Consider the following 56035-nt stretch of genomic DNA (forward strand, 5'->3'; position numbering starts at 1 on the left):
CGATGTAAGTCGCAGGCGCGGAAGCGGCCGTGCCGGTTCTTGGAGAAGGTGGAATGGTCGGGCACTCGGTCGCCCAGATCGAGCCGGCAGAACCAGCGATAAGCGAGGTTGAGATGCACTTCCTCGCACAGGCGCCGTTCCGAGCGGATGCCGAACAGGTAGCCGACAAGCAGCATCCTGAGCATCAGCTCCGGATCGATCGAGGGTCGACCGCTCGCGCTGTAGCTCGCTGCCAGCGCCTCACGCACGAAGCCGAGGTCCAGCACGCCGTCGATGCGCCGGAGAAGGTGGTCGGCAGGCACATGATCGTCGAGCCGGAAACCGTAGAACAGCGCGCCTTGCGCCACCTGCCGACCCATCATGTCCATACTCCCGCCGCCTGGCAGGAGTGAATCACGCCTTCCTCGTCGTCGCAAGCACGCGTTTTTCAACAGTCTCCTTCTTCATTGATATTCCCCTTAGAACGAACTGCTGCGGCTTTGGAAATCGCTGACGACCTTGTTCGCGTCGAACTTGATCACGAGTGTCATGGCGCGCGACGACTGGCTCGACCGCGACTTCTTGTTGCTGAACCCCAGACCGCCCAGCCCCGCGGCGCCGCCGCCACCACCGCCGCCGAACAGGCCGATCGAAAACCCCGATGTCTTGTCGTAAGACACCGTGGCATGGCGGTCATAGACCCACATTTCCTGTCCGGAACCATCGATAGTGGTAATGTTCGGTCCGCCAAACGCCTCGATGATCTGTGCCTGCGTCGTGGTGCCGACCTTCAGGTTCATCTGCACCATGCCGTGCGTCAGCGTGTTCGGATCATCCTTCGCCAAAGCCCCTGCCGGAACCGTCGCCGCAAATGCCGCAGCCAGAATGATTGCTCGAATCATAGATCCCCCCGTAATATCTCGCGCTTATCACTGTTGTTTGTGCGCGAGAAGGCGGGGCCGGAGGCAATAGATCGATATCTGATGTATTGTGACGAAGCGAAGTATTAGAATAGCCAGATCTAGTCGGAGATCGTGCCGTCAGCGGAGGCGTGGTGGCCGCCGCTGACGGCGATCCGGCGTCAGGCGTGCGCCGGCTTGGCGTGAACGATCGCGGTCGCTGCGGACATCAGAATCGCGTCCTCGACGAACCCGGTGCTCGTCTGCCCCCAGCGTTCCATCGCCCATTTGCGGGCGGCGAGGCCACCATAGGACGACAGGATCGCCGCGCCGATCCCGAGCGCTGCGCCCGTCAGCTGACGCTTTGGCGGGGCGAGCGCCGCGCCGGCAAAGCCGCCCGTGATCGTGCGCGCGAGCAGACCGAGGAACACGGTACGATCGGGCGCGGTCTTCATCTTGTCGCCGGCCATTTCGGCCGCGGCCATCGCCACGCCCCCGGCGGTGATCAGCGGCATCGCCATCAGACGCGCTCCAGCGGTGTCCTCGGGGAGCGTGCCGCGCTGGGCGGCGCCGGCCAGTGCAGCAAGCGGCGTCATCGCACGCTGTCCGGCCACCAGGCCTATCAGAAGGGAACGAAGCATAAGGGGATCCTGTCGGTTGGAGCGATTGTCTGATCGGCCTCGTCAACGGATGACACCGTCAATGCGCTCCATCGCTGCGCGCCGCTCGATCCTGCACCGACCCGGGCATCACCCCGATACGTAGAGCGGCGCCCGCAAACGCGCTTGAACGTCCCCGATTTGCGCATATGCCGGAATGCATTGGAGCGAACGATGAATGATCCGGCGAATACCAAAAGCGCGGCGTGGGACGGGACTCTGGTCAAAACCTGGCTCGAGCGGCGGCTCGCCGCGGCGAAGCTCGACCAGGCGATGGCGGACCGGCGCGGCTACGAGGCGCAGGACGATTATGACAAGGCGGCCGCCGAGGAATGGGCCTGTCGGGCGCTGCAGTTGCCGGACTGCACCGCGGATCAGGCCGGTTTTGCAAAACGGCTCAAGGACCTGATCGCGCAGGACGATTATACCGCAACCGGCATCTATGACGATATCCGGTTCCAGCGCCATGTCCGCAGCCAGCTGCGCAAGATTGCCAAGATCGCCAAGGCGAATGAAGGGTTCGAAAAGACGCTCCGCTACCAGTAAGGCCGAGCCATGGGTGCCGCGCCACCCCGGCTCGCGGGGTACGCCGGCACTAGACCGGCCGCATCCTCACGAGGCCCGTGCCATCGCGCCGCTGCCGACACGCCGCGCCTCGCGCTGCCCGTGCTTCGCCAGGAGCGCGGTCGTCGCATCCCGGTCGACCGCGGGGGAAAATACGAATCCCTGGCCAAGCACGCAGCCGATCGCGCGAAGCTGCGCGATCTGCCGGTCCGACTCGATTCCCTCCGCGACGATGCGGATGCCCATCTTCTTGGCGACACGGATCAGCCCTTCGACGATCGTCGCGCTGACACTGTCGGGTTCGAGATGATCGACGAACGTCTTGTCGATCTTGATCACGTCGACGGGCACCGTCAGAAGATGCGTGAGCGACGCGAAACCGGTCCCGAAATCGTCGAGCGCCACCCGGATGCCGTGGTCGCGGAGTGCGCGGATCGCCTCCTGGATCGCCTGGTCGCCCCGGCCCATATACACGGTCTCGGTGACCTCCAGGATGACATGTTCGAGCGGGACACGGTGGCGTTCGAACGCCGATGCGAGCACGCGCGCAATCGCCCCGCCGCTCAAATCCTCCGACGAGACGTTGATCCCGACATGCTGGACCGCGAGACCCAGATCGAGCCAGGTCCGGATGTCGGCGGCGACAAGCCTCATCATCCGTTCGGTCAGCGCGGTCGAAACCCGCGCATCGCTGGTGGCTTCGTGAAACGCGGCGGCAGAAATGATCCGGTCGTCAATGCGCATCCGGCACAGCGCTTCGAGACCAACGATCTCGCGCGTGTCGAGCCGGAAGATCGGCTGGTAATAGGCCTCGATCCGTCCGTCGCAGAGTGCTGCGCTGACATCGCGGATCGCGTGCAGGCGCCGCGTCATGCTCGAACCCAGCGCCGCCGAATACATCACGAAGCTGCCGCGCGCGGTGTCCTTTGCATGGTACAGCGCGAAATCGGCGTTCTGGCGCACAGGGTCGGTCACGGGATCACCCGCAATATAGACCGCGCCGCCGATGGTCGCGCGCGGCACGACGATCTGTCCGCCGCAATCGGCGGGTCGGCCCAGCGCATCGAGGATCCGCTGCGCGATCGCATCGGGTTCGGCCAGGTCGTCCGCCGACTCCAGGATCAGCGCGAATTCGTCGCCCCCGACCCGAAAGGTCCGCCCGGGCTCCCCCGCCGCCGCGATGCGCTGACCGACGATCCGCAGGACCGCATCACCGGCCGGATGCCCGAACGTGTCGTTGATCACCTTCAGATTGTCGAGATCGAGCACGAACAGCGCCCAGCGCTCGACCGACCGCTCCCGGATATCGGCCAATGCCGCATTGAAGGCCGCCCGGTTGGGCAGTTCCGTCAGCGTGTCGGTAAAGGCACGCCGCTCATGCTCGACGACGCGGTTATGGCGGTCGATGGCGATCAGGCAGAGATGCAGGCAATGCTCGACGAGCACGCGTTCGAACGCCGTCGGACCCCGCGCTTCGCGGTAGTAAAAGGCAAAGGTCGCCACGATAACGCCGTCCGGATTCGATATCGGGCTCGACCAACAGCCGCGCAGACCGAGCGGCGCCACCAGATGCTTGAAATCGGCCCAGCGCGGATCGGTCGCGATATCCGCGACGCTGATGTCGGTGCCGAGATACGCGGCGGTGCCGCACGACCCCGCCAGCGGCCCGATCGCGGTGCCATCGATCGCCTGCGAATACGACTCCGGAAGACTGGGGCCAGCCAGCGGATGCATCCTGCCCGCGCGGTCGACCGTCAGGACCGAACAGATCACGCCGGGCACCAGCTGCTCGACCTGCTCGCATAACGACCGGCAGGTGACGTCCAGACTCTCGCCGCGTGCAATCCTCTTGAGTATCGCGTTCTGGAGTTGCAGCACCACACGCTGGGTATCATCACCGACTGGATAGGATAGATCGGTCATGGAGAAATCATAAGCCATGGATGCATCTGAGAACAATTTCTATTTACTTTTCATGAACATCCCAAACGGCTATAGTTCAGCCCGATTTGGCATGTATCCATTCGTCAACGGACGCGCACCCAGAACTGTATTGCACGAGCCTTCCGGAGTCCGACCGACACGCACGGACTTCACCACCGATTGAAGGTCCTTAGCCAAGGAACATATAGCGAACAATAGGTCTTGTCGCGATCTGGTCCCGCGCCTAGGACGCCGCATGGCTGGCACTCGCCGGCGGCGGAACACACGCGGGCGATGCTGCGCGAGGGGCTTGACGATGACGGACGCAGATCGGTGCTATTTCGAACGGCGAGCCGAGCAGGAAATTGCAATGGCCGCCGCCACCGAAGATCCAAGCGCCTGCGCCCGCCATTACGAACTCGCGAACCTGTATCTGTCGCTCATTTCGGAAACGCCCGTCAGCACGGCCGCCTGACGAGGACATCGGTAGCTACCGTGTAGCCAAGCCGCGGTGGTAACCGACGCTATGCATTGGTTACATTCTCAAGGACCTTGCTACGCGTCGGCACGCAGGCGGTAGCCGACGCCCAGTTCGTTGGCGATCACGCTGCCGACTGGTCCCGGGTGCTCCAGCTTCTGCCGCAGGTTGCGGATGACGATGCGGAGATATTCCACGCGCGGGTCTTCCTCGCCGCCCCAAGCCGCGGCGAGCACGCGCTGATGCGTCACGACGCGGCCGATGTGCCGGGCGAGCACCGCGAGCACGTCATGCTCCTTGCGCGTGAGATGCAGTTCCTCGTCGCCCCGGAACACGACCCGGCGATCGAGATCGATGCTGATATCGCCGGTGCGCACGATCTTGGGCGTGGTTTCGGAAAGCCCATGATGCCGCAGTGCCACCCGCAGCCGGGCCCGCAGTTCCTCGCTGTCGAACGGCTTGGTGATGAAATCATCCGCCCCAAGATCGAGTGCTGTGACCTTCTCGTCGACCGCATCGCGTGCCGACACCACCAGGATCACCGCATCGCCATGCGTCCGCAGCAGCGGGATGAGGCTCAAGCCGTCGCGGTCGGGCAGGCCGAGGTCGAGCAGGACCGCGCTCGGATGCTCGACCGCCGCCTGCTGCAGCGCCTGCCGCCCGTCCTCGGCCTCGACCACGGCATAGCCCGCGCGGGTGAGCGTGTTGCGCAGCAGGCGGCGGATCGCGGCTTCGTCGTCCACCACGAGAATCTTTGCGGGCATTCAGGCGATGCTTTCGGGTTTGAGGTCGCGGACGATGAGCGCGCGGGAGAAGATCAGTGCGAAGGCGGCTCCGCTACCATCGTCGCGGTTCCCGGCCTCGACCGTCATGTCCATCGCCTCCGCGAACGCCTTGACGATCGCGAGGCCGAGACCCGTTCCGCCCACCGCGCGATCGGACCCTTCGAGACGGCGGAACGTCTCGAACACTTCGGTTTCCTTGCCCGGCGGCAGGCCGGGTCCGTGATCCATGACCGCCAGCCGAAGCTCACCGAACCGGTGCCGCCCCTCGATCACGATCTCGGTCCCGGGATCGCCGTAGCGCCCGGCATTGTCGAGCAGGTTGAGCAGGCAATGATGGAGCAGCTGCGGGTCGGTATAGACCAAAGGCAGGTCGGGCGGGACATCGAGCCGGACCGCATGGCCCTCCAGCGCGCGCCGTGCATCGTGCGCCGCGCCCGTCACCGCATCGCTGAGATCGGTCGGTTCGATGTTGAGCTTCAGCGCGCCCGCCTCGACCCGTGCCATGTCGAGCAGATTGGCGACGAAACGATTGAGCCGCGCGGCCTCGGCCTTGATCGTCGCGATCAGGTCGGGCGTCGCGCCATGCTCGAGCTGGTCCGCCGCGGCAATGACCGCGGTCAGCGGCGTGCGCAGGTCATGGCTCACCGACGACAGCAGCGCCGCGCGCAGGCGGTCGCGCGTCCGTACGGTCTCGACGTCGCGCATCTCGACCTCGAGCCGCAGCCGCTCGAGCACCAAGGCGGACTGGTCGAGCAGGCTGCTGAGCAGCGGCAGCTGATCGGCGCGGACCGGGTCGGCTGCGCTGTCCTTGGCCACGCCGAGCACGCCGAGCACATGGCCCCCGGCCTTCAGCGGCTGAAACAGCCACTCCGATGCCGCGAGCGTGCCCGAGCCCTTCCCCGCCGCCATGCCGGTGTCCAGCGCCCAGGTCGCCGCGGCGGTATCCATCGTGCCGAGATGATAGCCGGCATCGCTGGCCGCGAGGATCTCCAGGTTCTTGCCGACCCCGGGCACCAGCAGGACGACCTGTACGTCGAGCAGCCCGCGGACGTCGTCGCAGATCATCTGCGCCGCGACGTCGAGGTCGTTGACGCTCGTGATCTGGCGCAGGAACCCCGCGAGCGTCGCGTTGGTCCGAGCACTCGCCGCGGCCAGATCCGCCTGCGCCCGGACACGTGAGGTCAGCTGGCTCGTCGCGACCGCGATGGCGAGCAGGACGACGACAGAGACCAGATTTTCGGGATTGCTGATGCTCAGCGTACCGACCGGCGGCAGGAAGAAGAAATTGTAGGCAAGGCTGGAGGCGATGCCCGCGTAAAGACCGGTCCGCAGGCCATAGAGGCTGGCGGCGGCCATGACCGGCAACAGGTACAACAGCGCGACGTTGCCGAGATCGAGGATGTGGAACAGGGCGCTGGCGACGCCGGTGACGCTCGCGACGAGTGCGGTCGTAACCACATAGCCGGCGGGCGTACCCCACCGCGCCGGCCGGCGGCGACCACGGTCCCGGCCGCGCGGGTCTGCAGCCACGGGCAGCACATGGACGGTGACGCCCGGGGTATCGCGGATCACCCGGTCGACGACCGAACCGTGCAGAAACTCGAACCACCGCGACCGGTGCGACTTTCCCATGACCAGCTGGGTCGCGCGGGCATCGGCGAGAAAGCCCTGAATACCCGCCACCACATCGGTCGCGGGGACGGTCGCGACGGCTGCACCGAGTTGCGTCGCCAGCGTCATCGCCGCGGCAACGCGCTGATGTTCGGCGTCGGAGAAATTCGCGACGCGCGGGGTTTCGATGAAGAGCGCGGTCCAGGGGCCACGCAGACCGTCGGCGACGCGCTTGGCGGCGCGTACCAGCGTGTCGGCACCGGGCAATTCGTTGATCGCGACGACGATCCGGTCGCTGCCCGCCCAGGTGCCGCCGAGCCCCAGTGCACGGACGTCGTCGAGCATCCGCGCGTCGACCGCCTGTGCCGCGCGGCGGAGCGCCAGTTCGCGCAGCGCTGACAGGTTCGATTTCGAGAAGAAGTGCGACAGCGCCCGCGTCGCCTCGTGCGGCAGATACACCTTGCCGGCGCGCAGCCGCTCGATCAGCTCATCGGGCGGGATGTCGACGACCTCGATCTCGGCCATTTCCAGCACGCTGTCAGGCACCGTCTCGCGCACCCGGACGCGGGTGAAGCTGGCGACGATGTCGTTCAGGCTCTCGACGTGCTGGATGTTGACGGTCGAATAGACGTCGATCCCGGCGACCAGCAGTTCCTCGACGTCCTGATAGCGTTTGGGGTGGCGACTGCCCGGCGCATTGGTGTGTGCGAGCTCGTCGACGAGGACGAGGCGCGGCGCGCGCGCGAGGATCGCATCCAGATCCATCTCCTCCAGCGTGCGGCCCTCATAGGCGATCGCCCGCCTCGCGATGATCTCGTGGCCGCGGGTCAGCGCCTGGGTTTCCGCCCGGTCGTGCGTCTCTACCACGCCGACGACGACGTCGACGCCGTCGCGCCGGCGCGCCGCGCCCTCGGACAGCATCTCGAAGGTCTTGCCGACCCCGGGCGCAGCGCCGAGGAACACCTTGAAACGCCCCCTGCCCTCCTGCGTGGCGGCGCGCAGGAGGGCGTCGGGATCAGGTCTGCCGTCGCCCGACACCGGCATCAGCGCGCGGGCGCGCCGGAGGCTGGCAGAGCGTCGAGCGCGCGATTGAGCGCCAGCACGTTGACGTGCGGCTCCCCGAGGATGGACGCATCCGTTGCATCCGTGACCAAAGCGCGAACCCGCTCGACCGGCACGCCGCGAACGCGCGCGATGCGTGGGGCCTGGGCCAGCGCGGCGGCGGGCGACAGATCGGGATCGAGCCCCGAACCACTGGCGGTGACCAGATCGGCAGGCACCGGACCAGCCACACCCTCGGCACGGCGTTTCGCGACGTCGGGCGTCACGCGATCGACCAGCGCCTGGCTCGCCGGGCCGAGGTTCGACCCCGACGACGCCAGACCGTCATAGCCCTTGCCCGCCGCCGATGGCCGCGTCTGGAAATAGCGATCCGTCGTGAAGGCCTGTCCCACCACGGTCGAGCCAATGACGGTGCCGCGGGCATCGCGCACCAGGCTGCCGTTCGCCTGGTTCGGGAACAGCGTCTGGCCGATACCGGTCATGGCGAGCGGGTAGACGAGCCCGAGAAGGACCGCGAACAGGATCGTCATGACGATCGCCGGCCGCAGCGCGGAGGTGAAATCCTTGCCCATGTCTGTCTTTCCTTATGCGAGACCGAGGCCACCGACCACAAGGTCGATGAGCTTGATGCCGATGAACGGTGCGACGAGGCCACCCAGACCGTACACCGCGAGGTTGCGTGCGAGCAGCGGTCCGGCTGCCATCGGCCTGTAGGCGACGCCGCGCAGCGCGAGCGGGACGAGGCAGGGGATAATGACCGCGTTGAAGATGATCGCCGACAGAATCGCGCTTTCGGGGCTCCCCAGCCGCATCACGTTGAGCACGCCAAGCCCCGGATAGAGCACGACGAACATCGCCGGGATGATCGCGAAGTACTTTGCGACGTCGTTGGCGACCGAGAAGGTCGTCAGCGCCCCGCGCGTCATCAGCAACTGCTTGCCGAGGCCGACGACCTCGATCAGCTTGGTCGGATCGCTGTCGAGATCGACCATGTTGCCCGCTTCGCGCGCCGCTTGTGTCCCGGTGTTCATCGCGACACCGACATCGGCCTGCGCGAGCGCGGGCGCGTCGTTGGTGCCGTCGCCGCACATCGCGACCAGCCTGCCGCCGGTCTGTTCCTTGCGGATCAGCTCCAGCTTGTCCTCGGGCGTCGCCTGGGCGAGGAAATCGTCCACCCCGGCCTCTGCGGCGATCGCCGCGGCGGTGAGCGGATTGTCGCCGGTGATCATCACCGTGCGAATGCCCATCGCGCGCAGCTCGCCGAACCGTTCGCGGATGCCGGCCTTGACCACGTCCTTGAGGAAGATCGCGCCGAGCAGGCGCCCGTCCTGCGCCACCGCCAGCGGTGTCCCGCCCGCGCGGGCGATCTCGTCGGTGATCCGGCGCAGTTCGGTCGCCGCCGCGGTTTCGCCCGATCCGGCATTGGCGCGCAGGATCGAATCCACCGCGCCCTTCTGGATCAAGGTGTCGGCCATCTTCACCCCCGAAATGCGGGTCTGCGCGGTGAACGGGATGATCTCGGCCCCGGTAGGGAGCGTGGTAGTCGCGACGTTGAACGTCTGGCGCGCGAGCAGCACGATCGATCGGCCTTCCGGCGTTTCGTCGGCAAGGCTGGCGATCAGCGCGGCTTCGGCAAGCTGCTGCGCGCTGGTGCCGGAGACCGCGCGAAACTCGCTCGCCTGCCGGTCGCCGATCGTGATCGTGCCGGTCTTGTCGAGCAACAGGACGTCGATGTCGCCTGCCGCCTCGACCGCGCGTCCCGACTTGGCGAGCACGTTGAAGCGCACCAGCCGGTCCATGCCCGCGATCCCGATCGCCGACAGCAACGCCGCGATCGTCGTCGGGATCAGCGTGATCAGCAACGCCGCCAGCATCGCCACCGGGATCGACCCGCCGGCATAGGACGCGAAGCCCGGGACGGTGCCGACCGCGATCAGGAAGATGATCGTCAGCCCGACGAGCAGCAGCGTCAGCGCGATCTCGTTCGGCGTCTTCTGCCGCTCGGCACCCTCGACCAGCGCGATCATCCGGTCCAGGAAGCCCTTGCCGGGTTCGACCGTCACCTTGACGCGGATCTCGTCCGAGATGACGCGCGTCCCCGCGGTCACCGCCGAGCGGTCGCCGCCCGCCTCGCGGATCACCGGCGCGCTCTCGCCGGTGATCGCCGCCTCATTGACCGAGGCCACGCCCGAAACGACGTCACCGTCGGACGGGATCAGGTCGTTGGTCTCGACCAGCACGATGTCGCCGACCTTGAGCTGGCTGGCGGGCACCGCGTCGAACTCGCGCCCGTCGCCTTTCAACCGTTTGGCGGTCAGTTCCGCCTTGGTCGCGCGCAACGACGCCGCCTGCGCCTTGCCGCGCCCCTCGGCGAGCGCTTCGGCAAAGGTGCCGAACACCACGGTAAGCCACAGCCAGATGACGAGCTGGAGCTTGAAGCCGATCGACAGGTTATCCTGCCCGACCAAGAGCAGGACGGTCATCAGCGCCGCGACCACGCCGGTGACGAACATCACCGGGTTGCGGATCAACTCCCTGGGATTGAGCTTGAGGAACGAGGCCTTGATCGCGGGCACGACGAGGTCGGCCGTGAACAGGCTTTTTGTCTGGGTCTTTGCCATGGTGGCCCCCGATCAGGACAGTTTGCCGCTGATCATCGCAAGATGATCGGCGATGGGACCGAGCGCGAGGCCCGGCAGGAAGGTGAGACCGCCCAGGATTAGGATGATGCCGACCAGCAGCCCCACCCACAGCCCACCCGTCGTGGGGAACGAGCCCGCGCTTTCGGGTGTGTACTTCTTGGCCGCGAGGCTCCCGGCGATGGCGAGCATCGGCACGATGATGAAGAACCGGCCCACCCACATCGCGATGCCCAGCAGCCCGTTGTAATACGGCGTGTTGGCGGTCAGGCCCGCAAAGGCGGAACCGTTGTTCGCGACCGCGCTGGTGAACGCGTAGAGGATCTCCGAGAAACCATGCGGCCCCTTGTTGAGTGGCCCCGCCAGCCCTTGTTGCAGCACCGACGACAACGCGGTCAGACCGAGGATCATCAGCGGCAGCACCGCGATCGCCAGCACCGCGAGCTTCACTTCGCGGCTTTCGATCTTCTTGCCGACATATTCGGGTGTGCGCCCGACCATCAGCCCAGCGACGAACACCGCGAGGATCGCGAACAGCAGGAAGCCGTAAATCCCTGCGCCGACGCCGCCGATCACGACCTCGCCGAGCTGCATGTTGAACAGCGGGATCATCCCGCCGAGCGCGGTGAAGCTGTCGTGCATGCTGTTGACCGCGCCGCACGACGCCGCGGTCGTGACCACCGAGAACAAGGCCGACGCGGCGATCCCGAAGCGGACCTCCTTGCCCTCCATATTGCCGCCCGCGACGCCGAGATGGTGCAGCACCGGGTTGCCCGCGGCTTCCTGCCAATAAGTGACGGTGACGCCCGCGAGGAACAGGATCACCATCGCCGACAGGATCGCCCAGCCCTGCTTGGTGTTGCCGACCGCCTTGCCGAACGTCCAGGTCAGCCCGAAGCCGATCAGGAAGATCGACAGCATCTGGACGAGGTTGGTCAGCGCGGTCGGGTTCTCGAACGGATGCGCGGAGTTCGCGTTGAAGAAGCCGCCACCATTGGTGCCGAGCATCTTGATCGCTTCCTGGCTCGCAACCGGGCCGAGCAGCAGCGACTGTTTCGCGCCCTCGAGCGTCTGGACGTCGACCACGCCCGCCATCGTCTGCGGCACGCCGCTGGCGATCAGGAACAGCGCGTAGACGATCGAGATCGGGAGCAGGACATAGAGCGTGACGCGCGTCATATCCGCCCAGAAATTGCCGATCGCCTTGGATTCACGCCGCGCAAAACCGCGGAACAGCGCGAACGCCAGCGCGATCCCGGTGGCCGCGGACAGGAAATTGTGGATCGTCAGCCCCAGCATCTGGCTGAGGTTCGACATCGTCGATTCCCCGCCATAGCTCTGCCAGTTCGTGTTGGTGGTGAAGCTGATCGCGGTGTTGAACGCGAGGTTCGGGCTGAGCCCGGCCAGCCCCTGCGGGTTCCCCGGCAGCACGCCCTGCAAGCGCAGCACCGCATAGGTAAACGCCATCAACGCAACGTTGAACAGGAGCATATGCAGCGCATAGCGCCGCCAGCCCTGCTCGGCGTCGGGATCGATCCCGGCCAGTTTGTAGAAACCGCGCTCGACCGGGCCGAGCACGATGTGGAGCGGTGTCCGCCGTCCCTCGTACAGCGTGAAAAGCCACGCGCCGACCGGTTTGGTCAGCGCGAGCAGGATGGCGACGAAGCCGAGGATCAGGATCCAGCCCTGGAATGTCATGGTGTCCGCCTCCTTCAGAAGCGTTCGGGGCGGATCAGGACCGCCACCAGGTAGATAAGAAGGCCAAGCGCGGTCAGCGCCGCGAGCCAGAGGTCGAGCGTCATGCGTGCGTCCTCATGCGTTGTCGCAGAGCCGGGCATAAGCGAGCGTCGCCGCCACCAGCCCGACCATGACGAGGATCCAGATCAGGTCGTCCATCTCCACGTCTCCTCAAAAGGCCGCGGTCAGCGACGCGACGATCGTGCCGCCGGCGATGTTGCCGCTGCCGTCCTGTCCCTTGCTGAAACTGGGGCGCAGATAGGTCGCCTCGGCACCCGAAATGTCCGTGTCGATGTAACTGACGTTGAAGGTCAGGCTGTGCCAGGTCGCGTCCGCGCCGAGCGACCAGTCCCAATATTCGCCGGTCGGCGCGACCGCGGTCGCGTTCGGCCCCAGTCCATCCTGCCCCCAGCTGTGCCCGACATGCGCCTTGGCGGTGATCGGTGTGCCGGCGATGGCCAGCGCACCGTCGCCCCACAGGTACAGATTGTCGTCCTTGTCGCCCGGGCTCGTATAGACGCCCGCTACCGCATCCGCGCCGGTCGCATACCATTTGCCGATCGCCTGCTGTTTGGGCGCATAGGCGACGCCCGCGGTCAGCGTTGCGGGACCGGCGGTGCCGGTCAGCTTGGCATAGGGCTCGGCAAAGTCGGTGTTGTCCGCGCCACCCGGATACATGTACCAGGTCAGCCCGGCGTCGAGCGTCGCGTTATCGGCAAGCTTCGCCTTGTAGCCCCCGATCAGGTCGAGCTCCATATTGGCACCGCCGAACGTCCCCCAGCCGGCAAGGTTCGATCCCCAGACGCCGGCATAGAGACCGCTTGCGTGCGACACCGTGATGCCGCCCTGGACGGCCATTTCCCGGTCGGACTGCGACACGCCACGAAACCGATAGTCGGAGGCGATCGTCGCCGAACCGCTGACCGTCAGCGTTGCCGGGGGAGCGGTGTCTGCAGCGGCCTCGGCCTTGTCGCCGGGTGTCGATTGCGCCTGCGCGGTGACGGGAAGAGCGAGGATCGCGACGACCATGGCCGCATGACGGAACTTCATTGATGCACCCCTTGAACGGCGCTCGTCACACGACGATGCCTTCAGGGATGTGCGATTAGGCGCATCGATCGTAGCAATTCGAGATCGATTCCGGGAAATGGCATATAGCGCGCATATAGCTGGCGCATTTTTTACGCTGTGGGCCGATATGCCCGGTGATAAACCGGCGCCAAATTGGCGATGGCGTGCGCGGCCTCGCCGCGGGGGCGATGTGGATCGAGGCACACCAGCAGCTTTGCGAGGCCCGCTTTGCCGCATTGGAAAATGTGATCGGTGACCTGAAGCAGGAGGAAAACGATGGACAGCCAGGGTAGCAATGCGGTCGAGCGCTGCGGTGATCGCGAACTCGTCGTAACGCGGATATTCGATGCACCGCGCAGCACCGTCTATGAGGCGTGGAGCCAGGCCGATCTCTTCCAGCGATGGTGGGTACCGAAGTCCGCCGCGGGCATTTCGCTGGTCTCTTGCGACCTGGACGTCCGCACCGGCGGGACATACCGGCTGGGATTCAGCGCCGGCGGCTCCGATATCATGACCTTCTACGGCCGCTATATCGAGGTGGTACCGAACGACCGCATCGTCTGGACCAATGACGAAGGCGAAGAGGGCGCGATCACGACGGTGACCTTCGAGGACCGCGATGCACAGACGCTGCTGACGTTTCGCGAATTCTATCCGTCCCGGGAGGCGCTCGACGAGGCACTGCACGGCTCGGCCGCGGGATTGCCGGAGCAGCTCGAACAACTCGGCGCATTACTCGCCGGCCAGGATCGATAGCGCGGGTCGGAGACCGCTGCTCTGGGAGTATTTGCTCGCCGGAGCCATGGAGCGTTTGCCAGACCCGCCCGGCTGTCCGCGACGGCATGGATCCCGTGCCTTGGCCAAAGACGAGAAAAGCGCCCCGCATGTCCGTGTGAAAGATCATGGCGGGGCGCTGAGGGTACTCGTCACTGGAGGCGAGAGCCTCGAGTGCTTGATTAGGATCAACTAGTTGATAATGTATGAAGCATCCCGCCCGCTCCGTGTGACACCGTCGATGTCGCGGGCGGGATGCCGAGCTCTTACCGTCTTGGAGCAGTAAGCTCTATGACGAGCGTCTCAAATATGGCCGCGGCGGACAAGCCTCATATCGTCCGCGAATCCCGGATCGAGACAGACAGCGCCCTGTCACGCGCTCTGCCCTCCTTTTCCAACGGCAGCATCACGGTCGCGCGATCGTCCAGCGGCCTTTATCAGGCCGCCGCCATCGTCTTGTGACGCTTCTGCCATCACCGGGCACAGGCAATCGGCGGGCGGCCGTTCATAGGTCGGCAGGCCGCGCGCCTTGCGCAGGCCGATCAGCATATCGACGCTGAGCGGCATCCCGACCTGCCGGCAGATCGCGCTGAGATAGGTCCGGGCATAGGTCGCCCGCGTGTCCGGCGTCCGCGTGATCGCATTGGGTGCCGCGGTGACCACCCGCCAGAACTGGTCGAACGGCGACCGGTCGCCCTCACCCCAGAAATGCAGCAAGGCCAGCGCCAGCCGCAACCCCGGATTTGGCTTCACCGGGTGCGGAAAGCAATCGTCGATCGTCTGGTCGAGCACGCACAGCGCGGTGTAGATCAGCCGCGCACGCGTGGGCGGTTTTGCAGGATCGGACATTGGTCACGCACGGCGCCCGATGCAGCGCCGCGTCACGTGCGTGGAACCCAGATGTCGCGAATCCCGAGCCCGAACTCCCCCGCGCCGAGATACGTGCAGAGCCGCTGGTGATTGTCGCTGGTCAGGGCCGCCGGACGCCCCTCGCTGATGAAGCGCGCCAGATAGCCGGGCGACCGGTCGATCATGCGCGACAAAGCGGAAAGGCTCTCTCCGCGCTCGTCGGCCAGCTGGCGCAACGCCTGCCGCGGATCTGCCGGCACCAGCGCCAGGCGAAGTCGCGCGCCCATTACTGCACCATCCAGTCCAGTTCGGCATCGTCGATCGCCGCGAACGCATCGCCATCCGCCGACATCTCGCGCAGGCGCTTGCGGACGGCTTCCGGGTCGCCGTCCTTCGGAAACTGACGATCGGCGCGTGCCGCATCCGCGACCGGATCGATCCAGTCGCCGCGATCGCGCTGTTTCAGCAGCCACCTGCCGAATGTTTCACGCGTCGTTTCAACCCCGTCATCGTCCCTGTCCATCACCTGATCCTCCTGCCGACTCGATGACGGCACTTCTATCCTGTTCGTGTTTCGTTCTCAATGGGCTTGGCCGTTCATGTGCGATCCGTCAGCTCCGGGGTGGAGGAATCGACGCGCTGACTAAGGGGTTTCCCTTAGGTCGCCGGCAACAGGCCGGAAACCAGTCCACCGGCACAAGCAGCGTTCACTGCCATTTCCGGGACGGCGCTCATGTGGTCGAAGCAAATCAACGCGAACAGCGAATCGGCGATGTTCCCAGCGGCCCCCGATCTGGTGATCGTGTTCGGCCCGACCGACCGCCTTGCCGATCGCACGCTCATCGACCGTCTCGCGCACCGCTACGACACCGCGATGATCGTCGGCTGCAGTTCGGGGACGATGGTCGAAGGTGATCGGCTCGACGACGACGGGGTCGTCATCCTCGGCATGGGATTCGACCGGACCGAGTTGCGGCTCGCGGTCCAGCCGCTGCCGTCGTCCGACCTGTCGTTCGCGGCAGGCGCCGCGCTTGGCAAGGAGCTTGCGGCTGACGGGCTGGCGGGCATATTCGTCCTGTCGAACGGCCTGAACGTCAATGGCAGCGCCCTCGTCGCCGGTCTGCGCACGGTGATCGGCGATCGCGTCGCGCTGAGCGGCGGGCTGGCAGGCGATGGCGCGCGGTTTGCGGACACGCGGATCCTGGCACGCGGCGAACACCACGCAGACGTCGTCGCCGCCATCGGCTTCTACGGCGACCATGTCCGGTTCGCGCATGGCAGCGCGGGCGGCTGGCAGCCGTTCGGCCCCGTACGCACAATCAACGATGCGGCGGGATCGACACTGCGCGGACTCGACCATGAGCCGGCTCTCGCGCTGTACGAGCGCTATCTCGGTGAGGAGGCGGTGGATCTGCCTGCATCGGGGCTGCTCTATCCGCTCGAGATCTGGGATCCCGCCCACCCCGATGTTCGCGTCGTGCGCACATTGCTCGCCATCGACCGTGACGCCGGGACGCTGACCTTTGCCGGCGACATGCCGCAGGGGTGGAAGGCACGGCTGATGCGCGGGATGTTCGACGAGCTGATCAACGGCGCGTCGACCGCGGCGCACCATGCGCTCGACCAGACCGCCGCATGGGGAACGTCACCCTCTGCGTGCCTCGCGATCAGTTGTGTCGGGCGGCGGCTGCTGATGGGCCAGCGTACCGAAGAGGAAATCGCCGCGGTCGCCGCCGCGCTCGGCCCAGGCATCGCGCTGGCGGGCTTCTATTCCTATGGCGAGATCGCGCCGCAAAATCAGACCGCGGTGCCGTGCCTCCACAATCAGACGATGACGATCACGCTGATCGGGGAATGTGCGTGAAGCCCCCGCCCCCGCCATCGCCCCCGATCACTACCGAGCCGCCGGTGCTCCACCGGATCGCGGCACGCCAGGCGGAGCGCGCGCGACGGCCCGACGGCGGGATCGACACGGATCGCCTGCTCGCGCTGGTGTCGGCGACCTATGCCGAAACCGATGTCGACCGGCGGCGATCGGATCGCGCGAACCGCCTGATGGCGCAGGAACTGGAGGTCGCGCTGGCGGAAAGCGCGCTTCAGAATTTGCGGTTCAAGGCCGCGCTCGACAACATGAACCAGGGGCTCGCGTTGTTCGATGCGTCCCGGCGGCTGGTGCTGACCAATCAGCGGTTCCTCGACATCTACGGGCTCGATCATGCCGTCCCGGGCCTGACGCTCGACCAGCTGCTCAGCAACAGTCCCTGTCTGTCGGTCAGCACGGCTGACGAGCATCGCCGACTGGTCGAGGAATATGACGGCGCGGCCTCCGCCTATGGCGCGAGGATCGAACAGCGCTGGCCGGATGGACGGACCATCACGATCGAGCGCACCCGGCTGGTCGATGGCGGATTTCTCGACACCGTTGCCGACGTCACCGAAGCGCGCAACGCGTCCGCGCGCCTCGCGCATCTGGCGCGGCACGATGCCCTGACCGATCTTCCCAACCGAACCATGCTGCGCGAACGGCTCGACGAGATGATGCGCAACGCCCGAAGCGGCGATCGTTGCGCGATGCTGTGTCTCGACCTCGACCGGTTCAAGCTCGTCAACGACACGCTCGGCCACCCGGTCGGCGACGCGCTGCTCGTCGCGGTAGCATCGCGCCTCGTCACGCTGGTCCGTCATCATGACGTCGTGACCCGGCTGGGTGGCGACGAATTTTCGGTCCTCGTCCAGCATGTCACGTCGGACCATGCGATCGAGCAACTGTGCCGCCGCATCATCGAGGCACTGACGCAACCCTTCGAGATTGGTGGTCACCATATCCAGATCGGCGCGAGCATCGGCGTCACCATGGTCGAGGTCGACGCGCTCGACCCCAACGTGATGCTCCGCGATGCCGATCTCGCACTGTACAGCGCCAAGGCGGGCGGGCGCGGCAATTATTGTTTCTACACGCCCGATATGCACGTCTTCGCAACCCGCCGGCGCGAGCTCGAGATCGAACTGCGCCGTGCACTGAAGTCGGAAGAGTTCGAGGTTCACTACCAGCCGCAGGTCGCGATCGGCACGCATGCGGTGGTCGGCTTTGAGGCACTCGCACGCTGGTATCATCCCGAGCGCGGCATCATCCCCCCGAACGAATTCATCAGCGTGTGCGAGGAAATTGGGCTGATCGGCGCGGTCGGCGAATTCGTCCTGACCCGCGCCTGCCGGGATGCGGCATGCTGGCCGGACAGCGTCAAGATTGCGGTCAATCTCTCGGCGTTGCAGTTCAAGTCGGGGACGCTGCCGGCGGTCGTTGCACACGCGCTGCGTGTCAGCGGCCTCGATCCGCGCCGCCTCGAACTGGAAATCACCGAAAGCGCGATGCTCGACGACACGGCAAGCGTCCTCAGGCAGTTGCGTGACATCAAGCAACTCGGCGTACTCATCTCGCTCGACGATTTCGGCACGGGCTATTCGTCGCTCAGCCATATCCGCAATTTCCCGTTCGACCGGGTCAAGATCGATCAGTCGTTCGTCCGCGATCTCGGCACCAACAGCGACAGCCTGGCGATCGTGCGTGCGGTGACGGGGCTCTGCGGGAGCCTCGGGATCCTGTCGACCGCCGAGGGGGTCGAGACGCTCGATCAGCTGAATATCCTGGTCGCAGAGAAGTGCGACAGCGCGCAGGGCTATTATTTCAGCCGCCCCGTGCCGTTCGTCGAAACGCTTCCCTTCGTCTCTCGCATGCACGCGCTTCAGTCACAGGCCGCCTGAGCCGGGTGCGCGGATCGGACGCGGCTGGCCGTTGCTCACGGCAACGCCAGTCCTCGGGGATCCGCAGGAGCCGCGATGAGGCTGACCGTCAGCGACGTGAAAATTCGGCTATCAGCCGCAGCCCGACCACGAACGCCGACCGGCGGCCTGCGCCGGCATAGGCGCGGCGAACATATTGCACGTCGGGCTGGACCGCGAGGAAGGGCGCCGCCCGATCCTGATAGGTGATCTCGATCCCCGTCTCCGCGGCGTCGGCGTGATCGCCGGCATCGCGCACCGTCTGACGCAGAGCCTGCGATAACAGGCCCTGCGCGACGCCGATCGAGAATTGCCCGTCGGGCCGTCCGGGAACGAGGCCGCGTGCGAGTAGCCCGGTTTGAAAACCGCCGCGAAACGGCGTCGTCTTCCCGTCCGATATGCCCGCGCGCAGGAACAGATCGATGCCCCGGCCGTCGTCACCGACCAGCCGCTGATCGACCAGCAAATAGGCGCCGTTCGCCGTCCGTTTGACCGGATTTCCGTTGCCGTCGCACGCTCGCATGTCGTCCTGCTGCCGTGTGTAGCGCCACGCACCGAACGCCAGCTTGCCGTTGGCGCGTGTCCCCGCCTCCGCGATCAGAAGCGCGCCATCGTGCATTCCGAGGTCGATCCCCGTCGTATCGCCCAACACCCCTGCCCGCGCATTCACGACGGCGGCATGGAAATAGCCGGATGTGCCGATCGACGTCTTCAGTCGCATCGTCAGCGCGGTCGAGGGGAAGATCGAGGGCCCGTTGGGCCCCGTCGCCGCCAGTTCCGAGCCGATGCCGAACGCCGGCGCGACCAGCATGCCCGCGGAGTCATTCTGGTAGAAGTCGACGTTCAGATCGGACAGCCCGACGAGCAGCGCGACGCGACCACCCGCAAGATCCTGCTCGACCCACGCCTCGTACAGCTTCACGCGGCCGTCAGCGACCTCGATATTGTCGACGCCCTGCACCGTCCCCGCCAGCGCATTGATTGATCCCCCCTGATTGCTGAGTACATGGAGATGCGCGCGCGCGCCGCGCCAGCCGGCCAGCCGGTCGAGGTCGCCATCGGCCGTGATCTCGAGATTGTCGAGCACCCGCGCCCCCCGCGCGTCGCCGCCAGCGACGTTGCCCATGAGATCGACGACATAGCGCCCCGTAATCGCGACGGCACGTAGCGCGGGTTCTTGCGCGGCTTCTGGCAGCCCAGACTGCCCCCAGGCAGGTAACGTCCAGGCCGCGGACAGTAATAGGGCGGGTCCGACCAGTCGAGGCACCGTCATAATATCCACGCGCCACCTCCGAGCACTGCATTCCCGCCTATTATAGAAATCGAAACGTGTCCCAGTACGGAACAGGCCAGCAAAACATGATGATGACGAAGTCCCGGTCGCGCGACGCGATGTCGCTGACCCGTATGATCCGGATGGCGGGCGTGGTCCTGTTCGGACTGATGCTGCTCTGCGGTGCGACCGGCATCGGCGCGGCGTGGATGCAGAGCGCCGCGCTGCACCGTCTGACCGATGCGACGACGCTGCTTTCCAACCACCAGGGCGCGGACATGATGCACGACGCGATCCGCAGCGACGTGCTCGCCACATTCCAGGCGGCGGAGCCCGGCAGCGCGATCAAGCCGGATGATATCCAGAAGGATTTCCGCGAGCATCTCGTCGCCCTGCGCGAAGGGATCGCAGCGGATTCGGCGTACACCGGCGATGCCGCGGTCGCCGCGGTAACCTCCAGGCTGGCGGCGCCGATGGAGGCCTATGTCCGCGCGGCGACGCAGGTCATCGATCGCGTCGGCCGCGATCCGGTCGCCGCGCGCGCGATGCTGCCCGGGTTCTTCGATCAGTTCCGCGTGCTCGAAGTGTCGATGGGCGCGGCGTCGGATGCGATCGAGACGAATTCGACACGGTCCGCCGAGAAAGCGGAGCAGCTTGGCACGATCGCGATGATCCTGCTCGCCATCACGCTGGCGGTCGGCATCGCCGGAACGCTGGCGTTCGTGATGGTCGCACAGCGCCGGGTCGTCCAGCCGATCGTGATCCTTGCCGGCACGATGCGCGCACTCGGCGACGGCAATCTTGCCGCCGAGGTGACCGGCGCGGATCGTGGCGATGAACTGGGCGACATGGCGAAGGCGATGCTGGCGTTCCGCAACCAGCTCCAGGCGGCCGAGGCCGCGAAACAGGCACAGGCCGCGTTGATCGTCGACAGCCTGGGCACCGGCCTTACCGCGCTGGCGCAGGGCGACCTGACTGCCAAGGTGGTCGCCGATCTGCATGCGCCGTTCACCGGGCTCAAGAGCAATTTCAACAGCGCGCTCGCCAGCCTGCGCGGGCTGATCGGATCGGTCGCGCAAGGGGCGATGATGATCCGGACCGGATCACAGGAGATCGCGCAGGCCAGCGAGGATCTCGCCCGGCGCACCGAAAGCAACGCGGCCAGCCTCGAGCAGACCGCCGCCGCGATCGCGCAGATGGATCAGCGCCTCAGGGCTACCGCTGTCGCCGCGGGCCAGACCGTCGAGCGGGCGGACGGCGCGATCACCACCGTGGCGGACGGGCGCAGGATCGCGGACGAGGCGGTCCAGGCGATGACCCGGGTCAGCGAAAGCGCGACGGGGATCGACAGCGTGATCGAAGGACTCGACAAGATCGCGTTCCAGACACGCGTGCTGGCGATGAACGCCGCGGTCGAGGCAGGGCGTGCCGGCGAAGCGGGCCGCGGGTTTGCGGTGGTCGCCGACCTCGTCTCCGCGCTGGCGATGCGTGCTGAGGAGGAGGCCGGACGCGCGCGCGACCAGCTGACCGCGACGCAGGCCGATATCGGCACCGCGGTGGAACGCGTGCAGCGGGTCGATGGTGCGCTGTCGGCGATCTCGACGGATGTGCGCGGCGTGCACACGCTGCTTGCCGGGATCGCGGACGACAATCGTGCGCAGTCGAGCGCGATTACCGAGGTCAGCATGGCGGTCGGCGCGATGGACCAGGCAACGCAGCAGAATGCGGCGATGGTCGAACAGACCTCCGCGGCGGCGCGCAACCTGACCGCGGAAGTCGCAGCGCTGTCGGACCAGGCGGCGAAATTCCGCATCGAGGGCGCGCAGCGTGGCGCCGGGGCATTTCGGCAGATGATCGAACAACCGGACCTACAGGGGGACATTCGCCTGCGCTCGTCTCGATCGGCGACCACCAGCCCCCCCGCCCCGGTTGGTATCGACGAGGACGCGGATTACGGGTTCGCCGCCTTTTGACGCGAGCGACGCGTGCTTAACGCGGCATTAGGGTTGATGGCCTAGATGTGGCGTATGAAGACCTACCGCCGCCTCGCCAGCGACATCAGCCACGATCTGCTCGATCGACGCAATTGCACGCGTCGTGCGATCAGCCTCCCCGTGACGATCGTCACCGGCTTCGGCGACACACACGCGGCGATCGTTCAGAACGTCTCGTCCCGGGGTTTCAATATCCAGTCCGAATATGGCGTCACGATCGGCCGGTTTCTCTCGCTCGACATACCCGGGCTCGCCCAATATCCCGGCTGGGTGGCGTGGTCCTATCTCGGGGGATTCGGGCTGGAGGTCGCCAATCCGATTCCCGAACAGGTGATCGAACATATCGTCGCGATGGCCGTCAGACACGCCGCCTGAGCTGCGGCGTATCTCCATCAAGGGCAACGTGATCGCGGCGCCGTCGCATCGATGCGGCTTTGGCATCAGAAAAACCGGAGCCACGCGATGTCCCGACGACGCTGCTTCAACCGTGCGAACCACATCGTCGGAAGCGCAAAAGGTATGATCAGGACGACGTACCAGATGAGCACCCAGACGTAGCCGTCGACCATGAAGACCGCACCATCCGTTGGCCCCCACCACGCCAGCGCGGTGTGATAGAGGATGCGCAGCATGGTGAGATGAAACAGATAGAAGAACATCGGTGCGGCGCCGAAGACGGCCAGACCGGACACGAGCCGTGAACTCGCCAGTCGCTCGCATTGCGCCAGCAGCAGCGCTCCGCCGCCCAGGGTCGGCAGCAGGAACAGGAGCGACGGCGGATATTTCGTCATCGACAGGAAGCTGATCGCCGTCCGCAGCGGGCTGTTATCGACCACATGCCAGGGCGCGTCGCCATAGAGGTTGAACGCGCGCAGCGTGATGAAGCCGACGATCATCCCGATGCCGAGCCGCGTCAGATATCGCCTGCGCTGCGCGGATTCGACCATGCGGTCAAACCACGGCCCGATCGCGTGACCGAGCAGCATGACCCCCAGCCACGGAAGGATCGGATAGGTCGTCCTGGCAAGAAACCCGAACGGCAGGGCGATGACGTCGCGCTGGTGCAGCAGCGCCCAGACCGGGAACAGCGTGTCCCCCTGATGCAGCCGAACGGGATCGAGCAGATTGTGGCCACACACCAGCACGAGTCCCAGGGCGATCCGTGCCGGCCGGGGGAGCCGTATCAGCCCGGCGAGCAGGATCATGCACAGGCCGAGGCACCAGATCACCTGCAGCCAGAAGGTCGGCTGTGGCACCACCCCCCAATAGAGTGGCGACAGGTACAGCACGTCGATCGCCATCAGCAGCAACCCGCGCTTTGCCAGGAACGCGGCGGTTTCGCGCGGCGTGTGGCTGACGCCGAAGAGATAGGCGGAAAGGCCGGTCAGCGCGACGAAGATCGGCGCGCAGAAGCTGGCGGCGAAGCGCGCGATCGCGAGTGCCGGCATGACCGTGTTGGCATCCACCGGATCGGGCATGGGAACAAGGACAAGCCATGTCTCGCGCAGATGGTCGAGCAGCATCAGGATCATCACGATCCCGCGCACCGCGTCGATGCTCTCCAGTCGCCTGCGCGGGATATCGCGATCGGGTGCGGCAGCGCGCGTCTGGTCCGTCATTATCGCCATTCAGAATTCCGCTCGCAGCGACGCGCGCACGGTGCGTGGCGCGCCTGGATAGATCCAGACCGAATTGTACGAGCTTTGTGCGTAGCGCTCGTCGAACAGGTTATCGACCTCGGCGCGGACCGTCAGCGCACTTGATAATGGAATGTCGGCGGACGCCTTCACTTTCACATAATCGGGCAGCATGAGCCCGCTGGCGTCGGTCGCGCCAGACCGCTTGCCGACATAGGCGACACCGCCGCTGATCTGCCAGTCCCGGCCGGTGCCGGGATCGAAGCGGTGCACGATGAAGGCCGTCGCCGAATGATCGGGGACGTTCAGCGCTAGCGGCGTGGCGAACGACCGATCGTCGGTGCGCGCGCGCGTCCAGGCATAGTTCACCACCGCCTGCCACCGCGCGGCAAGCCGCAGCGACGCATCGAATTCGACGCCGCGGCTCGTCAGCGATCCTACCGGCGCCAGGAAATTGGCGTCGTTCGGATCCGTCGTGAGGACGTTGCTCTTTTTGATATCGAACCAGGTCAGGCCGACATCGATACCGCGCCAGCGGCCCGCCGCGCCGATCTCGTAGCCATGCCCCTGTTCGGGGGCGAACGCGACACCCCCCGCGCCGCTGCCGGAATTCAGCTGGAACGACTCACCCCAGTTGGTGTGGACCGAGAGCGCGTCGCTGACGGCATAGCGCGCGCCGAGCCGGAAATTGACGGGGCGCCCCCTGGACACGGTCGTCGCCTTGACGAGATTGCGCGCGAGTTGCTGCCGGTAGGCGTCGAGGCGGACGCCACCGACGAGATCGAGCCGATCGGTCACCGCCCAGGCGTCCTGTGCGTAGAGCGACACCACGCGTCGCGTTTCGCGCTGATCGATACTGGGCAGGAGCGGCAAGGCCTGTGTCTCGCCATAGACGGGGTTGAAGACGTCGATCGCATAGGGATCGGCGGCGGTCGGATTTCGCCGGTTCAGCAATTCGAGATAGTCGAGCGTGTAGCCTTTGATGCCCAGGCTCGGACGATGGAGCCCGAGGGCGTGCACTTCGCCGCGCACTTCGAGACGCGCGGACAGATCCTCGACTTCGTAACCCCGTTCGCGACGCTGCCGCCACAGCGTGTGTCCGTCGACGACGCGCGACGGATCCGCCGAAAAGCCCCGCAACGTGCCGGTCCGATAGGCGACGCCGCCGACGAGCGACCATGTCCCACCCAGCCGCGCTTCGCCGGTCAGCTGGTGGCGGGTGTCGCGTGCGCGCGTCGGCCTGTTCGAGGGTTCGCCGAGGAACCGCGACGCCGGCAGCGCGAGCGGATCGCCATCGACCGCCGCCACACCGCGATCGAACGGCGCGTCATAGACGATATGCTGGGCAAGATAGGTGAGCTGTACGGCGTCGCTCGGCCGGAAGGTCAGCGACGGGGACACGACGCGGCGCTTCACCGTGACGAAATCGCGGTAGCCGTCGCTGTCTTCGGTCGCGACCACGATCCGCGCGGCGAGCGTCCCGGTCAGCGGCCCCGTCGCGTCGAGTTCGATGCGGCGCGTGTCGAACGAACCATAGTTCAGCGAAGCCGACGCCTGTGATGCGAAACGCGGCGTCTTGCTGACCATATTGACCCGTCCGGCGGGATCGATATCGCCAAAGACGGCGCCGGCGGGGCCCTTGAGGATCTCGATGCGCTCGATGGTCGCGGGGTCCCGCGCGGGGGCGCTGCCGCGATTGGCGATGAAGCCATCGGTATAATATTCGCCGCCGCCATCGGCGGTGCTCAAAAAGCCACGGATCGCGAAATTGTCGGCAAAGCCCCCGCGATTATTCTGCTGGCTGCTGCCGCTCACCAATTCCAGCGCGTCGCTCAACCGGTACGTCCCCGCCGCACGCAGGATGTCCTGTTCGAGTGACCGGCTCGATTGCGACATCACTTCGGTCGCGCGATCGGAGGAAAGCGTCGCGTCCCGCGATGTCCGGGTCCCGAGCACGACGATCTCGTTCCGCTCCGCCGGCTCCTCGACGGCCTGCGCAACCACTGGCGACCCTGCCATCATGCTGATCGCGCCAAGCGTGTGCCGCAGCCGAAGCGGCACAGCCCCGCTCGATAATCGTGTCACAGTCCGCATCGTCCAGCGTGCCAAGAGACTTCCTCATATGCGATGATATGTTGTCGCATAACGTTGCCACTCCGCTATGGCAACGCGGCAGTCTGCAGTAGTGGCCAGGTGTACGAACGATCGACCTGAACCTGCAGGGCAGGACGCAAAACAAGTAGCATCGAGCTTTGCCGCCCGTCCTCCCGACGCTCGATCGCCGGCTATGGGTTGAGTACGCCACCTCATGTAAATCAAATTGAGGGACCGCGCCGGCCGCGGCTGGCTGGTCAATTACCACGGGCGAGCGGTGCAGGATGTCGACCGGGCCTGGGACACCTTGCTTACGAAGCTCGGACTGCCGAAGGGCCGCGAGTGGCGCTCGTACCTATTGCGCCACAGCCTCACGACGCTCGCGCGCAACCGCGGCGCTACGAAGTGGGATTTAGAAGGTTTCATGGGTCACAGCGACGGCCGTTCAGCCCCTCGCGTCGCGCAACGCTTCCAATGTAGCCATCTTGACCGGGTCTTCAACTGCAAGAGCCTCTTCAAGATAGTAGCCATAAGATATGTTGCGCACCACCTCTTGCGCCTCGCCACTATATTCTTCCGCTATGATCGGAAACGCATTCACGAGCTCACGGAGAAATCCCTTGTCCATCTCTTGAAGATGGCTAGCTAAGGCTTCCATCATTTTCACGGCGGTATCAGGGTTAAGTTCCTCGTCGTCGGTCAGTTCGAGGAACACGGCATACTCCGCGATAACTTCTGCAACCTGCATAGCGATCATGGCTTCACAACCTTTACGTGAATGTTCGTGATGCTCTTCTGCTTGAGCAGTTTCAGTGCCTTGGTTTTCTCGACAGGCGTAGGGACCTCCCACGTCCCGATCAGACGGTGTTGTGCTAATACCTCCGACTGCCGCAAAATCTGGGCCCGCGAACGAGGCCTGTTTACGACAGCCCATTTTCGGTCGACCATAAAATCGCCCTGAATGCCGTCAAACTTCACCGGCCGCTTAGAACCGTTGGGCATCGTCCGCATCAACGTTGGCGCCTGACCGGCGCGCGCGCCGGGCGCCGAATCGTTATAGGGTTTCCATGCCTTTTTTGACGTGGTCGTCTCCTTGACCCAGCCGATTTGCGGCGGGTCAAAGGTTATACGCGGCCTCGCGATAGCGAGTCGGCGCAATGCGGCAGCCTTGGAGAGCGCCGCCCCCGGCGCTATCGCCAGCGCGACGTTCCCAGCAACCTTTCCTGCGGCGCGACCGATGTCCCGCGCCGAGGCGTTGGCAACGGCGCTTGCCGCGCGGGAGGCCGGGATATGGGCCGGGGTATCCTCAGCAGCGATTGCGGTGTCGATCATGGCCGCGATGCCACGGCCGGCGTTGCGAACAGTCGTTACCGGATTTGTTGTTAGCGCAGCATGGACTCCCGCCACGGTTCCTTCCCCAACATCATAAAGTCCCTGACCGACGCCATCAACGAATTCGGCGACGGGGTTCGGCTGACCACCGGGCCGCGCTCCCGGGATCCGCGTGGACTGCACCTTGGCCGACCTGCGTTCTACCGATTTCGGGTCGTCGCCCGTGAGCGATCGGGCGCGGGGCGTTTGAGCCTTTGGCGGTTTTGCGGTCCGCGATGTATGATTATCCCCTGGGCTTGGAGCGCGACCGCTCCCAGAACGCGCACGATCGTTTCTGGCGCTCGTCGTATCGGTTTGGGTCGGTCCATCACGGCGCCCCGCGCCTGCAAATGTAAACCGGCCGTCCGCCGGATCATGCCATGGATTGATTTGAGTTCGAGACCGTCAGGACCTAGCGCCGATGGCACCATGCCCGTCCGTAGCCACCGTGAAAATGCGGTCCGCTTACGGATGCCTGATGTCTGGACCATGCCATCCCCCGCCTATTGCGGCGGTGAGAACATCTGAGCAACATCATCCTACAAGTCAAGCGCAACGCGAGCGAATCTTAAAATTTGCCCTGCTCGACCGCGCTACTGTAGTATGGTGCCCCACAGCGGCCAAAGTTGGGCACTCGCATCATTGGAGAATTTTGATACTACGCCGGACGATCGAACAGCCCGCACCCTATAGATCATAATCCAGCTTCTCAATTATGGGTGGCCAGGGTGGGTAAACAATCAGCTTGTCGCCAAAACGCCGCCGAACCGCACGTGCGCGCCGCTCGACGACATCCTCGTCAGGATCAATCTCGTCAGGGTAGATCTAGACCAAACCAAACCTGCCGTCGTGATACAGATACTCCACTTCCATCCCCCGTTCGCCGCCCTCCTGCGCTTCCCAAAGCTCAAGCAACGTATCAGGCAATCGCCTGTTTATCGCCCAACGATACAGAACCTGATTGCCCAGTTCCTTGAAGATCGATTCTCCGACCATGTTGTTATCGAGTTGGGCATAAAGCAGCGTCGGTTCGAGCGGATAATCGCGATCCGCCGTCAGCAATTGCCCTATCTCATTAAGCAGGGCATCGATTTCATCAGTTGCCACGGTTTCTCTCCGATCGTGTGTTGGCAAATTTGGCGCTCTTTCTATTGCCGTCGGCCGTCCACCACCCATCGATCACCGAGGGGCGCACCGATCCGCCATCGAACCGCGGAACCATCTCTACCGTCACGGCTCGCCCGGTGCGCTTGTCTCTCGCCCATTCATCCTCAAACACCCGATAACCGCCGCGATTGAAAATGGCATTCTGCCCGAAGTGATTGAACGCGTCGGTCGGCCCATTGAATCGCGCGGATATATAATGACCGCCATCAATCTATACCGGCTGGGCCTCGCCATCCTCTCGGCAGGCGGCGAGGGCGGCGCGAGTGACCGGGATTGGATCGTCCCAGACTGGTTGGGCAGGGCAGCTTCACTCGGCGGTTCGCTGACAGCTGTCCGCAAGCGCTCGGAGTTGGACGTGCCTACCCTTCGCACCGAGTACGGACAGAGCCGTTCCGGTTGGCCCGGAGCTATTTTCGAAGGATACCGAGCAGCGCGCGAGCGGCCGCGTCGTCGCCAGTGCCGATCGCCGTCTCGAGTTGCCGGCGCGTCAACTGTTGCTCGAGGCGCGCGACATGGACCGCGTCCTCCGCGGCCGCCTCGCGGATGGGCGCAAGAGGGTCCGGGGTCGGCTCGGTGAGCAGCGTCTTGCGCTTGTTCCGGTTCTCGATCTCCGCGATCTGCGCAGCGAGTTCCCTACTCGTCGTGCCTTGCGCATAGGCGAGATCGTCGCGGCGCTCGGTTTCGCGCTTTTCGAGGGCGGTGCCGATCTCGTTCGCGGCGCTCGCCACCGACGCGGTCAGCGCTTCCCCCGCGGCCTTTGTGGATTTGAGATAGTATCGCTGCAGGCGGCCATCCTCGGCAAGGAATATTCCCATATCCTTCGCCTGAAATGGGGGCACTTTGAATTTGAGGAACCGCAGCTGGCCAAGCTGGGGGAAGTTGATGGGCGCGAACTTGGCGATGTCTTGCTGGCGATCGCAGACCCCAGCGACTGCCTTGTAATCGCGGCAGATGACCAGCACCCCCTGCATAGGTTCGCGGATGAAGATTCCCTCGTCATACGCGTCGTTGCGTGCATGCTGCACGCGGACATCGCTCGGCTTGCGGACGATGACGCAGCCCGCCGGCCTGCGATCCGCGTCGCACGGCGTTCCCAGCGACCAGTCGTCGAGCGGACTGCCACGCAAGTTGAGGTGGTACAGCAAACATTGGTCGACGTTGGCCGCGGCTCCCAAACATGATTTGGGGAGCTTGGGCGCGGGGCCCGTCGGCGACGCCACCAGGCTCAGCATATCGGCCAACTCGGCCTTTGCGATCACGCGACCGTCGGGCTTCGAGGGGACGGCCTTCCGCGCCAAAAGGTCGTTCGCACTCTGCAGTGCATCTTGTGCGGTGAGCGGGTCGAGCCGCTCGGGCGTGTCGAGTTCGACCAGCTTGCGCAGCTTGGCGAGCGCGGCGGCGTTCGTTTCCAGCAGCGGGTTGCTACGCGCGTCGGTGAAATCGCGTGGCCAGCGATAGGTCTGCGACACGCTCAGCACCTCGATCAGCCTGGTCTTTTCCTTCTCTGCCGTCCTGATCGCGACATCGGCGCGGATTTGATCGGCGATGATCGCCGCCCATTCGGCTTTGACCTTGCGATCGGTAGGACGCTTCACCTTGAGCGTGATCTCGTCCGTCAGCGTCTTGAGGCGCTGATTGGCCTCGCGCAGTTTTTCGGCCTCGTCTTTGAGTGCTTGGTCTGCCTTGGTGAACGCCTCGACATTCGCTACGGCTTCGTCCGTGCAGACGAGCTGCAGCGGCGCCTTGGTCGTCGTTATCATGCCCTTCGCACGGGTGGTGTAGGCCTTGCTGTCGCTGGCAGCGAGCGCGGGGGCGACCGCGGCGGCGATCGCCGGGGAACCCGATGCGAGTATCAGTCCGGCGGCGGCGATCTTGGCGGTGTTGGCGATGACCTCGCCGGTCTTGTCCTCGGCCTGGACGCCGATCGACTTGAGCGTGCCCGAAGCATAATAGTTGAGCTCGAGGCTCGAGGTCTTGAGAAAGCCGACCAGCCTGCTGTCGAGCGTATAGGCTTCACCCGGCACATAGCGTTCGGCACCGCCGACATCGATCGAGAATTTGAGCTGAGTCGCCTCACCGTTGGTCTGACCGCCCGGACACTCGCTCAGCGTTCGCACGACGACTAGGTCGTATTGCGCCATCGGCAAGCTGTACGTCAGTCCAGGAAGCGAGTCGCCCGCGCTTTCGGTCCGTTCGAGATACGGTGTCGTGCGGACCGTCGCGCAGCCGGTCAGGCTCGTCACAGCGGGCAGAAGCACCGCGATCGTCAAGGACAGGTGTTTCACGCACAGTCTCCCATCGCTTCAAAGGCTGCAAAGTTCGGGCGCCACACGGGGCAAATCCTCGCGGGCAATTCTGCGACCGCCATGAGTTTGACACCCGCCGCGTCGCGATCGACGCGACGAGTGTCGTCGCATCAGGGGCGATTTGCGCTGAACGGCTTCATCTGCCGGATCGGCGTGCGGTTGATGTCCTTGAGCTGGCCCGACCAAATCATCGCGTAGAAGAGCTTGAGGTCGGCGCGGTCGGTGTCGGTCAGCTGGCTCTGTTCGCCATAGTTCATGATCGAGATCGCCTCGTGCGCGCCGAAAAGCTCCGCCGGCCAGGCCTGTTCCTTTTCGAGCGCAAAGAAGTGCCGCAATCCGAAGATGTGGCCAATCTCGTGCGCCAGCGTTTCGATCTGCTCCTGTGTGTCCTGCTGGAACATCATGGGATAAATCACGAGTTCCTGCTGCGCTTCGCCGGGAAAGAAGGCGCTGGCGAGCGTGCAGCCCATCACGCTGCAACTGTTGGCGTCGCGCACCGCGATCTCGAAATCCCACGCATCATCGTCTTCGATGAACCGGATCGGCGCGGCATCGCCCCACGCGCTCACCGCCGCGGCGAGCAGCGTGCGCGCGGCGACCTTGATCTGGTCGGGATAGCGGTAGCGCAGCAGCGAGCGGCGCTGGAACCGCCAGCGCAGCACCGAATTCTGCTGCCACACCGGGATGAAGCCGTCGCTCGCATCGACGACGAGCTCCGTGGCTGACTTGATGTGGCCGCGATGCTCGGTATCGCAGACATGCCCGCGAAACACGTGGACCGTATCCTCCGCCATGGCGAGAAAGTCAGTATCATCATTTAGCTCGAAGATATTGCCAACTGCATCATTGTTCGCGAATGCGGACATCTTTCGATCGGTCATTGCTCGTCTCCTCTGGCATATGGCGATTCGACCGATGCGAACTTTGCGCGCCGCGCGCCCCGACTGCGCGTGATCGCCGTCACGCGGCACGAATTTCGTCATCGCAGAACGTCAGGTCCGTTTTTGCCTGTGCGGATACACGGGGCGAACGGGACCAGACGCAACTTGCGCCGGGGACGTATCGCGATATCACCGTGCTTGCGTGCGGTTGGCGGGGATGTCGGTGGAGCTGGATGGCGACAGACTCGAACTGTTTCGAAGCGTGTTCGGCTGTTCGGCAGACGTCTCGCGGAGCATCGCCGCGCCGGCCCGCGAACGCAGCTTCGCGCCGCGGACGATCATGTTGCGCATGGACGGCCCTCGCCGGGAGATCCTCGTCGTCCTGATGGGCAGCGCGCGCGTCCTGTCGAGCACCGCGGATGGCCGCGTGGTCCAGCTCTACGATCTCACCGCCGGCGACCTTGTTGGATTGGCGGAGGTCGGCGACGATGCCGCGGGCGAAGTGGTGGCGGTCTCGCAACTCGACGCCGCAGCCTATGCGATCGGCGATTTCATGCGGCTGGCCGAGACGCATGCCGCGGTCGGTCTCGCCTTGTCGCGTACGTTGCTGCGCCATTTGCAGCGCGTCACCGCGCGCATGCTCGCCCGCTCGACGCTGTCCGCCACAGGGCGGGTCTATGCCGAGCTCGATAGGCTTGGCAGCGGCGACGGCGCGCGCGGCACGATCCGGCCGGCGCCGGTGCTGACCGCGCTGGCGGAGCGGGCGCTGACCACGCGCGAGACCGCATCGCGCGCCGTTGCCGCGCTCGAACGTCGCGGGATCGTCCGCCGGACGTCGGAGGAACTCGTCATCTTGTCGCTACGCCAGCTGCGCGATCTCATCGTTTGACCGATATCACCGGCGCAGCGAGAACAGGGCAATCGGCGGCTCGCCGAGGAGTTCACCGATCGGTTCGCTGTGGATCGCCAGGACGGCGGCCGCGGCCGCCATCACATCGGAGGCGATGATCGTCCCTGCCGGTGCCGCCGCGGCGATCCTTAGCGCTATCGGCGCGACGGTGCCGAAGCGGCTCTCGCCGCCGGTGATCGGATCGTCGATGCGATAGTCCACGCCGGCATGGATACCCATCCGCCATTGCGCGGGATGGGGTAGCACGTCGGCGATGGCAGTTGCCGCGCCTACCGCGTCGCTCGCCGCATCATAGGCGACCACCAAAGTGCTGCCCATCCAGGCGGCCCGCACGGCCGGCGGCCAAGCGGCCAGCGCATCCGCCACCCGCGCGCCCGCGGTTTCGGGGGGCGCCACGAAATCGATCGCAAGGACGATCGTCTGGCCGGTCGCCGGCCCGCCGCTGTCTCCTGGTATGGCGACGGACGACCCCGCATCCGGCACCAGTGGCAGGCGATGCTGGCGCCGTCCCGTGACGCGCCACCGCCGCCATACCCTGTCGCTGTTCGTTGCCCTCGTGCCCGTGTCTGCGACGAACTGGAGCGCCTCGCTTTCCAAGCGGCGCGCATTGGCTATGGCCAGTCCCATCGCCAAGTCGTCCGCGAGCGCGATCAGCGCGGGCGTCGTGGACGGAACGCTCTCGTCGATCGCACGAACCGACTCCGCGGCGGCGATCAACGCATCGAAGCGCGCGCCCCATGCGGTGCCATTAGGCTCGACGCACGCGCGCCGAAAAGCCGCTACCGAGCCGGGCAGCACGACATGCAGCGCCAGCCCGGCGCGCACGGCCGCTTCGGCGACGATGATGTCAGTGCCCGCGGCTAGTGCGCCATAGGCGAAGCCGACATGCTCCACCGCGAACCAGTCGCCTGCCGCGGCGGCCAGTGCGGCCTCGGCGTCGCCGACCGACAGAGTTCCCGAGAAGTGCGCGCTGCGGGGTGGTCGGAAATGCGCAAGCCAGTCGTCGGACGTCCCGAGCGCGGCCGAGATCTCGGCGAACTGACGCAGCGTGGTCGCATGATCTTCCCAGGCCTGCGGTGCGGCGGCATACGCCACCTCGAGCCAATGCCGCGCCGCGGCGGCGTCTTCCAGCAGCAGGAGCGCTTCGGCGCGCGTGGCAGCCTTGAAATAGGCGGTTTCCAGTTCCGCGAGATCGGTACGGTCGAGCAGCATTATGGTTTCGGCTGCAAGCGTCCGAGACCGCTCGCGATGGCCCGCCAGCAGTTCGAGCGTCGCGGCATTGATCAGCGGATAGGTCGCGGGCGCGAGCGCGGCCGCGGCGGCATAGGAATTGGCGGCGGCGGCGAAACCGAGCCGCCGCTGCTCGCCCGCCGCCGCCCGCGCGCGATCCTTGAGCAACCGCCCGTGGAGCGTGAGCGCGGCCGGATCGTCCCGCCGCGCGTCCATGCCGCCGTCGAGAAAAAGCCGCCAGGCGCGATCGGTTGCGCCTGCGCGGACATGGGCCAGAATGTGCGCGAGTTTGGCCCCATTGTGATCCATCACCAATTCGAGGCCTCCGAAGTCTTCATAGCATGATTAGGCTTGGTTGCCGCCGGGGTGCCGGATGTCCGGATCGATGATGAGCGGCAGTCGCTTCTCGACGACGCTCCCATCTTCCCGGGCATCGGGTTGGATGATGTCGACATGGAAGTTCATGCCGTGGCAATAGTCTGGAACGTTGGTATCGAGTGTCGGCGGACTGAAGGCGCTGAAACAGATCATCTTGCACCCAGACGTCATCGGGCGTCCGCCGGGAATCGTTGTATTGTCGAATACATGCAGCAGTTTGCCATATCCGCCAATCGGTTGTTTGAGTGACGCACCGTCCGACCGAGGCGAGAACTCCCAGTTCCGGTTCTTAGCGAGGCCAACAAAGACCAGCGCCTTGTCGTTGACGTCGATATCGAGCGGGGTCTCCCAAGTCAGGCTGGCTCCGGTAGCACGCGCACGATCAAGAGCTTCGTTCAAATCAGAAAATTGCGCCTTTTCCTTGAAACTATAGCCGAAATGCAGGTGCCCCGCATCGGTAACAATGAAATCGATGACGAAGATCAGCACCACGTTCGGCTTCCACCCGACGGGTGCCACGTCGTTTATCGGCACGACGCCGGATGCGGATATGGGTGTCTGGATGTTCATCGGTCGTCTCCTACTTGGGTGAAACAGAAAGCGTCTTCAGGTCGTCGAGAATGCGGCGCTCCCGGCGGCGCCAGAGATCGTTCCGGGGATCGAAGCCGATCATGCGCCTGACCACGGGCAGCGCCGCGCGGAGCCGCTTGCGCGCTTCCGCCCTGTCGCCGGTTTCATCGGCACGTTCGGCAAAGGTGAATTGCAGCGTCAGCCACCGGTCGCGCAGATCCAGGTTGCGCGGGTCGGCGGCGATCAGCCGCGTCATGATCGCCTCTTGGCGCGCATAGAGGCGATGCGCCTCGGGCGTACGGCCAGCCAGCCGCAAAGCGTCGCCCAACCATGCTAGCCGGTTCGCGATGTCGGCTTGGATCGCGCTGCGCTGTGTGTCCGGTAGCGCGCGTTCGGCGGCGTCCATCTGTGCGAGCGCCGCGGAACAGGCGCGCACCGCTTCGGGCGGTTGCGGCGGGGGCGCCAAAGCGAGCGAACACAGATTGCCTTCCGCATAACCCGCCTCGCGCCGATAGTCGGCGCGGCCGGGGGCGATCGCGACCAGCCGGTCGGCAAGCGTCTTGTACGCCATGAAGGCCGGACGCGCGGCCGCATAGCGCCGGCGCTGATACTCGACATATCCGATCCAGAACTCGCTCTGTGCATGTGTAAAAATGCGCTCTGGATCGTTCGGCGCTTGGGCAAGCAGCCTGGCCGTCGCCGCATGCGCCGAGCGAAACTTCTCAAGCGCGAAGTCGCGCTGTCCTCGTATTTCCGCATCCTCCCCAATTGCGTGGAAAATGCGTGCGCGCCGTTCCAGCGAGTCTGGCGTCAGCTTTTCGAGCCGCTGACCTTCGTAATAGGAAAGCGCGCGTGCGTTGACGTCCGCCAGCACATCGAGCCGGCCAACGCCTTTGAGCTTCTGGCGCAATTCCGAGAGCATGAACTCGACCAGTCCCTCTGCCTGCGCGCGCTGTCGATCGGCCTCCTGCCGCGCTGACAGCGTCGCGAGTGTCAACAGGGCCATGGCTAGCATGCCGAGCACCGCCGTGACCGTGATGGCCATCACGGAGCGCAAACGTCGTTGCGCATCGCGCTGGACGAGCGCGTCTAGGTCGACCCCGGCGAGGCCCGCCACCAGCTTGAGCATTCCAAGCCGCCAGCCATCGGCATTCGCTCTGAGGTCCGCGGCGAGCGGGTCGCGGCCGCCGTGCACGAGGCCCGGGGGGAAGGAGCCAGTCGGGTCGCCGACAATGATCGCTGCCAGGATCGGACGGTCGGGGTGCAGCGTGCCGAACAGCGCAATCTCACGTGCGACCCAGGACGATTGTGCTGCGGCAGGCGAGCAGATCACGATCAAACTGGCTGAGCCTTCGAGCGCACGCCGGACGGTCGCGCTCAAGTCGCATCCAGCGGGAAGATCTTCGCGATCGCGGAACACCGGCGCCACTCGGGCCGACACAGGGCCATGACGGCCCTCGCCGCCGACTAGGCGGCGCGGGACTTGATACCGCTCGAGCCACCGGTGGATCCTGCGGGCGACCGCGGCATCGCGATGGCTATAACTGATGAAGGCGGCGTAGCGCCCGCGCGTCTGCCCTGCCGTGACCTTGCTCCTGCTGCGCACAAAACCGTGCGCATCGTGCCGTATGTCTCGTCCATCCTCAATGGGCTCGCGTTACTGCGATCATTCCGTTCAGCGAACCGAACACCGCCGGCCAGCAACGGCCACAGCGGCAGGAGTTGTAACGGCAGCGAGACCTACCGGAAATCAAACGGCCAGTTCGAGCTGAAATCAAATGCTGAATGAACGGCGGGTTGCGGGGAAGGGACGAGCGACCTGAGTGTCGCCTATTGGGTCACAGCCGCTGTCCACTACCTATCGCAATGCTCCAACCTGTCGAAATGCTACAACAATCTGAAGGCCCCGTTAGCCCATTGAACCGGGCAGCGATATAGTGTCCGCCATCATCTGAAGGCTGCCGATGGATACCGCCCGCTTGCGCCTGTGTCTTGCGGGACCGCACCTGCTTGCCGACCAGTACAAGTGCACCGGAAACGTTGCGCGTTCGCTCCCTGTCATCGACCTGATATTCGTGATTATTGCGAACTTCGCGATACAGCTGTGGCATGATATTTCTAGTACCGGAACGTTCTTCAAGCCGCGTCTGCGAATCTGCTATTTTCTCCTTTCCTTTTGCTACGGTGCTGCCTGTAACTTGCCGCTGCTTTACAGGATCATCAATCCAGAGATCGCTCTATGAAGCCCCGCCACTGCCGAAGCGACCGCCGCCACCGCCTGTAAATCCCCTACCAGTCCAACCTTTCTCAGCGTTGGGGTTTGGCTTGGCGGGTCTCGGCGATGCCGCCACTGAACGTGGAATTATGTTTTGGGGATTGGGCGCTGGAGCTGCGCGTAGCTTATGGGAATCTTCGGAGATCGAGATTGCGATGCCCCTACCGATCGTGGCGTAGGACTGCCGCCGCTGCCGACCTACCTCCACCAGAGACCCATTCCCATCGCTCCACCCGTAAGCGCGCCCCGAACCCGCAAACGTAACGCGTCCATCTGCCGGATCATGCCACGGGTTGAATTTGACTTCCACGTCGCCGGAAGGGGGGACGGTCGGCCATCTCCCGGTCCGTAACCAAACCAAAAAAGCCCGTCGCCGCTCGATATCGGAGATCTGAACCATGCCGCCCCAGTTATTTCTACGGCGAGAACATATTAACAACATTTTTCAAACAAATCAAGACAACGCCACGCCAGCAGCCCGTAGCGATCGACAGCGACGCTACAATAGGGGGAGTAGTCTAAAGACTGGTGCGCTTACAGGACTCGAACCTGTGACCCCCGCATTACGAACGAAGCCCGTTTCCCGGCCTTCCAACGTTCTTGCCGGGGAAACGGTTGAGCCCAGCGCCTTCTAGCCCGCAGAAATCCGTCACCAAAAACGGGCTGCACCGGAAACGCACCGGAGCCGGAAATTATCGACATCGAGCCCCTGGGCTCACCGCAACCGCACTCGCCGGCACGCCACCAACGCCCGCCGAATGCCTGCCATCGACTTCCTTCGGGAGCCGACACGATGTCGAATTTACTACCCGCCGCCACGTCCTCACGCGCCTCTTCCGGTGCGAGCAATATAGCGCGATATTTCGCCGAAGTTACCACCGGGATCCGAGACCGGGCGCGTTCAAATTCGCCGGTTCGCCGCAACAGTCATAATGCTGGCGGCGCAGAGGTCTCGCTCTGGCGCTCGCACAATATGTTTCCAAAGAACGAACACAACGCGCGGATGCGCGCGGCCGAGGCGTTCGATCACGAGACCAAGCTGCCAGGCAAGCGCAATGGCGCCCTCGGCGCGGTCGGGCTCGAGGTCTTGCGATGTCTGCTGCGCCTGCGTGGCCGCAAAGACGGCCGGCTCGACCCTACCTATCAGTGGATCGCTGACCGGATACATCGCTCGCGCAGTGCCGTCGGGGAGGCACTGGAACGGCTGAAGGCATGCGGCTTCCTTGACTGGATCCGGCGGTGCGTACCGATCGAAGATGCACTGCCTGACGAGCAGCAGAGCGAGCAGATCTCGAACGCCTTCATCCTGCTGCAGCCTCCAACGGTACGCGAATGCGTGCGCCGGATGCTGCGCCGGCCGAGTGAGTTCGTCCGCGCCGTTGCCGAGAAGCTGGCGCGGCAGAAGAAGCTCGACACGGCGACGGTCGACGATGTGATCGCCGAGGTTCAGAACCCAGAGCTTCGGGCTATCCTCGCCCGCGTCCGCGCCTTCGTTGATAGTGCAAATCCGCCGAGCGGTCACACAGAGGCCCTGTAAGATCTAGATATAGAAGGAACGCCTATGGCGTGCGCAGTTTGAGGCTGCACCAAGCCCCCGAGGCTCCGAACTCAACGGGTTTAGCATCCAGCGACCGCGGGTGAGCGTGCCGGCTTGCGCCGACCCGTGCATCCTAGGGAGGATGCGCGCATTCGGTTGCTCAACTAATTGTTATTTCGGATATTTGCGGGTGGGCTAAAAAGAGGAACCGCATCTTGGTGTAAACGAGCCGCTCTACCAGCTGAGTTGAGCGCCCCCTCTCGGGTGAACCGCGTAATCACGTCGTTTCCGACGAGGGCAAGGGAGCGTTTCGGGGACCTGAAGAGAACAGAACGGACACGCGCGGCCTCCTGAGTCCCGACCTATTCCCGACCTAATTCCGACTTCGGCCGTGGACGCACAAACGCGAATGTCTGGGATTGGTGGAAAGCGGACCCACTTGCGCGTAAAACAAGTGCCTCATCTTCATGAGGTCGCCGCACGATGCGTCTGCTTGTTTTTGCCTCCTATATGGTGTGCTCAACCATTGCTCCAGCAACGAGTCCAGCCCAATGGATCTTGGAACGATCTGAATGCCTCACGATCCAGACTGACCACGTGCGGGTGGGGGCTGCAAAGTCGCTTTCGATGCAGACCGCTCGCACATTAGCTAAACGCATCACGCTTGCGTGTCGCTCGACTATCCCAAGCGAATTGTTCACAGCTCAGGAGCGTGCAGACATGGAAGGTGCCGACCGTTTCGACATCATCCGTGAGTTGATGTCCAAGCCACCTTCGGATGTCCGCTAGTGGGCGCTTTCCGACCGTCCGGTGTTGGGGGCTGCTTTCCCGATCGCGAACGTCGCGGCCTGGTGGAATGCGGACCAGCTGCTTTCGCGTCCACACCCTAGGAAACCGGTTATGAAACGGGTGTATCGGGTGCATCGATCTTCAGTATCGGCGGAACCCAAGGTGCCCTGCCGTTCTTCCGTTGATGCAAAACCCGTCAGTCGTGCATCAACTAGATCCGGGTGGGATTTATAGTTCGTCCGTTGCCTTACGCGCCAATGTTGCGCTCTCCCGTTTTAGCGGACGTGAGACAGGGCAAACTTCTTGGACAAAGCCGTTGAGCGTGTTGGCGAGGCTTTCCGGCACAAGCCGGTAGAAAACGAACTGACCTCGCTTCTCGCTGACCACCAGACCGGCGGCTTCCAGAATCGATAAATGCTGTGAAATCGAGGGTTTCGACATGGCGAACCGCGAGGCTATGTCACCCGCACTCAGCTCCGCGTGGGCAAGATAAGCAAGAATTTTGCGTCGGACGGATGACGATAGGGCTTCGAAGACACGCTGCATTCCACGGCATTTAGGCAATGAGCTAAGCATTGACAAATCGAACTTGGTAATTAGGCATATACCTAATTGCCGAAGGATGCTTGATGGCCTGTCTGTCTACCGCCCGTATGACTGCTCTGCCCCTCAGCAACGCTCGACAGGGTAAAGTACGATGGTCGCCAGTGCGCTCGCTCTGGATAGCCGGCATGACAGGGTGCACGCTGCTGCTGGCGCCATTGTACGCCACGCCTGGCGCAGTGCTGCTCTGGCTCTGCACCTCAGCAGTCACACTCTGTCTTGGACATTCAATTGGATTGCACAGGCTGCTGATCCACCGCAGCCTCGACGCACAGCGCTGGTTTGAGCGGATGCTCGTTTATCTTGGCACATTGGTCGGTATGGCAGGGCCGCTCGGCATGGTGCGGTTGCACGACATGCGCGATTGGGCGCAACGGCAGACGGAATGCCACGATCTACATGCTCATCGAGCATCGCTGCTGCGCGACGCTTGGTGGCAAATGCACTGTCGTCTCGACCTCACGCATCCGCCCCATTTCGAACTTGAGCCACGCCTGCGGAACGATATTGTGCTGCGATTCCTCGAACGCACATGGATGGCGCAACAGCTTCCATGGGCACTGCTGTTTCTTTGGGCGGGCGGGCTACCGTGGCTGATCTGGGGCGTGCCGGTGCGTATCGCGGTTGGCGTGACGGGACATTGGCTGGTCGGCCATATCACGCATCGTAAGGGACCTCAGGGATGGAGTATCGAAGGTGTTGCCGTTCAAGGGCACGATCTGCCCGCTGCGGCGCTCATCACATTTGGCGAAGCCTGGCATGGAAATCACCATGCTTGGCCCGAATCTGCACGACTTGGCCTTGAGCCAGGACAACATGATCCGGGTTGGTGGGTGCTGCTGGCCCTACGGCGGGCGGGATTGGTAGCCGGATTAAAAGAACCCCGGATGCTCGTGCCAAGGGAAGGATTGCATCGGGTTATTGCCAATTATTGATAGGCCGTGGGCATCTACAGCTGATGGAAGTCTTTTAATTTTTGCGTCAGGAATGTCCGAAATTGGTGGATTGCGGTCCGGCAGCTTTGTGGCAAGGGAACTTCAAAGCCGACATCGAATTGGAGCCGCTCATGCCTTTTCCAGTGTCAGAGCAACGAATAATCGAAGCCGAAAGGGCGTTGGGTCGAACTTTGCCGCAAGAGCTACGACGGCGGTTGATGCGAAACAACGGCGGTGAAGTTGTCGTTGAAGATGACGACTGGTCCCTCCACCCGGTCTGGGACCCAACCGATCGTAAAACGAAGGGCAGGACCGCGATTCATATTCTCGCGGAGACAGCGGCAGCTCGCTCATGGGCGTCGTTTCCGCCGGACGGGGTGTCTTTGGCGTCGAATGGCAGCGGTGATCGCCTCATTACCTGTGGAAACGGCGACCACGTTTTCATGTGGGAGCATGAGACTGGAGAGTGCCTTCCTGTGGGTGCGGATTGGCAATGAGATACCGAACGGCAGCTTTCGGGAGAGGTCGCAACGACGGTCAACAGCTTGAATTGGGCGGTTGCCGTCGTCAGCACGGGTCATGCCAGAACACCCCTGGGCTGGGTTCAGAGTAGCAAGCGGCGGGCATCGACAGACCTGCTTTGGTGCGCGGTACCTCGTAGCCGAAACCGCCATCGAAACCGCTCTTCGTCACGATCTCGACGCCCGACGAGTGAACCATGACATTCTGAGGACGAAGGCCTGCGATAACGGCTGGCCATTCACCTTTTGGGACATTCTTCCGCTCGTTCGGATGCTCTGGCTGGTACGACCTCATCAGCGTTTGAGCCTCGAAATGGATCGCCCTGAGCAGCTTGGGGTCAGACACGGGCCTGTTACAGCCACCGAGGATCGCCAATGCTGCCGCCAAAGTGACGAACATAGCTCTAGCGTGTTTCGAAGGGCCCATCACGCAAATGGAGCATAAGAGCCGAATGTCTGCAATTGGGCGTAAGCGGAACGGCCGGAGTTGGTGGAAAGCGGAGGTTAGAGGATCATACCTTGGCGGTATGCGAGCTTTGCAGATCCACGCGGTTTCTCGCCGCGGCTCGTAACTTCGAGGCTAATCTGCGCTCGATCGATGCGCGTAAGAAGCACTCCAAGGCAGTCATACTTCCGCATATCATTTTCCGCGTCAGTTTCGACGTGGACCTCTAAACGATTTGGGTCGGGGCCGAAATTGCGAATGACTGCGTCTGTTCCATAGTAGCGTTGTATCGTTTGCTTAATAAACTCGACCTCGTTCTGAGACAGAGGCGATGGAGTTCTTGGGAGCATTGGGGGTGATGCAACCGGCATATGCCTTGTTAGCAGACAAGCGAATGTCTGCAATTGGGCGAAAGCGGTCGTTAGACGACATCAGCTGTGCACTTTAAGCTAGGCCGGTTTGTGTCGCGCTCTCTTCCTCCGCTCAAACCAACCTTCCGCATCAACGTTTCCGTATGGAGCCTGCCAAAGTCGATATAATTAGGCCGCCAACCGATCGTCTTGCGGCCCTTTTTACCGCCTGTAGCAACGCACGATGCCTCTCTATCTCAGACGACGGAGGCGGGGACCATTCAGGCATACCGAGTTCGAACACTGCAGCCGATCTTGATACGTCGAGATCAAAACGCTCTTCCTCGGGCAAGTAGGTCATCACAACGCGATGCGCGTCTGGTGCGTCCTTGAGGGCCTCGGCTAATGCGTCAACCGCCCACTCCCGCATCACGTTAACTTCGCCAGATAGTACAGCAATATTTTTAGCTAGCTTTTTGTCCTTACGGTCGAATATCCACAACGTCCTATCTGTGTGATCGGAACCGTTCACCACCGCCTTCCCATAAATCTCGGCAGCAGCTGTGTTATATTGTTCTACTATAGTTTGCATAACGCCAACCATCGAGCTCATATGTCTCACGGCATAGAGCATATCCAGCTTTCCAGCCTTCGCGAAAAGTAACTCCTCGGATGGCAATAGCGTTGGACGCTGAACCTCAGCAAACCCTCTGATTGCGCCGATCATAAAGACGGCTTGAAGGCCGTCATCGCCAGTTATTATTTCATTTACAGGCGCAACTGCGATTTTTTCATGAAATGCGCCCAGAATATTTATAAATTCTCTTAGTTTAATGCTCACTTGATGAGCATTGTCGGCGTCAAGCCTTGCGTGATCTTCCACGCGTAGGCGTTGAGCACGATGCTGCCCCCAGAGTGCCGTCATCACTGCTGCGGTAGAGGCGAGGCCGGATACCCACGTAGCCAGCGGACCTGGCTCAAGCCCTCCATGTAGATAAAAATAAACGATCAGGCTTCCAAAAAAGAGCGCAACCGCGGCCAGTGCACCTACCAATTCAAACACCACCGCTCCTCCGCTTTTGATGGACAGCGCATTGTGCCGCGTCTTTTTCGCATCGCCAGTAATTTCAGTGAATTGCTTCGGTGGTCTTCACGGAGTTTCACCACACGCGAACCTATAAACGTTGGACCTCACGGCTCCGGCGTGGCGGACGACCGTGTTTGAAACGGCGTCGATCAGACAGTTCAGGACGTTGATTTCACCATCGCATCCTGGATGGAGGCGGCATGGCCCGTAACACGGGCTTGCGGAAAGTGATTGATAAGACCCTGCCGGGTGCATCAATCCGCATCAGCAAGTGGACGTAAAAAGGGCCTAGAAGCCCACGGTTTCCCTAGGCCTCGCATCAAATCTAGGTTTGCACCAAAAGAGACCCAAAAAGCCCGCGGGCGAGGCGGGGGTTCTTGCGCTGCTTTCGGGGTCGCGGGCTTGTAGTCATTTGGTCCGGTCCGGATCGCCTGGCGGGCTTCGAGGGCTGGCCGGCGGTATGCCGCGACAGCGCAATCTGGTGACGGACGTGGTCTCAGCGCAAATGCCAGCACCCCACTAAAATCATGTGTTCCCTTTCTGTTCTGACTCACGCTAGATGGCGGTCCAAAGAGTCGCGGGAACCATCATGCACCATCTCCACCTCCACGATGTCCCGTTCGACCTGATACCGCTCGAGGTGCCGTTCTTCCTGTCGCGAACGCCAGCCGGCTTTCCGTCGCCGGCACAGGACGACATGGAGGAGCCAATCGATCTCGGCGCCTGGCTCGTCCAGCACCCCGCCGCGAGCTACATCATGCGCGTCGACGGCCACTCCATGCTGGGCGCCGGCATCAACGACGGCGACCTGATCGTCGTCGACCGGTCCAAGACGCCACGCGCCGGCGCGATCGTCGTCGCCCTGGTCCATGGCGACCGCACGTTGAAGCGCCTGCGGCACATGGATGGCCGGCACTGGCTCGTCCCCGAGGCCGAGGGCTACCCGCACACCCTCGTCGACGAGAATGTCGAGATCTGGGGCGTCGTCGTCGGCGTCGCGCGCCAAGTCCGGTGAGCGGGCCGATCGCGCTCATCGACTGCAACAACTACTATGTCTCGTGCGAGCGCGCGTTCGACAGCAGCCTTATCGGCGTGCCCGTGATCGTGCTGTCGAACAATGACGGGTGCGCGGTCGCCCGCTCGGCAGAGGCAAAGGCGCTCGGCATCAAGATGGGCGAGCCCGTCCACCTGCTGCGCGACAAGATCCGCGCGCACGGGATCCGCGTGCTGTCGTCGAATTACACCCTATACGGCGACATGCAGCGCCGGGTCGTTGCGGCGTGCGATGCCTTCGCGCGGGACTTCGAGATCTACTCGATCGACGAGACGTTCCTCGACCTGACCGGCTTCGAGGACCGCGACCTGGTGGCGCATGTCAACGCGATGCGCGCCCAGGTGCGCCAGTGGACGACGATCCCCACCTGCGTTGGCATCGGCGACACCAAGACGCTGGCAAAGCTCGGCAACGCCGCGGCCAAGAAGAACCCGATGTTTAACGGCGTGGCGGATCTGCGGGATGATGCGGTTCGCAAATGGGTGATGGACCGGTTTCCGGTCGAGGACGTCTGGGGCGTTGGCGGCGCGACGGCCCGAAAGCTGCTGGCGCTCGGCATCGGCAATGCCGGCGCGCTCCGCGACATGCCGATGAAGCAAGCGCGCGCGGTTGGCACGGTCGTGCTCGAGCGCCTGGTCGGCGAGTTGCGGGGCGTCCCGTCGGATGCTGTCGAGACCATCGCCCCGCAACGCAAGGGCATGGCGGTCACGCGCTCGTTCGGCACGCCAGTGCAAGACTTCCACACGCTGTTCGGCGCGCTCACGCAATATGCGATGCGGGCGGGTGAGAAGCTCCGGTTGCATGGGCTCGTCGCCGGCCGGCTGACCACGTTCTTCCATACCAACAGGCACAAACCCGACCGGCCGCAATATGCCGGCTCGCGCACCGTCGCGCTGCACCCGATGACCAGCGACAGCCTCGAGCTAATCGCCGCGGCTAAGCGCGGCGCATCGGCCGCCTGGCGCGATGGCTATGCGTACACCAAAGCCGGTATCCTGCTCGACGATCTGATCGCGGCGGATCTTCGCCCCCGGACCCTATTTGAGGGCGACACGCATAAGCGTGACCGGCTGATGGGCGCTCTAGACGAGATCAACACCCGCTTTGGAAAGTTCGCCGCCACAACCGCTTCGCAAGGCTTCAAGCGGCAGTGGAAGATGCGATCCGAAATGAAATCACCCGCTTGGACAACCGACATCCGTGAGGTGCCGAAAGTTCGTGCTGGATAGGCTGGCGAGCGCACGCGAATGTCCGGGATTGGTGGAAAGCGGACATTCGCGCGATCGCAAAATCCGGGTCCGCTAGGGTCAAAAGCGGACCCGTGCCGGACAGATCAGGCAGGGAAATGAATTCCGCATAGTTTGTTGCCGTCTGGGTCGCGAAAATAGGCAAGTTCGACTGTCCCCAGCGATGCGGTATTACGCGGGCCGGGCGGGGCTTCGATCGAGGTGCCACCGTTGGCGACCGCGGTATCATGAAGCTGCTTCACTTGTTCAAGCGAGTTGCACGAAAAGGCGACGGTGCTGCCGTTGGCGACGCTTGCCGGTTCGTCGTTAATCGGCTGGCTGACGATGAAATTGGTTCCGTTGCCATTATTATAGATCAGCCGTGTATGGCCGCTGTCGGCAATGTTCCGCGTCCCTTCGCCTGCCCCCAAAGTGGCGAGCACCGTGTCGTAGAAGCGCTTCGACCGTTCAATATCGTTCGATCCGACCATGGTGTGAAAAAGCATGCGGGCTCTCCTTGCAGCTGATCGACTTCCGATCGCCACTAGCCTTCTTACCTAACCGGCCGTTAGGACGCGGTCACCCCCGGGTCGTCGAAATGTCCGCGATTGGGCGAATGCAGACTGGCCGCTTCGGATTGTTGCCGATCGGCAGCGCGAACGTCGCGACGTGGTGGTTAGCTGCCGGTGAGCATCCATGCTATCGAGACTTCTCAGGGGGTGGTCATGCAAGATTGGAGCTTGCTAATTTCCGTTGCCGTAACGCTCGGCACGCTGTTTGCTATCCGCAGGTGGGCTGCGAACCGCACTCATCTTCGTGCAGGCATAGTTTTTTTTCTAGTCGGCCTGCCGACCTTTCTTATAGCGCGAAAGGTAGGCGAAACCGGTGCCGTTCAGTCGGACGCGCCGATCTGGCCTATGATCCTGATCCCGGCTTCGATATTGGTACTTGGGATAGCACTGCTCGTCAGAGGCGCCTTCGGAGCATCGCGAAACGCGGTCCGCCAGCGACGGAGTGGCTAACCCGCCTACCGATCACCTATGACGGCTTCTGGGCGCCTCCCGCCGGACCGATTTGGAGTCTACTTATCCGCCAGGGAACGTCGCGACGTGGTGGCTAGCGGACGTTAGCCGAAAGGCTTTGCGATCATCGCCTCATAGTCCTTAACCGCGTCGCGGAATGCCGCTCGCCTCCGCGCCAGCATGTTGTGACGCCAATAAGCTATGCCTGCGAACAGCATCGAGGCCAGCGCCATCTGCGTCGACCCGGCTAAGTTTTGCCACTTCAGATAGAAGGCGAAGGCACCGACCAGTGAGACCGCGGCCAACGCCCAAGCGGTCCACGTGGCGACAGTTTCGCTTGCCCACGAATAATGAGCTTGAGGACGGCCACTCCCCGGATCGGTAGTGAAGTCGTGAAAACCAAACATCGGACGATAGTGCACCGGTCTGAGGATGTCCGCTAGTTGGCGCTTTCGGTCATTGGGCGTCGGAATGGCTGAATGTGGTGGACAGCGGAATGGCGGCTTTCGGGAATGCGGACGGCAATAGCTGCCGTTATGCGGAGGCGCCCCTTTCCTAAAAAGGATCAAGTTTTGGGAAACTTAAGAAAAGGTGGCGAGTGGAACAGGGGCTCTCGCGTTCATTAGGTCTGGAACAGGACGCTTTACCTGAGCAGCAGATCCCACATGCTGTCCGCAAGCTGCTGAGCTACCCATTTTTCAATGATATGACCATTCCGTTCAAGCTTGATGACTTCAATATTAAGAATGTTTTTTCTGATCGACGCAACGCCAGCATTCCCAGTTCGACCGTCGATTTCGCCGAAGGCCAGCAACTTTTTAAGCCCATTCGTCTTAGCCAAGTAGCTTTCAAGATTCCTATGCCGTGCGGCTTTAGGGAAAAACCCACTAAAGAGGTCTATGCCCGGAACGGTCGCTACCCTTCCAGCCGACCAAGGATTATGAGGACTCTTGATCATCCTTATCGGTTCGCTGGCGCGTGGTTTTTGATTGCGCGCTGAAAACATATCCTTGAAGTTCTGGGTCGCGTCATTCGCACTGAACACCAATGGCAAAATCAACGCTAACCCGTCCAGTGTTGCAGAAGGAAGGTCGCCCGCTGCCTTGGCACTGATCATTCCTCCCAAGCTATCGCCAAGAAGAACGACTTTGCCTTGCGGGTGGAGTTTCCGAACCTTGCTTACATATGATCTGACTTGAGAAGCGGCGTTGTCGAAATCGGGACTTGGGAAACTCGATCCATGCCGGGTGCCAGTGTAGCCAATCCTTACAACAAGTACGCCCCGCTCCACCAAAAGTAGAGGTAGGTAGTCGTTCAGGCCGGGGGAGATATCCATGCCGGGGCCGCCAACGACCTCGACGACGATCCGCCTCGAAATCGAAGGAACGAGGTCTCGACTGTCATAGAAGGCGACGATTGGCAGCTTGGATTCATTAACGGTGACCGATCCTGAAAACACAGTCACATCCGTTGCCTCGCTTAACCTCCAAGTTGCGCAGTCGACCTCTGGATTGCCAACCATCGCTATAGCGCCGCTGGGTTCCCCATTGGCATAGGATTTCGAGTAGTCGCAAGGGTTGAGACCTAGCAATGCCAGCGCAGGATCTAACGACCCGGCGGGCAACGATGCTGCAATCGATTTGTCGTTGGCTACTCTCACCTTGGAAGGAAGCGGAGGCACGACTACGAATGCGGGCGGCTGGGGAATTTGCGCTGAGAGTACGGCGCCCATCGCCGAGGCGAAGGCGAAGGCAACTAAAACCGTCGTCATTCTGCTGACCATGCCTTCTCCGTTAAGCTTCATCTCAGATGAGATGCCAGCATTCTGGAGGACTGCGGAACGCCAGTAAATGGGCGCTCCATGCCGTCTCTAAAACGAACCCATAGCGGGACAGTCGCCCGGCCGATCGGGCCGACAGGCGCTCGGGGCATCCGCTTTCCCGAAATTTGTTCCGGATTGCTCTTTCCCGAAATTTCCGCTCGGACATGGGGAAACGGGAACGACCTCGCTGAACGGATGGCTGCTTTCGGGAACACAAATTGCCACCTGAGTGTCAGGGTTTGGGCGAATGCAGACTGGCCGCTTCGGATTAATGCCGATTAGCAGCGCGAACGTCACGACCTGGTGGTGAGCGGCCATTGGCGTGTTGAACCAATAGCGCTAGCATATCCTTATGACGCTCACTTCTGAGGCCCGCCAGCGCGAAATGTTGGCTCTAAGCTTTGAACCGACTGAAGACGGTTTTATCTATTACCACTACCGCTGGTCGCGCGGCATTCCTGTCACCCCTGAAGAACAAGAAAAGTATCTCGACATCCCGGTATTTGGATCAAGGCGTAGGTGGCGTAAGGCACTGGCCGGACGCGAGTCCAGTCCACCGAGGGCATATAGCCCGGTGGCGTGGAAGCTGATGAAGAAGACACCGCTGAGAATGGCGGTTTTCGCTCTGGTCTTCGGCGGGTTCGGGCTGTTTGCGGGGACCAACGAACCCAATTTAGTGTTTGCGACAGCCTATGTAGTGGCAGGCGCTGCGACACTATTTCTTGGCGGACTTATCATCGCGGCTCGCTTCAGGCGGTCCAATGCCGACGTCCGCTAATGGGCGTTAGCGGTCATTCGAAGCGATCGGCCCCGGAACGTCCGGAATTGGTGGTCAGCGGACCGGCGGCTTTCGGGAAGGCGGGTGGCAATAGCTGACATTGCGGGGCTGTCGTTTTCTCGAAAAGGATGGAAATTGGGGATAGCCGGTGCGTTGACCGCGGGCGGTACGACTTGGCAGCAAACCGGCTGGCTTTCCCGATGTCTGCATGGGGCCGCAACGATTCTGGCCGTAATTGGCGTCGGACCGGCGGATGAAGTATCGGTCGAATCTCTTAGGAGGCTGACTCATGTTCTTCATGCTGTTGCTGGCCGCGCTCAGCCGTTGCGCCTCACTCCTGCTATGTCCTACCGATACAGAACTGATCGACGCGCTGTTGGCCGATGATGCCGCAATTAAAAGGGCGGTTGCTGATGAGGCTCTCCGGAAGGGGGAGGTCGTCCTATTTCATCTCCCACAGGGAGTTTGGCGGATACAGGATGTGAGTTGCGGCGAACGCGAGCCTGGTAACCTGCCGACTATAACATGCCAATTTACGGCTCGTTATGCAGCCCGTGACGTTCCACAGATCGCGCGATTAAGAAAGCAGAACGGCAACTGGCGTATCGTCGAGGCGCATCCCGTAGAACCTAGTTACCGTTGATCTCGTAATTACCTATCCAGCGATTTTGGACGCTTCCCGCCTTTTCATTAGTATTAAATTTTGGAAATGTCCGGTATAGAGAATATTATAGACCAGATCTTACTCGTGCCGCGATCTATCACCCTGGAATAGATGGTTAATCAGGTTGCTTCTTAACTTAAAAAAGTCATGGCCCACGTCCCAGAATGGCTTTCCTTCGTCGTCGGATTCGGCATCCCACTTTATTCCATTGCGGAACTCCATCGACATGGGAATCATCATCATCCGGTCAATCCGAGTAACATACTGCCGTGTGCCCTGCTTTGAGGATAAAGAGATCCGATACCCGGCTGATCCTGGTAGTGACTGTACGTTAATCGATGTGAAAATGGTCGAGGCTTTGTTGACACAAGTGTCCCGCTTCTGCTCAAGACTATCTATGATAACACGGCTCGGAATCGTTGACGTGGGATACCCGGCATCTATCAAGGCTGTGTTCAACGCTATAGCGGTGTCGTTGGCAAAAGCCCCGACAGTCCAAGGCATCATCTCCTCGCCTGATCGCCGAACGCTCGCTATAGTTGCCTTATCCGCGTACCCTGTAATACAGAATTCTGTTCCCGCATTAACGACTAACTTGTCTGAACTTAATATTCTGATTGGACTTTTAGAGGCACGAGAATAGGTCATATTATTAATCGGTGTAGCCGTTGCAGCGTGAGCGAAATTTGAAATGACCAACTGCAAGATGGATATTCCATTCAGAATCGGCATCCAGTTTCGACGAACTGTCATATCGGCCCCTTATTTGCATTCCCGCGCGAGGCGCATTCAAACTTGCTCTCATGTCGCTCGAATATCCAGCTTTGGGCGCTTTCTGGCGATCTCACCCGTCTAGAAAAATGGTCAAATATCATGAACGGCTGGGTTTGGTGGAATGCGGACGTTTCCTGTAGATCTGCGATATGGTCACTAGCTTCATGAGATTACCTCTGATCCTGCGCCTCACCGGTGGCTGGATCCTTGCGTGGATTACCAATGCGCTTCTGGCACCTGTGGCGGCGAACTTTCTCGAGATGCTTGGCCTCTTGATATCAGTAATGGTTGGCTGCGTGCTGCTGTTAGCGGCGGTCGGCATTGTGTTCGAAGGTATGGTTCGATCCTGGCAAATGCGAAGTGGTAAGGCGCTGGTTGCGCAAGCAGTCGTTCCGGCGATCGTTATCGCCCTAGGCGTTCTCTTTCTTACCCATCCGGCGGCGGAGCTTTCGTGGCAAAGTCTGCATGGCGCGAGGGATGTCCCAATCTGGAGGTGGCCCTACCGACCTTAGGGTACGCTTAGGGGCGTGAGCGGGCGTCAAACGCCAAGCCATTCAAGGCCACCAGGAAGTTCGTCAGCAGAAAAATCGATTTGGAGGACGCGCCGATGCGCCGGACGGCTCGCGGCTTCGGAAGCGTGGAGGATTGGCGTTGCATAGAGCCATAAGTCGCCAGCATCAGCAGTACAGACCCGTGTGCCGCATTTGCTAACCACTTGCTCGATGACATCGACAGGAACACGCCCTTCGGCATGCGAACCGGGCGCAATTAGAAGCGGGGCATTGGTCGCGGGAACATCGTCAAGGTGGGCTCGCAGAGTGACCATGCGCGTGAGTAAATCAAAGGGCGGCGCGACGTGCTGCATGCCGCCCTTGATGGTCCAAGGGCCAAAGCCATCCATATCAATCCGCCGCTGCACGCAAATGGTACGGTCTTGATGCCAAGCCAGTGACCAGTTCGTCTCGGCAGTTTTGTCGAAGAAGATTGCTCTCACCGGGCGGCATCTTTGGCCCAGCACATTCGCTGCGATCGAGCCGATTGCTCCACCGCAGGCGAGAAACGGACGGAGGGCTTCAATGCCGCGGATGCGAATACCGGCTTGCTCCGACGGCAGGTGTGCAAGCGCCGCTCGTAAATCGGCCAAGCTGCCGGCTAAAGCGCCCGCAAATAGCTCCGCGCCGTGATCAAAGAACGTAAGGCGGGACTGATCGTGCATCATCACGGCGTCAGCTAAGCCTAAGCGGTGGGCCTTCGCAATGTCTGCTGTTGGGCGTTAGCGGTCATTCCACGTGATCGGCATCAGAACGTCCGAAATTGGTGGAGAGCAGACGTTCCTTAAGAGGGCAACGCCGTAAACATCGACCTGCGTTACGCCACCACCACGAGTGACACCCAATAAATTGCCCACCAAAGTGCGGGTACGACGAGCAGTCCCGCAAAGCGACGCTGAGAAAAGTCTTTGAAGACAAGAAAGGATAACACCACGGTGCTAAACAGCATCACTGGCTTCGCTAGTAGCACCGCAAGCATAATATAAGGGCCAATCTTCGAAATCGTCTCGGGTGCGTCAAACATCATCGGGGTCATGAGCGCCATCATGGCGGCTCGTGGTATGGCAAGAAGCGCCACCACTCCAACGACTAAAGGAACAACACGCTTCCAAAGCTCCTTTGTATCGCTTCTGTATCCTGGTTCTTCCATCGCTGAAGCTCCTGAAATGTAGACGATAGCTAGCCCAAACCAGGCCCTGGGCGCGGTCGGCATTTGCCATCTCAGTGCCCCCTGTGAGGGACCCGTTTACCCACTACAGAGTTTTTTCGGCAGGCCATAAGTGCGGCCAACATCGCAGCGAATGTCGCCTTTTGAGCGTGAACCGACGGGGCAGCGTAAACACCGCCCGCGGCGTTCACCCCAAGGCCACGTTCGAGACGATCAGCTCGCCCGCGCGCTGCGCGGCGCCCGCCCCAACCGTGTACGTCGTCTCGGCTGTCGCGACATGAAACCGCGCAAACGTCGCCCGCGCGCCTGGCCTATCGTTGATCGACAGGATGAAGCGCCCCTTGATCCCCGCCAGCTGGTCAGCGAGCTGGTCGAAGTCGGCGCGGCCGAACACGTCCTGGCCGTAGTCCGTCTCGCATCCACAATAGGGCGGATCGAGATAGAACAGCATACCAGCGCGGTCATAGCGCCGGATGAAGTCGGCATACCCGAGCTGCTCGATCACGACGCCGGCCAGGCGCGGTGGTGGATATCAGCGTCGCACCCGATCGCCAGCAATGGTGGCCTGGTGCCCCGACGATCGATCTGAACCCGCAAGGCCGGACACAGAACAAGAAGCATCGCGCGCTTCTACCCGTGCTGCCGCTGCTCGACCGTTGGCTGCACGTTGAATACGCGACGTACATGGCGCTCAAGCCCGCCGAGCGTGCAGGTCGCGGCTGGCTGGTGAATCATTACGGCCGCCCCGTGCAGGACGTCGATCGCGCCTGGGACACGATGCTGAAGAAGCTGGACATGCCGACCGCCCGCGAGTGGCGCCCCTATGTGCTGCGCCACAGCCTCGCAACGCTCGTCCGCAACCGCGGCGCGGAAAAATGGGATCTGGAAGGCTTCATGGGCCACCGCGCCGGGAGCCAGACTGAGGTCTACGCGATCGGCGAGTTCCCCAGCGTCGTCCGCGCGCTGGAGAGCATCATTTCAGAGATCGAGAAGCTCGCGCCGGGTGCGATGCACCGGAATCGTACCGGAGCCGCAAAATCCTCGACCATGCGTGAGGATGATAAAATGTAAGTAATTTCAACAGGATGTCGATGGTGCCGCTTACAGGACTCGAACCTGTGACCCCCGCATTACGAAGACTCGGTCCAACGACTAACCCACTGAAATGACCTCTTTTTTAATCCTGGATTGACCCCGTATGACACTCACAATGCTCACAAACTGTCCCGTCAGGTTCCGACGATAGGACGGAATGACAACCCGCTGAGCGGGCTTCACAATCGGCAGACAGATAACCTCGTTGTCTCATGTTCCCGTCGACCGGACGGTCATCGTATCAACCAACGGAGATATGATGATGACGGTACTTTCCTCACTGACAATGGTGGCATCTGATCGAGCGGCAATGCGGGTCAGAGGAATTGGATCGATGCGGCAGAAACTAATCGATCGAATTGGCGACCAGATCGAATTGGCAAAGGCCACCGAGGCCGGTCAGTCGTTCCAGCGTGTCAAATATCGCCGTGTCCGTGACATCGAAAGCGAACAGGTTTCCGAGTCCGTCGTGAAAACTCGTGTTCGTCCTTGGTGGACGGCAGATCCAGACGGTTCGGTCCTCCTGTGGATCAAATACGGAAATACGAACCTCGAATTGGCGAAGGGTAAGCCAGCCATTCGGATCACGAATCGGAACGAGCTTATTCCCACGCTGGAGACGGTTCTGGAGGCAGTCAGGGCTGGTGAGCTGGATAAGCAGATCGAGGTTGCCGTGGCCTCGTTCAAAGCCCGCTTCAAAACGTGATGTTACGAAAGCGGTCGATATTTTCGATCCCCTCAAGCAGATCAATTAATCACTGTTTTATCACCTTGCCGACCGGTCTTTGATATCTCGTCGGAAATAGGGCCTCATCCATCAAAGCAGTTTTATCCGAGAGTGTTCGGCTTCGGACTCAGCATGCCTATGGCTGCGGTTGCACCGGTGGCTGCTGCTGCGGAGCTACAGCATCCCCCGGTGAACGAGCGCTATTTCCAACAGGAGACGGTTCTGCCACGAAACTTTTCAAGGCATCCATCACTGCAGTTGTCGTGGTCGTAGGCAACGTCGTCGCCGGTTTCTCCGCAGTGGTCGTTACTGTTTTGGTACCCCCCGTTTCAGGCTTACCTGTTTCGGTTGAGGCTTCGTCACCCTTTGGTGCACCGCTATCGGATGCCGTGTCCGTGGGCGTCTCTGTACCGCTGCCGCTATCCGAGGCGTTTTTTTCGACGGTCTTAGTCGTCGTCTCTATATTCGAAGAACTAATAGTGCTCGCTATTGCGCCAGCCGTGCTGACGATCGTAACTGCCTTATTCGCTGAGTCCCACATGTGGATGACTTGGTCTGCTGTTAAGACCCCCTTATAATTTGACGAGATCTGGCAAAGGTAGAAAAATGCGATATTTGCGTATGCGGTCTGCGCATTCGACGCATTTAGCATCGCAATCGCTTGCTGCTGCCCAAAAGAAAGCTCTCCACTTCCTTTTGCTGCATTACCGGTGGTTGCCCCCTCGCCCTTCGCTGCGGCTTTGAGAGATGTGGCATTTGCTGTCAGTGCACCTTGTGCACAGGTTCCGCCCGCTCCCGATAGCCCAGCGGAGTAGTTCGACTTCCATATTAGAAGACGATCACTTCCCGGCTTTAACTCCACCGCACGAGTATTGAGTAAGGCGCAACCGCTAAGTCCGCAGCCAGCAATTATCGCCCAGAATGGTGATTTTAGCATAACCCCCCGACCTTTTAAGATATTTCGGTTTGGTACGCTTACTATCGTAATAGTACGGACTATCCTTTCATATCGTCAAGCTGCGCGAGACGGGAGATTTCACAAGTTTTTTACAAAGTCTCTTTGGTATTTTGTAATAATTTAAGGCAGTGCCTATGCTCGAGGATCGCTGATCAGAGTCACAACATAGTAGTGGTGGTGAGCGATGACGGAGAAGAAGACAGTTGGGCATCTGTCGTAGCGGGCGGCGACCCAATGCCAGCCCTTCAGGCGGCCAAACAAAATTTCGATGCGGCTGCGGCTTTGGTATCGGCGCTTGCTACATTTGCTGGGCACGTTTCAAGATTTGCGTCGGCTATTGCAGGGTGTGATGCCCTTTGCTCGAGGCGCGCCCCTGTACCAGTCTGCGTCGTAGCCGCGGTCGCCCAGCATCCATTGCGGGTCGGGCAGATCGTCCAGCAGCGCTGCAGCGCCGGTGTAATTTCTAACCTGGCCAACCGTCAGCAGGAAGCTGCGCGACCTACGTCATCGAGCGACGAAGCGCCCAACCCTCCGCGTCAACCTAGTCGGGGCTGGGCGAGCCGTCCCTCGACTTCGTCTAGATCTCATCGTCGGGTGGAGAAAAGCCTTCTGTTAAATTGATCGATAACAGGGTTGGCCGCCGTCCGGCACGTAATTGTGTTTTGGTGACGACGTCCTTGGATTGAGCAATATTCCCGACCGTATGCTCCACGTTGCCCGTCGAATAATTGATGCTCTCATTATCGTAGTCGCCGGTACTACGCATCTGGTTGACCGCATCATACCCGATCAATTCGAACTTGGCGTTCTGATACCGAAAGGTGAACGTCTCGTGCGTTAGATCCGTACCCGTCCCCTCGACGTACACCCTCAGCGACCGGTTTTTAATTTGCAGTGGGTTGTCGCTTGCAAACGGGTCCGTTTCGTTTTCGACAACTGGTAAGAATGTATCCGTGTCGGCAGCTATCGATTTTGTGCCGTCCGGCTTGCCGAAGGCAATCAACAAACGCCGAGGGCCGTCGACGGAAGCGCC

The 56035-nt window shown here is 62.5% G+C and carries 57 protein-coding genes and 1 pseudogene (1 of these 58 cut by a window edge); 19 read left to right on the forward strand and 39 right to left on the reverse strand.

Features of this window, described 5'->3' with window-relative positions:
- The 3 genes from FHY04_RS12695 to FHY04_RS12705 form a co-directional block, all read right to left on the reverse strand.
- The coding region (locus FHY04_RS12695; protein ID WP_183936703.1) for a transposase at positions 1-362 on the reverse strand (362 nt) is incomplete at its 3' end.
- Between the two features lie 96 nt (positions 363-458).
- Complete coding sequence (locus FHY04_RS12700; RefSeq protein ID WP_244649106.1) at positions 459-881, reverse strand: hypothetical protein; 423 nt, start codon at positions 879-881, stop codon at positions 459-461.
- 179 nt (positions 882-1060) lie between these two features.
- Positions 1061-1519, reverse strand: a complete 459-nt coding sequence (locus tag FHY04_RS12705; protein ID WP_183936704.1) for a DUF4126 domain-containing protein — start codon at positions 1517-1519, stop codon at positions 1061-1063.
- 192 nt (positions 1520-1711) lie between these two features.
- Here FHY04_RS12705 and FHY04_RS12710 point away from each other — a divergent pair, with 192 nt between their 5' ends.
- A complete protein-coding gene (locus FHY04_RS12710) occupies positions 1712-2083 on the forward strand; it encodes a hypothetical protein (RefSeq protein WP_183936705.1) in 372 nt (123 codons plus the stop codon).
- A 66-nt stretch (positions 2084-2149) separates the two neighbouring features.
- Here the strand turns inward: FHY04_RS12710 and FHY04_RS12715 are convergent, their stop codons facing one another.
- Positions 2150-4024 (reverse strand): GGDEF domain-containing protein, encoded by a 1875-nt coding sequence (locus FHY04_RS12715; RefSeq protein WP_221211777.1) that lies wholly within the window; start codon positions 4022-4024, stop codon positions 2150-2152.
- A gap of 316 nt (positions 4025-4340) precedes the next feature.
- On the opposite strand from FHY04_RS12715, the gene FHY04_RS12720 reads away from it, so the two are divergent.
- On the forward strand, positions 4341-4499 hold the full coding sequence (locus tag FHY04_RS12720; RefSeq protein ID WP_156363512.1) for a hypothetical protein: 159 nt from the start codon (positions 4341-4343) through the stop codon (positions 4497-4499).
- Between the two features lie 80 nt (positions 4500-4579).
- Here the strand turns inward: FHY04_RS12720 and FHY04_RS12725 are convergent, their stop codons facing one another.
- The 7 genes from FHY04_RS12725 to FHY04_RS12755 form a co-directional block, all read right to left on the reverse strand.
- The gene (locus FHY04_RS12725; protein ID WP_183936706.1) at positions 4580-5266 is read right to left on the reverse strand and encodes a response regulator transcription factor; all 687 of its coding nucleotides are present in this window, start codon (positions 5264-5266) and stop codon (positions 4580-4582) included.
- Complete coding sequence (locus tag FHY04_RS12730) at positions 5267-7942, reverse strand: sensor histidine kinase KdpD (protein ID WP_183936707.1); 2676 nt, start codon at positions 7940-7942, stop codon at positions 5267-5269.
- The gene (gene kdpC, locus FHY04_RS12735) at positions 7942-8532 is read right to left on the reverse strand and encodes a potassium-transporting ATPase subunit KdpC (RefSeq protein WP_183936708.1); all 591 of its coding nucleotides are present in this window, start codon (positions 8530-8532) and stop codon (positions 7942-7944) included. Before kdpC ends, FHY04_RS12730 begins: the two co-directional genes overlap by 1 nt.
- A gap of 12 nt (positions 8533-8544) precedes the next feature.
- Positions 8545-10581, reverse strand: coding sequence for a potassium-transporting ATPase subunit KdpB (gene kdpB / locus FHY04_RS12740; protein WP_183936709.1), 2037 nt, complete (start codon positions 10579-10581; stop codon positions 8545-8547).
- Positions 10582-10593: 12 nt separating this feature from the next.
- Positions 10594-12297: a potassium-transporting ATPase subunit KdpA gene (gene kdpA, locus FHY04_RS12745; RefSeq protein ID WP_183936710.1), complete on the reverse strand. Its 1704-nt coding sequence runs from the start codon at positions 12295-12297 to the stop codon at positions 10594-10596.
- A 14-nt stretch (positions 12298-12311) separates the two neighbouring features.
- On the reverse strand, positions 12312-12401 hold the full coding sequence (gene kdpF, locus FHY04_RS12750; RefSeq protein WP_022685962.1) for a K(+)-transporting ATPase subunit F: 90 nt from the start codon (positions 12399-12401) through the stop codon (positions 12312-12314).
- A gap of 106 nt (positions 12402-12507) precedes the next feature.
- Positions 12508-13386 carry a TorF family putative porin gene (locus FHY04_RS12755; protein WP_107931755.1) on the reverse strand — a complete coding sequence of 293 codons (879 nt, stop codon included), beginning with the start codon at positions 13384-13386 and terminating at the stop codon, positions 12508-12510.
- A gap of 185 nt (positions 13387-13571) precedes the next feature.
- Between FHY04_RS12755 and FHY04_RS22620 the strand changes: the two genes are divergently transcribed.
- Both FHY04_RS22620 and FHY04_RS12760 read left to right on the forward strand, forming a co-directional pair.
- Positions 13572-13700: a hypothetical protein gene (locus FHY04_RS22620; protein ID WP_260171511.1), complete on the forward strand. Its 129-nt coding sequence runs from the start codon at positions 13572-13574 to the stop codon at positions 13698-13700.
- Positions 13684-14163, forward strand: a complete 480-nt coding sequence (locus FHY04_RS12760) for an SRPBCC domain-containing protein (protein ID WP_183936711.1) — start codon at positions 13684-13686, stop codon at positions 14161-14163. Before FHY04_RS22620 ends, FHY04_RS12760 begins: the two co-directional genes overlap by 17 nt.
- Before the next feature lie 390 nt (positions 14164-14553).
- On the opposite strand, the gene FHY04_RS12765 is transcribed toward FHY04_RS12760, so the two are convergent.
- The 3 genes from FHY04_RS12765 to FHY04_RS12775 are packed head-to-tail and all read right to left on the reverse strand — an operon-like array spanning position 14554 to position 15553.
- On the reverse strand, positions 14554-15030 hold the full coding sequence (locus tag FHY04_RS12765; protein WP_183936712.1) for a hypothetical protein: 477 nt from the start codon (positions 15028-15030) through the stop codon (positions 14554-14556).
- Positions 15031-15062: 32 nt separating this feature from the next.
- A complete protein-coding gene (locus tag FHY04_RS12770) occupies positions 15063-15317 on the reverse strand; it encodes a hypothetical protein (protein WP_051916617.1) in 255 nt (84 codons plus the stop codon).
- Complete coding sequence (locus FHY04_RS12775) at positions 15317-15553, reverse strand: hypothetical protein (protein ID WP_159511601.1); 237 nt, start codon at positions 15551-15553, stop codon at positions 15317-15319. The genes FHY04_RS12770 and FHY04_RS12775 overlap by 1 nt, the downstream gene beginning before the upstream one ends.
- A 210-nt stretch (positions 15554-15763) precedes the next feature.
- Here FHY04_RS12775 and FHY04_RS12780 point away from each other — a divergent pair, with 210 nt between their 5' ends.
- Complete coding sequence (locus tag FHY04_RS12780; protein WP_221211778.1) at positions 15764-16894, forward strand: FIST signal transduction protein; 1131 nt, start codon at positions 15764-15766, stop codon at positions 16892-16894.
- Positions 16891-18792 carry an EAL domain-containing protein gene (locus FHY04_RS12785; protein WP_183936714.1) on the forward strand — a complete coding sequence of 634 codons (1902 nt, stop codon included), beginning with the start codon at positions 16891-16893 and terminating at the stop codon, positions 18790-18792. The genes FHY04_RS12780 and FHY04_RS12785 overlap by 4 nt, the downstream gene beginning before the upstream one ends.
- Before the next feature lie 88 nt (positions 18793-18880).
- Here FHY04_RS12785 and FHY04_RS12790 read toward each other — a convergent pair whose 3' ends face one another.
- Positions 18881-20083, reverse strand: coding sequence for a carbohydrate porin (locus FHY04_RS12790; RefSeq protein ID WP_221211790.1), 1203 nt, complete (start codon positions 20081-20083; stop codon positions 18881-18883).
- An 86-nt stretch (positions 20084-20169) separates the two neighbouring features.
- Between FHY04_RS12790 and FHY04_RS12795 the strand changes: the two genes are divergently transcribed.
- Entirely contained in the window at positions 20170-22056 is a 1887-nt protein-coding gene (locus FHY04_RS12795) for a methyl-accepting chemotaxis protein (RefSeq protein WP_183936715.1), read from the forward strand.
- A gap of 54 nt (positions 22057-22110) precedes the next feature.
- Complete coding sequence (locus FHY04_RS12800) at positions 22111-22452, forward strand: PilZ domain-containing protein (protein ID WP_031395616.1); 342 nt, start codon at positions 22111-22113, stop codon at positions 22450-22452.
- A gap of 65 nt (positions 22453-22517) precedes the next feature.
- On the opposite strand, the gene FHY04_RS12805 is transcribed toward FHY04_RS12800, so the two are convergent.
- From FHY04_RS12805 to FHY04_RS22935, 8 genes are all read right to left on the reverse strand, one after another.
- A complete protein-coding gene (locus tag FHY04_RS12805) occupies positions 22518-23705 on the reverse strand; it encodes a DUF1624 domain-containing protein (protein WP_221211779.1) in 1188 nt (395 codons plus the stop codon).
- The gene (locus tag FHY04_RS12810; protein ID WP_311724783.1) at positions 23706-25775 is read right to left on the reverse strand and encodes a TonB-dependent siderophore receptor; all 2070 of its coding nucleotides are present in this window, start codon (positions 25773-25775) and stop codon (positions 23706-23708) included.
- 478 nt (positions 25776-26253) lie between these two features.
- Entirely contained in the window at positions 26254-26565 is a 312-nt protein-coding gene (locus FHY04_RS12815) for a hypothetical protein (RefSeq protein ID WP_183936717.1), read from the reverse strand.
- Positions 26562-27140 (reverse strand): hypothetical protein, encoded by a 579-nt coding sequence (locus tag FHY04_RS12820; protein WP_183936718.1) that lies wholly within the window; start codon positions 27138-27140, stop codon positions 26562-26564. Before FHY04_RS12820 ends, FHY04_RS12815 begins: the two co-directional genes overlap by 4 nt.
- A gap of 864 nt (positions 27141-28004) precedes the next feature.
- The gene (locus tag FHY04_RS22625; protein WP_260171512.1) at positions 28005-28286 is read right to left on the reverse strand and encodes a hypothetical protein; all 282 of its coding nucleotides are present in this window, start codon (positions 28284-28286) and stop codon (positions 28005-28007) included.
- The gene (locus tag FHY04_RS12830) at positions 28276-28557 is read right to left on the reverse strand and encodes a DNA/RNA non-specific endonuclease (RefSeq protein ID WP_183936858.1); all 282 of its coding nucleotides are present in this window, start codon (positions 28555-28557) and stop codon (positions 28276-28278) included. The genes FHY04_RS22625 and FHY04_RS12830 overlap by 11 nt, the downstream gene beginning before the upstream one ends.
- A gap of 196 nt (positions 28558-28753) precedes the next feature.
- The gene (locus FHY04_RS12835) at positions 28754-30631 is read right to left on the reverse strand and encodes a hypothetical protein (protein WP_183936719.1); all 1878 of its coding nucleotides are present in this window, start codon (positions 30629-30631) and stop codon (positions 28754-28756) included.
- Between the two features lie 131 nt (positions 30632-30762).
- Complete coding sequence (locus FHY04_RS22935) at positions 30763-31623, reverse strand: reprolysin-like metallopeptidase (protein WP_183936720.1); 861 nt, start codon at positions 31621-31623, stop codon at positions 30763-30765.
- A 127-nt stretch (positions 31624-31750) separates the two neighbouring features.
- Here FHY04_RS22935 and FHY04_RS12845 point away from each other — a divergent pair, with 127 nt between their 5' ends.
- On the forward strand, positions 31751-32422 hold the full coding sequence (locus FHY04_RS12845) for a Crp/Fnr family transcriptional regulator (protein ID WP_183936721.1): 672 nt from the start codon (positions 31751-31753) through the stop codon (positions 32420-32422).
- A gap of 6 nt (positions 32423-32428) precedes the next feature.
- Here the strand turns inward: FHY04_RS12845 and FHY04_RS12850 are convergent, their stop codons facing one another.
- The 4 genes from FHY04_RS12850 to FHY04_RS12865 form a co-directional block, all read right to left on the reverse strand.
- Positions 32429-33982 carry a tetratricopeptide repeat-containing protein gene (locus FHY04_RS12850; protein ID WP_183936722.1) on the reverse strand — a complete coding sequence of 518 codons (1554 nt, stop codon included), beginning with the start codon at positions 33980-33982 and terminating at the stop codon, positions 32429-32431.
- 36 nt (positions 33983-34018) lie between these two features.
- Complete coding sequence (locus FHY04_RS12855) at positions 34019-34621, reverse strand: nucleotide synthetase (protein ID WP_183936723.1); 603 nt, start codon at positions 34619-34621, stop codon at positions 34019-34021.
- A 10-nt stretch (positions 34622-34631) separates the two neighbouring features.
- Positions 34632-36227 carry a toll/interleukin-1 receptor domain-containing protein gene (locus FHY04_RS12860; protein ID WP_183936724.1) on the reverse strand — a complete coding sequence of 532 codons (1596 nt, stop codon included), beginning with the start codon at positions 36225-36227 and terminating at the stop codon, positions 34632-34634.
- A gap of 232 nt (positions 36228-36459) precedes the next feature.
- Positions 36460-36732 carry a DNA/RNA non-specific endonuclease gene (locus FHY04_RS12865; RefSeq protein ID WP_183936725.1) on the reverse strand — a complete coding sequence of 91 codons (273 nt, stop codon included), beginning with the start codon at positions 36730-36732 and terminating at the stop codon, positions 36460-36462.
- Between the two features lie 1137 nt (positions 36733-37869).
- Here FHY04_RS12865 and FHY04_RS12870 point away from each other — a divergent pair.
- Together FHY04_RS12870 and FHY04_RS12875 are read left to right on the forward strand one after the other, a co-directional pair.
- A complete protein-coding gene (locus tag FHY04_RS12870) occupies positions 37870-38433 on the forward strand; it encodes a replication protein A (RefSeq protein ID WP_183936726.1) in 564 nt (187 codons plus the stop codon).
- Positions 38434-38916: 483 nt separating this feature from the next.
- A complete protein-coding gene (locus tag FHY04_RS12875; RefSeq protein WP_183936727.1) occupies positions 38917-39222 on the forward strand; it encodes a hypothetical protein in 306 nt (101 codons plus the stop codon).
- A 228-nt stretch (positions 39223-39450) separates the two neighbouring features.
- Here FHY04_RS12875 and FHY04_RS12880 read toward each other — a convergent pair whose 3' ends face one another.
- Positions 39451-39768 carry a metalloregulator ArsR/SmtB family transcription factor gene (locus FHY04_RS12880; RefSeq protein ID WP_183936728.1) on the reverse strand — a complete coding sequence of 106 codons (318 nt, stop codon included), beginning with the start codon at positions 39766-39768 and terminating at the stop codon, positions 39451-39453.
- A 161-nt stretch (positions 39769-39929) separates the two neighbouring features.
- Here FHY04_RS12880 and FHY04_RS12885 point away from each other — a divergent pair, with 161 nt between their 5' ends.
- On the forward strand, positions 39930-40760 hold the full coding sequence (locus tag FHY04_RS12885; protein ID WP_221211780.1) for an acyl-CoA desaturase: 831 nt from the start codon (positions 39930-39932) through the stop codon (positions 40758-40760).
- Positions 40761-40891: 131 nt separating this feature from the next.
- Positions 40892-41257 (forward strand): SMI1/KNR4 family protein, encoded by a 366-nt coding sequence (locus tag FHY04_RS23055; RefSeq protein WP_183936730.1) that lies wholly within the window; start codon positions 40892-40894, stop codon positions 41255-41257.
- Positions 41258-41327: 70 nt separating this feature from the next.
- Here the strand turns inward: FHY04_RS23055 and FHY04_RS12895 are convergent, their stop codons facing one another.
- Complete coding sequence (locus tag FHY04_RS12895; protein ID WP_183936731.1) at positions 41328-41681, reverse strand: hypothetical protein; 354 nt, start codon at positions 41679-41681, stop codon at positions 41328-41330.
- Between the two features lie 546 nt (positions 41682-42227).
- Entirely contained in the window at positions 42228-43139 is a 912-nt protein-coding gene (locus tag FHY04_RS12900; protein ID WP_183936732.1) for a hypothetical protein, read from the reverse strand.
- Between the two features lie 613 nt (positions 43140-43752).
- Here FHY04_RS12900 and FHY04_RS12905 point away from each other — a divergent pair.
- Together FHY04_RS12905 and FHY04_RS12910 are read left to right on the forward strand one after the other, a co-directional pair.
- A complete protein-coding gene (locus FHY04_RS12905) occupies positions 43753-44178 on the forward strand; it encodes a LexA family transcriptional regulator (protein ID WP_183936733.1) in 426 nt (141 codons plus the stop codon).
- On the forward strand, positions 44175-45446 hold the full coding sequence (locus FHY04_RS12910; RefSeq protein WP_183936734.1) for a Y-family DNA polymerase: 1272 nt from the start codon (positions 44175-44177) through the stop codon (positions 45444-45446). Before FHY04_RS12905 ends, FHY04_RS12910 begins: the two co-directional genes overlap by 4 nt.
- 104 nt (positions 45447-45550) lie before the next feature.
- On the opposite strand, the gene FHY04_RS12915 is transcribed toward FHY04_RS12910, so the two are convergent.
- From FHY04_RS12915 to FHY04_RS12925, 3 genes are all read right to left on the reverse strand, one after another.
- Complete coding sequence (locus FHY04_RS12915) at positions 45551-45949, reverse strand: VOC family protein (protein ID WP_031439576.1); 399 nt, start codon at positions 45947-45949, stop codon at positions 45551-45553.
- 620 nt (positions 45950-46569) lie between these two features.
- Positions 46570-46872 (reverse strand): hypothetical protein, encoded by a 303-nt coding sequence (locus tag FHY04_RS12920; protein WP_221211781.1) that lies wholly within the window; start codon positions 46870-46872, stop codon positions 46570-46572.
- Positions 46873-47108: 236 nt separating this feature from the next.
- On the reverse strand, positions 47109-48248 hold the full coding sequence (locus tag FHY04_RS12925; protein ID WP_183936736.1) for a serine aminopeptidase domain-containing protein: 1140 nt from the start codon (positions 48246-48248) through the stop codon (positions 47109-47111).
- Between the two features lie 391 nt (positions 48249-48639).
- Here FHY04_RS12925 and FHY04_RS12930 point away from each other — a divergent pair, with 391 nt between their 5' ends.
- Positions 48640-49065 carry a hypothetical protein gene (locus tag FHY04_RS12930; RefSeq protein ID WP_183936737.1) on the forward strand — a complete coding sequence of 142 codons (426 nt, stop codon included), beginning with the start codon at positions 48640-48642 and terminating at the stop codon, positions 49063-49065.
- A gap of 289 nt (positions 49066-49354) precedes the next feature.
- Positions 49355-49708, forward strand: a complete 354-nt coding sequence (locus tag FHY04_RS12935) for a hypothetical protein (RefSeq protein WP_183936738.1) — start codon at positions 49355-49357, stop codon at positions 49706-49708.
- 1333 nt (positions 49709-51041) lie between these two features.
- Here the strand turns inward: FHY04_RS12935 and FHY04_RS12945 are convergent.
- The 3 genes from FHY04_RS12945 to FHY04_RS12955 all read right to left on the reverse strand — a co-directional run bounded on the left by FHY04_RS12945 (position 51042) and on the right by FHY04_RS12955 (position 52727).
- On the reverse strand, positions 51042-51722 hold the full coding sequence (locus FHY04_RS12945; protein WP_183936859.1) for a phytanoyl-CoA dioxygenase family protein: 681 nt from the start codon (positions 51720-51722) through the stop codon (positions 51042-51044).
- 149 nt (positions 51723-51871) lie between these two features.
- Positions 51872-52204, reverse strand: a complete 333-nt coding sequence (locus tag FHY04_RS12950; protein ID WP_183936740.1) for a hypothetical protein — start codon at positions 52202-52204, stop codon at positions 51872-51874.
- Positions 52205-52409: 205 nt separating this feature from the next.
- Positions 52410-52727 (reverse strand): hypothetical protein, encoded by a 318-nt coding sequence (locus FHY04_RS12955; protein WP_311724797.1) that lies wholly within the window; start codon positions 52725-52727, stop codon positions 52410-52412.
- A 20-nt stretch (positions 52728-52747) separates the two neighbouring features.
- On the opposite strand from FHY04_RS12955, the gene FHY04_RS12960 reads away from it, so the two are divergent.
- Together FHY04_RS12960 and FHY04_RS12965 are read left to right on the forward strand one after the other, a co-directional pair.
- Positions 52748-53293 carry a hypothetical protein gene (locus tag FHY04_RS12960; protein WP_260171513.1) on the forward strand — a complete coding sequence of 182 codons (546 nt, stop codon included), beginning with the start codon at positions 52748-52750 and terminating at the stop codon, positions 53291-53293.
- Positions 53294-53576: 283 nt separating this feature from the next.
- On the forward strand, positions 53577-54023 hold the full coding sequence (locus tag FHY04_RS12965) for a DUF6641 family protein (RefSeq protein WP_260171514.1): 447 nt from the start codon (positions 53577-53579) through the stop codon (positions 54021-54023).
- 157 nt (positions 54024-54180) lie between these two features.
- On the opposite strand, the gene FHY04_RS12970 is transcribed toward FHY04_RS12965, so the two are convergent.
- The 3 genes and pseudogenes from FHY04_RS12970 to FHY04_RS12975 form a co-directional block, all read right to left on the reverse strand.
- Complete coding sequence (locus tag FHY04_RS12970; RefSeq protein ID WP_221211782.1) at positions 54181-54906, reverse strand: hypothetical protein; 726 nt, start codon at positions 54904-54906, stop codon at positions 54181-54183.
- A 228-nt stretch (positions 54907-55134) separates the two neighbouring features.
- Positions 55135-55503, reverse strand: a pseudogene (locus tag FHY04_RS22640) (transposase); the annotation flags it as partial.
- 76 nt (positions 55504-55579) lie between these two features.
- A protein-coding gene (locus FHY04_RS12975) for a hypothetical protein (protein ID WP_183936742.1) crosses the window boundary here: on the reverse strand, positions 55580-56035 show its 3' portion. The gene runs 258 nt beyond the window's last position; 456 of the gene's 714 nt are visible here — the last part of the coding sequence; the start codon falls outside the window, past its right edge — the gene reads right to left on this strand; it ends in the stop codon at positions 55580-55582.

The organism is Sphingomonas sp. BK481 (assembly GCF_014194875.1).
GTDB classification, from domain to species: Bacteria; Pseudomonadota; Alphaproteobacteria; order Sphingomonadales; family Sphingomonadaceae; genus Sphingomonas; species Sphingomonas aerolata.

Excerpts from the sequence above, each read along its gene's own strand:
- FHY04_RS12765 (WP_183936712.1), bottom strand. The coding sequence starts at position 15,030 with ATGTCCGATCCTGCAAAACCGCCCACGCGTGCGCGGCTGATCTACACC.
- FHY04_RS12880 (WP_183936728.1), bottom strand. The coding sequence starts at position 39,768 with ATGCAGCGTGTCTTCGAAGCCCTATCGTCATCCGTCCGACGCAAAATT.
- FHY04_RS12800 (WP_031395616.1), top strand. The coding sequence starts at position 22,111 with ATGAAGACCTACCGCCGCCTCGCCAGCGACATCAGCCACGATCTGCTC.
- FHY04_RS12905 (WP_183936733.1), top strand. The coding sequence starts at position 43,753 with ATGCACCATCTCCACCTCCACGATGTCCCGTTCGACCTGATACCGCTC.
- FHY04_RS12805 (WP_221211779.1), bottom strand. The coding sequence starts at position 23,705 with ATGGCGATAATGACGGACCAGACGCGCGCTGCCGCACCCGATCGCGAT.
- FHY04_RS12925 (WP_183936736.1), bottom strand. The coding sequence starts at position 48,248 with ATGGTCAGCAGAATGACGACGGTTTTAGTTGCCTTCGCCTTCGCCTCG.
- FHY04_RS12715 (WP_221211777.1), bottom strand. The coding sequence starts at position 4,024 with ATGACCGATCTATCCTATCCAGTCGGTGATGATACCCAGCGTGTGGTG.
- kdpC (WP_183936708.1), bottom strand. The coding sequence starts at position 8,532 with ATGGGCAAGGATTTCACCTCCGCGCTGCGGCCGGCGATCGTCATGACG.
- FHY04_RS12820 (WP_183936718.1), bottom strand. The coding sequence starts at position 27,140 with ATGATCGACACCGCAATCGCTGCTGAGGATACCCCGGCCCATATCCCG.
- FHY04_RS12870 (WP_183936726.1), top strand. The coding sequence starts at position 37,870 with ATGTTTCCAAAGAACGAACACAACGCGCGGATGCGCGCGGCCGAGGCG.
- FHY04_RS12775 (WP_159511601.1), bottom strand. The coding sequence starts at position 15,553 with ATGGACAGGGACGATGACGGGGTTGAAACGACGCGTGAAACATTCGGC.
- FHY04_RS12790 (WP_221211790.1), bottom strand. The coding sequence starts at position 20,083 with ATGACGGTGCCTCGACTGGTCGGACCCGCCCTATTACTGTCCGCGGCC.
- FHY04_RS12710 (WP_183936705.1), top strand. The coding sequence starts at position 1,712 with ATGAATGATCCGGCGAATACCAAAAGCGCGGCGTGGGACGGGACTCTG.
- FHY04_RS12875 (WP_183936727.1), top strand. The coding sequence starts at position 38,917 with ATGCGTCTGCTTGTTTTTGCCTCCTATATGGTGTGCTCAACCATTGCT.
- kdpA (WP_183936710.1), bottom strand. The coding sequence starts at position 12,297 with ATGACATTCCAGGGCTGGATCCTGATCCTCGGCTTCGTCGCCATCCTG.
- FHY04_RS12845 (WP_183936721.1), top strand. The coding sequence starts at position 31,751 with ATGTCGGTGGAGCTGGATGGCGACAGACTCGAACTGTTTCGAAGCGTG.
- FHY04_RS12950 (WP_183936740.1), bottom strand. The coding sequence starts at position 52,204 with ATGGAAGAACCAGGATACAGAAGCGATACAAAGGAGCTTTGGAAGCGT.
- FHY04_RS23055 (WP_183936730.1), top strand. The coding sequence starts at position 40,892 with ATGCCTTTTCCAGTGTCAGAGCAACGAATAATCGAAGCCGAAAGGGCG.
- FHY04_RS12850 (WP_183936722.1), bottom strand. The coding sequence starts at position 33,982 with ATGGATCACAATGGGGCCAAACTCGCGCACATTCTGGCCCATGTCCGC.
- FHY04_RS12725 (WP_183936706.1), bottom strand. The coding sequence starts at position 5,266 with ATGCCCGCAAAGATTCTCGTGGTGGACGACGAAGCCGCGATCCGCCGC.
- FHY04_RS12755 (WP_107931755.1), bottom strand. The coding sequence starts at position 13,386 with ATGAAGTTCCGTCATGCGGCCATGGTCGTCGCGATCCTCGCTCTTCCC.
- FHY04_RS12760 (WP_183936711.1), top strand. The coding sequence starts at position 13,684 with ATGGACAGCCAGGGTAGCAATGCGGTCGAGCGCTGCGGTGATCGCGAA.
- FHY04_RS12865 (WP_183936725.1), bottom strand. The coding sequence starts at position 36,732 with ATGCCACAGCTGTATCGCGAAGTTCGCAATAATCACGAATATCAGGTC.
- FHY04_RS12895 (WP_183936731.1), bottom strand. The coding sequence starts at position 41,681 with ATGTTCGTCACTTTGGCGGCAGCATTGGCGATCCTCGGTGGCTGTAAC.
- kdpF (WP_022685962.1), bottom strand. The coding sequence starts at position 12,401 with ATGACGCTCGACCTCTGGCTCGCGGCGCTGACCGCGCTTGGCCTTCTT.
- FHY04_RS12855 (WP_183936723.1), bottom strand. The coding sequence starts at position 34,621 with ATGAACATCCAGACACCCATATCCGCATCCGGCGTCGTGCCGATAAAC.
- FHY04_RS12795 (WP_183936715.1), top strand. The coding sequence starts at position 20,170 with ATGATGATGACGAAGTCCCGGTCGCGCGACGCGATGTCGCTGACCCGT.
- FHY04_RS12965 (WP_260171514.1), top strand. The coding sequence starts at position 53,577 with ATGATGACGGTACTTTCCTCACTGACAATGGTGGCATCTGATCGAGCG.
- FHY04_RS12815 (WP_183936717.1), bottom strand. The coding sequence starts at position 26,565 with ATGATCGCTATGCAGGTTGCAGAAGTTATCGCGGAGTATGCCGTGTTC.
- FHY04_RS12945 (WP_183936859.1), bottom strand. The coding sequence starts at position 51,722 with ATGATGCACGATCAGTCCCGCCTTACGTTCTTTGATCACGGCGCGGAG.
- FHY04_RS12720 (WP_156363512.1), top strand. The coding sequence starts at position 4,341 with ATGACGGACGCAGATCGGTGCTATTTCGAACGGCGAGCCGAGCAGGAA.
- FHY04_RS12915 (WP_031439576.1), bottom strand. The coding sequence starts at position 45,949 with ATGCTTTTTCACACCATGGTCGGATCGAACGATATTGAACGGTCGAAG.
- FHY04_RS12730 (WP_183936707.1), bottom strand. The coding sequence starts at position 7,942 with ATGCCGGTGTCGGGCGACGGCAGACCTGATCCCGACGCCCTCCTGCGC.
- kdpB (WP_183936709.1), bottom strand. The coding sequence starts at position 10,581 with ATGGCAAAGACCCAGACAAAAAGCCTGTTCACGGCCGACCTCGTCGTG.
- FHY04_RS12700 (WP_244649106.1), bottom strand. The coding sequence starts at position 881 with ATGATTCGAGCAATCATTCTGGCTGCGGCATTTGCGGCGACGGTTCCG.
- FHY04_RS12935 (WP_183936738.1), top strand. The coding sequence starts at position 49,355 with ATGTTCTTCATGCTGTTGCTGGCCGCGCTCAGCCGTTGCGCCTCACTC.
- FHY04_RS12705 (WP_183936704.1), bottom strand. The coding sequence starts at position 1,519 with ATGCTTCGTTCCCTTCTGATAGGCCTGGTGGCCGGACAGCGTGCGATG.
- FHY04_RS12770 (WP_051916617.1), bottom strand. The coding sequence starts at position 15,317 with ATGGGCGCGCGACTTCGCCTGGCGCTGGTGCCGGCAGATCCGCGGCAG.
- FHY04_RS12780 (WP_221211778.1), top strand. The coding sequence starts at position 15,764 with ATGTGGTCGAAGCAAATCAACGCGAACAGCGAATCGGCGATGTTCCCA.
- FHY04_RS12920 (WP_221211781.1), bottom strand. The coding sequence starts at position 46,872 with ATGTTTGGTTTTCACGACTTCACTACCGATCCGGGGAGTGGCCGTCCT.
- FHY04_RS12930 (WP_183936737.1), top strand. The coding sequence starts at position 48,640 with ATGACGCTCACTTCTGAGGCCCGCCAGCGCGAAATGTTGGCTCTAAGC.